The sequence below is a fragment of the Spongiivirga sp. MCCC 1A20706 genome, assembly GCF_046524175.1.
Taxonomy (GTDB): Bacteria; Bacteroidota; Bacteroidia; order Flavobacteriales; family Flavobacteriaceae; genus Spongiivirga.
This window is the reverse complement of the sequence record NZ_JBEFZF010000005.1, coordinates 115,343-173,013: the sequence shown is the minus strand read 5'-3', so window position 1 is coordinate 173,013 and position 57,671 is coordinate 115,343. Positions and strand designations below refer to the sequence as shown.

Below are 57,671 nucleotides of genomic sequence, written 5' to 3'. Positions count from 1 at the left end.
TAACTGCGAGTTTGTAGGTGCCGGGATTAGTGGTGCCGATACCAAGGTTACCATTAGCCAGCATGGTCATCATCTTGGTTGTATAATTGGTCCATAAGAAAAGTGGTCTGTTCTGAATAGGGCCGTTTGTTCTTCTAGCATCAAAGTTGACCAAAGCATTGCCACCATTGTCATTCGACTCCAAAGTAGTCCCCATGAACTGAACAGAATAGCGATTATCAGAGATTCTATGGCCTGCAACTCTTGGAATAAACTGACCTGTTGAACCGGTTGAATTGGTTATTGAAAAGTAGTCCTGAGGCGCATCTTGAACTCGAAGTCTTAATAAAGCTTCCGGACCAAAGGATTGGTTTATGACATCTAATACATGGGTTGGACTTGTGGTGCCGATACCTACAACTCCGTTAGAGTTAATGACCATATCACTATCATGATTATTTACCCTAAATTTCATTCTATCGGAAGCGTGTTCGTATTGTATTCCACCTACAAAATCGTCATCCTGATCTGAAAAGCCATAATAACCAACATCATTATTTCTAGTAAGAATGTTTATCATTCCTCTGTAATCATCCTCGACGGTCAAATCTGCGAATGGATGTGTGTTTCCGTACGATGATCCGTTATAGATGTGTAATTTGGCTTGTGGGGAAGATGTACCCAAACCAATATTACCGTTGTCAATAATTGACATATATCTTCTATAATAGCTTCCATCATGCCAAAAAATAGAAAAATTATTACCATTTTCAGATGATCTAGGGCCACTTAAGTGCCAGACACCTTGGTTATTTTTAACATTCAGGGATGCAGATGAATTATCCGATTTTTCGGCGGTATAGACAGACGGGTTTTGGGCTGTTAAAACTCCCGACATCAATAATGAAAGACTAATTACTAAATACCTCATTTTTTATTCTTCTTTAATTTTTTTACTTGATTTTTAAGCTGTTCTATTTCTTTCTGCTGCTGAATCGTGTACAACATCAGCTCCTCAATCTTCTGCAATAATTTCGCATCCATTTCCCCAAGGAAAATCCCATTTTCAGCTACTTCTTTAGCACTAGGGATATCTTGTAAATGCCCTTTTTCTTGAATGTGGTTTTCAACGTCCGTTAGGGTAGGGAGCTTGTAGTCTTTTTCGAATACGAAGTCTGACCAGCCTGATAAATCAACCTTTACTTCTTTAGAATGAATTTTGCCGTTTACTGCTAGTTTATATGCTCCTGGAGTTTTAGTACCAATACCCACATTCCCATTTTGAGTATTAATAGTAAATGTATTCCAAGTTTCATTGTTGGTATATCGGGTTCCTATACCGAAGATGTTACCTCCGAAATTTTCTTCGGAAAATCCCATATTAATTCCTAATGCACCACCATCTTGTCTTAACTGAATTAAGGGATTGTCAGATTCATTATCATTATCGGTATCCGCTTCCAGTCTAAAAATGGCGTCACCTGAAGTGCCAGTTGAGACATGAAGATTAGTCAATGGACTTGTCGTACCAATTCCCACTTTGCCTGTGTTTTTTATAGTCATGGCATTTGTTAATTCTGCAGTGGGGTTTGAAGCGACTCCAAATTTCCAACCATAGCCATCTTTATACAACAAAGCTGAGCCGTTATATTCGCTAGAATTTCCTCTTCGTTGCACTTCAAACGAAGCAGTACCGTCAGTTCCCCTATGCGTCATTAACCACGTTGATATATGCTTGTTACTGGTTGTTGCTCCTTTTGCTGAGAGCATTAATGTGGCGCCTTGATAATTACCGGTTCCTGATCCTTCAATATGAATACTTGGGGTAGTGCCTTTTGTAGTAATGCTTCCGTTTGTTTTAAAAAAGACTTTATGTGAACCATTGAATGCAAATCCGATTCCATTAGTTTTATCTATATTAATTCCGTATCCCGTATTATCCAATGTACCAATAGTTGGGTCCGTTGGACTGAAGGTATTAGGAATCCTTATCTCATTACTTAATCTAAAAACAGGCGCAATAACTTCTCTGGTGGTAGATACTTCGTTGCTATTTGGTGTTGTCCATTGAGCCAAAGTAATTTGTATGGAACAACATGTTAATAAGAGGTATAAAAGAGTTTTCATCATTAATTAATTTTTACGTTTAAGAACTTGTTCTAGCTTTTTTTCTAATTCAAGTACTTTTTTATTTGTTGTTTGTAGTTCTTTTATTTTCTTTTCTTGTTCAAGAGTGTACAGGGTCAGCTCTTCCACCTTCTCCAACAACTTCAAATTCATTTCCTTTAGGTTAATCCCATCTTCTTCCATTTGTTTGGCAGATGGAATATTCGGTAAGTGCCCTTCTTTAGTGATATAGTTTTGTACTTCTTCAAGGGACTTTAAATTGTAGTCTTTATAAAAAACATAGTCGGGTGCTACAGCCCCTGCTAAGTCTACTTTAACCTCTTGAGTATGTATTTTGCCTTTTACAGTGAGTTTAGAGTCGGGGGTAGTTGTGCCTATGCCTACGTTGCCTGCGTTAAAATAGGTGGCATGCGTTTTACTTGAGGTAATTTGAACCCGCTCTTCATGGTTGTTTTCACCGAGAGCTTGATTTAAACTAATTGTTGAAATTAATTCACCTGAGTTAGAGCCACCTGGTTTTAATTCAATTTTGTTATGAGCGTATGTGCCAACCGGTGTACCCATAATTAGTGAATGTCGTCTCCAGTAAAAATGAGTTTTACCCCAACCAGTGTTATACGACTCATTACTATATAAATAAAAATCTCCGTTAACCTGTAGCTTTGAAATAGGGTTCGTAGTCCCTATACCTACATTACCTCCATTAAGAAAGGAAGCCCCCGATGTGTGAATTCTTACCTTATTCTCATGACTGGTTTCAGAATTAGCTATATACATATTCAGCTGAGAATGTAACATTCCATTTGATGAACCACCTGGTTTCAACATTACAACATTATGATTATAACTTCCTGGGATTGTTCCCATGGTCATATTATGTCTTGCCCAATAAATACCATCATCATCAGGACCCGAATTCAAGTATATCTTTCCTTTTACCTCTAATTTTTGAGCAGGGTTTGTGGTGCCAATACCTACATTGCCATTACTATTTAAAATAATCATTCTATTGGTTCCATTTGTCTGCAGATACAAATTGGAAGCACTATATGAACTTAGGCCACCTCCAATTACCCAAAAAGGTTTGTTTACAATAAATCTTGGACGGTCTGTATACAGATGTGCATATGAAGTATTAAAAGGGCCAACATCTATATAGCCATAGTTCGTTGTAAATCTATGTTTATCTGATCCGTTATAAACAGCTTGCGAATATGCGGAATACGTAAAACATACGCATAGCAGTGCCAGGGTAATCTGTTTCAAAGTTTAGTTTGTTTAGTTAATACAAAAACTGGTTGTAAGGCTTATCGAGTCAAAAAAACCAATTGACTTCGTATGTTTTCATATTGTTAGAGGACTTCTAATGTAGTAAAAAACTTTATAATATTATGTTAATTGAATAGCAATTATGTTCTGTACTTGTTAACAACTATAGTTTACACAATAAAAACAGTTAGCTCATAAAGTTTATAAGAATATTTTTTGATGTCGAAGACTTTGCTATTTTAAAGGAATCACTCTTCTTTTTCCCTTTTCAAACTCCTCTTTTAAGTTGAAGCGTGTGATCTTGTTATTATCTAGTTTGTAGATTAAGCCAAATTCCATATCAGTAATGTTGATAAAGCTTGTGTATAGGGTACCTCCGGACTTACCGTTCGAATCTTGTTGGGGTAATTGTACCGCTCCGCCCACTACATTTCCAAATGAACGCATATCCGCTGTGGTATCTTGAGATTTAAGTTTTTGAATACGCTGTTCAATCGATTTGTAGCGATAGCATGGGTAGTTTCCTTTTTCAGGATCAGACAATAAAAAGTTGGTAGCGATTAGATATCCATCCTTTATGTGTATGAGTTTTCTTTCTCCATTGATCCATTCAACTACAACGGCATTACCAGTTGCGTCACCCAACACCATATGCGCATTACCCAGAGCGATTTTTTCTTTTTGTAACAGCGCTAGGGCGTCATTAACTGTTTTGCAATGCGCCAGAATATGATCGCCTAAATTGCCTTTTATTTTCTTGTATTTCTTTGAGTCGTTTAATTTGGGTGTAACAGCACCATCGAAAAATAGTCCAGCAGAATTGACACCGCCTTGGGCAAAATCATCCCATCCATACCATAGCCTTGCTAGTTTGTTTTTAGATTGTGGTTCAATCTGAATGTAGGCATCAGTATCTAACCAGTAATCTTCGTTATTTGCTACATATATTTTTCCCGAAATCTTATCTATATAATACACGATAGAACATGCACTTACCGTAGTACTGGGTAAAAAAAATACACTGAACATGATAAAGATCAGATGACGTTTCATTTATGAAGAATATTTTTGACCTTATAAATATACATAGTATGTTGGTTAACATAGTGTAACAATCTGTTAATGCCAACGTCTATATGGTAGATTATTTTACCCCATGATCACATTGTATACTGATACTTCCGAGTTATTACAAGATGTTACTTCTAAAAAGTTGTATAGTCATCTTATTGATCAACTTAACAAAGATTTCAATTATGCTGCTGTTGATGTATCTTTTCCAAAAACGATTAAACCAGATCAGTTAATAGCCGAGTTACAAGAAATTGTATATCAGTTAATTCAGGAAAAATTCGCTGATTATTTAAACTTGTTATATATTGTTGATGTACCTGAACAAGCAGTTAAGAATCTTGATACTACGGATACTATCGAAATCTCAAAGCAGGTTATTTTCTTAATCTTAAAAAGGGAGTGGCAAAAGGTATGGTTTAAATCGGTTTATAGTTCATCTCAATAAAAAACGCGACCTACCCTAAAGTAAATCGCGTTTGATGTAACTACATCCATATTAGATCTGGCTTAATCCACCATCTACTTCTAGTTCAACTCCGTTAATATAGGAAGCATCATCTGATGCTAAGAACAATGCGGCGTTAGCAACTTCTTCTGAGGTGCCAAATCTACCTAAGGGAACCATTTGTGCAAAGTTGCTACCCATTTCGTTCAGCGTTTCTTCAGGGATTCCCATTTTGCCATAAATAGGAGTTTCAATCGGACCTGGCGCAATTGAGTTAACGCGAATTTTTCTTGGTTTTAACTCAGAAGTTAGCACCCTTTGGTATGCTCTTAGTGCTCCTTTGGTGGCGGAGTAAATACCCAAACCATCAAATCCTTTTTGAGTAACAACCGAGTTGGTAAATAGAATGCTACCACCATCATTTAAATGAGGTAATGCTTCTTTTACTGCAAAAACAGGACCTTTAACATTGATATTGAAAAGTTCGTTGTAGTGCTCTTCACTAACATCGGTTGTAGGTGTTGGAGGGGCAATTCCTGCGTTTAAAAATAGGATGTCAATTTTTCCATAGGCATCAACAGTTTCCTTAATAAGGTTTTTGTTGTCTTCTATACTGGCAACATCTGCTCTAACGGTGATAAAATCACCATCTAGTTCTTTTGAAACTTCGTCTAGTGCTTCTTGACGTCTACCGGCTAAAACAACTTTTGCACCTTCTTTTAAATAAGACTTTGCAGTTGCTAAGCCAATTCCGCTATTTGCTCCTGTGATTACTGCTACGCGATTTTCTAGTTTTTTCATAATATGATTTAATTTGAAATGATCGTTTCAAAATTGAAACAAAAAAAAATTATTTTAATTGATTTATAAATGAGGAAGCTAAGACTTCCAGTTCTCCTTTATTCTTATTCATTATACCCGTCATTCTAAAACCTTGTAAAGCTGTAGAAATGTAAAGGGCATATGTTTTGCTGCTTTGTTTGCTGTTGATGCTTCCATCTTTTTGACCACGTTTGATGACATTTTCAAAAAGTTCCATTCCCTTTTTATCCGAATTCAGTAGCCAATTGAGAATGCTTTTATCTCCGGTGGATGCTAATTCAGTTTTGCAATTAACAATCATACAGCCTTTGTTTTCAACATCGTTGACAATTGTTTTAATAAATATGTCAAAAATCGATTTAATGGCTGATAAACCGTCTTTGGCGTTGTTCACTAAAGATTGTTGTATGCCAGCATTTTGATCTCGATATATATCCAAAGAAGCTACATACAAATCCATTTTAGAACCGAAAGAATTATAAATACTAGACCGGTTAAGACCGGTAGCATCTACTAAATCTTGCATACTTGCTCCGTTAAACCCTTTCTTTTGAAAAACTTCTGAAGCTTTAGCCAAAACCTGATTTCTATTATATTGAATTGTATTCGCCATCTATTTGAAATGAACGTTCCAAAATTAAACTATTTTTGATACACAATTGTTAAAACAACGCTAAATTTCAAAAAGGTAAAGCACAATCAAACAAATAAGATATAAGATCGTGCTTTTACCAAACTCGAATTAGCCTGCTGTTTTTGCGTATCCGTAAAGGTTCGACTACAGACTTATTGCCCTTAAACGATTACCAAATTCCGTGATATATAGTATTTTTCGATACGGATCTACCGTAATACCATTTGGCCTATTTAAACTTGCCTCTAGTACAGGGCCATCAGTTGAAGCTGCTTCTCCATTGCCTGCGAAAACTTCAAATTCTCCAGTTTCTAATGATATTTTATAGATGCGATTTTCAGCACCCACAGTGGCATATATGTGATTTTTAAAATACGTTATATAGCCAATTACGCTAAATTGCTGTACTGTTGGTATTGTCGTTACTAAATTGGTTTGACCACTTGGATTAATGCTTAGTACATCTCCCGTTATTAAGTTTCCAACGACTAGGTTTCCATCGTTGTCAAAGTCAATGCCTACTCCTCCAAATAGGCGTTCGTCCTGCGCATATACTGAAAGTTTTCCTTCAGTATCTATTTTATGAACTAGTCCTTTTAAATAATTGGCAATATAAAGATTATCATGCTCGTCTACGGTGATGCCTGATGGATACCCTTCAATTGTAGCCAATATAACCTTTGAGCCATCAGAATTTAGTTGCGTTACCTCGCCACTTACAAAATTATTTGCATTGCTAACGTAAATAGTTCCTTCTGAATCAACAGCGGTTCCCACTGGATTAATTAATCCGCTTGCTATTGTATCAAATACCTTTTTAAAAGGATTTGCTTGAAGCACCGTACTTCCGTCTCCTCCTGTTTGCACAAATTGCCCATAGTTTGCAGCGAAAACAGTACCATATACATCAACAGCTATACCATCGTTAGCGGGAAAATTATCAAATATGGTGGTTACCTCCTTTTTCTGCGGCAAGGGATTATCTCCATAACATGAAAAAAGGTTGAATGATGCAAAAAGCAATGCAGTAGTGCAAAGCAAAATAATGAGTACTCTTTTTTTTAGGATGTTTTTCATCATTAAGTGAATTTTAAAATTTCTTCCGAAATAACGCGGCTTTGAAATTAAAATCGACTTAATGGGTACGGATATACATCTTTTTAAGCACTCATACGTTTTATATAATTGCTGGGGGTTACTTTTACGATAGTTTTGAATGCTTTGTTAAAAGTAGATTTAGAATTAAAACCAACTTCCATAGAAAGGGCCAATAGTGTTTGCTTCTTATGTTCGTTATTTTCAATCTTTTTAATAAACTCTCGTACTCGAAGTTCATTTATGTAATCATAAAAACTGGTTTGGTATACATTATTTAAGAACCACGATACGTTGTTTGATGATGCCTTGAGCATTGATGCTAAACTAGATAAGGTGAGCGTTTGTTCTAGATGTATTTTTTCTTTGACAATTAATGTATTCAACTTTTTTTCTAATTGCTCGATTTCAAAATCGCTAAGGCGTTTTTTATCAGAAGATTTGGATTCTAAAGTAGGTGCTATTCTGAAAACAGTGGGTTGAAATAGTGCAAAACCAGCAATAATATATACAATTATAGATATGCCTATCCAGATAAAATTATAGCTAAAAAAGGGGATCGGATACTTAAAAAACGAGCTGCTAACCATGTTTACCATCCAAATTAAAAGCAAGGCAGAAATCATATAAAACATTACCCTCAAAAAGTGCCCAATCGGTTGTATAAATGATAGCTGTTTTTTCTCTTGTTCTAAATAGATGGAAATTTCCTTTCTGCATAAACTCCAGTAATAGATATTATATAAAATTGCTAACACTTCTATAAAAAAGAACACTGTTGTAAACTGACCTGACCGATTTAGATTGATAAGTGATTCTTCGGACAATTGAAGTAAAACCAATGAAAATATAAGATGTGTGATTGCAGGTATGTAATGAGAAACTGCTAAGGAAAAAGGTTTTTCCGAAAAATTGATCAGTCGCTTTAAATAAACGAAAGAAAGTGGACCGAAAAGAAAGATATTAATATCAACAAATGACAACCACCATATGTTTGTAATCACATGATAGGATGCGAGTGCTTTTACTGATAACATCCCCGAAGCCAATAGCAGTAGTATAGCAAGAATGCTATTGGCTCTTTTGTTTGTGTTTTTAATAGTGGATAAATAGATTGAGATACCGATAGAAAGAGGAACAGCAATGGCAATAATCAATGTAGCGACGTTTATCATATTAAAGAGAGGGTGTATCCTGCAAAACTACTTTTTTGTATAGTAAATGACGACCGTCTGTGTACATTCCTACTTTTGTTATTTCCTTTCATGATAATCAAATTATCGATAAAATACTAAATTGCAAATATGAAAGTACTGCATATTGACACTAATCATGATCTGTTGGCAAGCGGTTTAGAAGCTTTGGGTTGCGAAAATGATTTTGACTATACCGCTACTAAATCACAAATAGAAAATAAAGTTCATTTATATGAAGGCTTGATTATTAGAAGCCGATTTGCAATTGATAAAGCTTTTCTTCAGAAGGCTACTAGCTTAAAATTTATAGGACGTGTGGGTGCTGGATTAGAAAATATTGATACTGATTTTGCAAAAGAACAGGGTGTTGTACTATTTAATGCTCCTGAAGGAAATAGAAATGCTGTCGGGGAGCATACACTAGGAATGATCCTTTCATTATTTAATAAATTGAATAAATCACACCAGGAAATATGTAATGGAAAATGGGATCGCGAGGGGAATCGTGGTATTGAGCTCGATGGTAGAACCGTTGGTATTATTGGTTATGGGAATATGGGAAAAGCGTTTGCAAAAAAACTAAAAGGCTTTGATTGCGAAGTGCTATGTTATGATATTGTTGGTGGTGTAGGAGACGATAATGCTCGGCAAGTGGGGATATTGGAGTTTCAGAAAAATGTTGATGTTGTTAGTTTACACACCCCCCAAACTCCTGAAACTGTGGGAATGATTAACGCTAATTTTATTAATGAGTTTGCTAAACCATTTTGGTTTATGAATACCGCCAGAGGTAAAAGTGTTGTAACCGCGGATCTTGTTGCGGCTTTAAAATCAAGAAAGGTCTTAGGTGCAGGCTTAGATGTGTTAGAATATGAGAAATCGTCATTTGAAGATATGTTTGATGATGAAAGTCTCCCAGAAGCATTTCAATACTTAATGGATGTTAACAATGTATTATTAAGTCCGCATGTCGCCGGCTGGACGGTGAAGAGTAAAGAAAAACTGGCACAAACCATTGTTGATAAGATTAAAACCCACTTTTTTAATACTGAAAATTCGTGAAAAAAACGATTTTCATTTTTGCTGTGTTGATTATTGCGCTGCTCAGCTTATTTCAGTTGAGTAAGTACAGCATTGTGTCCAGCGATTTAAAAATAGAAATGATCATTGCTGTTATTGCAGTAGTCTTTTTTGTTTTAGGAATTTATTTGAATAAGAAGAGCTTACAAAAACCTCTTATAGCTAAAGGAGAGATTAACAAGGATCAGCTTGAAAAAATAGGGTTGAGCAAAAGAGAATATGAGGTACTTACTGAAATTTGCAACGGACACTCTAATAAGGAAATTGCTGCCAAACTATTTGTAACAGAAAGTACGGTTAAAACCCACGTATCAAATATTTTGTTGAAGCTTGATGTGAAGCGTCGAACACAAGCAATTCAAAAAGCAAAAACGCTGCAAATAGTTATAGAATAATGTTTTTACTACTAAAGTGTGAGGGTTTTAGTACTTTAGTATGAGCTGATTTGTCGCCAATCAACCTACTTTTGGCTTAAACAAAAACTAAGAAATCATGCAAAAAACAGTATTCAGGTTCGGACTATTCGCATTAATATTTGCAGCGGCTTTATTTTTAGCGGGATTGGTATTTGGCAAAAATCTAGACTTTTCTACCCAAGAAATTATTGGTTATCTGACCATTTTGGCATCCTTGTCATTTGTCTTTTTTGGGATTAAACACTTTCGGGATAAACAAAACAACGGATTGGTTTCTTTTGGAAGAGCTTTCTTAATTGGCGTTCTTATATCGGCCTTTGCTGCCTTAGGTTTTGCAATAATAGACTATCTATACACTGCGGTTATTAATCCCGATTTTATTGATGAATATGTTGCGGCAACTGGTGATGACTCAGCAGCAGGTTTTAGTAGCGGTCTTTTAGCACTAGTGATGTTTGGGACTGTGCTGATTATTGGGATTATTGTTAGTTTGATTTCTGCACTCATCCTGCAGCGCAAATAACAATTTACTTATTCATTCTTAATTATCAACTATTCATAAAAAATGCAATCAAAAGCAACCACACCAGAACAATATATTAACGAACTTCCCGAAGATCGAAAGGAAGTGATTTCTAAAATCAGAAAAGCTATTCAAGATAATTTACCAGAAGGATTTCAGGAGGGAATGGGCTATGGGATGATGGCTTATTTCGTTCCGCATTCAAAATATCCTGATGGCTATCATTGTGATCCTAAATTACCCTTACCATTTATCAACCTAGCATCGCAAAAAAACTTTGTGGCCTTATATCATTCTGGCATTTATGCGAAAAAAGAGTTATACGACTGGTGGGTAGAAGAGTATCCCAAACACGTAAAAACAAAGCTTGATATGGGAAAAAGCTGTATTCGTTTTAAGAATATGAAACATATTCCATATGAGTTAATAGCAGAATTAATGACGAAGATGACTGCAGATGAATGGATTTCTATTTATGAAGCTACTGTGAAAAACAGATAAGATTAAAAGTAATTATCTAAACTAAACAAATGAAAAATAGAGTAACTGGACTTGGTGGGCTTTTCTTTAAAACTGAAAACCCTGATACAATAAAACAATGGTATAAAGAGCACTTAGGTCTTCCAGTAGATCAATATGGGTGCACCTTCTGGTGGAAAGATAAAGAAGGCAACGATTGCTCTACTCAATGGTCTCCCTTTAAGGAAGACACCCAATACTTTAATCCGAGTAAGAAACAATTCATGATGAATTTTCGGGTAGAAAATTTAGTAGAATTACTGGAGGTATTAAAGGAAGAAGGTGTAACGGTTGTTGGTGAAATAGAAGAGTATGATTATGGTAAATTTGGTTGGATTTTAGATCCTGAAGGGAATAAAATAGAACTCTGGGAGCCAATTGATAAAGCCTTCCTGTAGCTTAAAAAAAATTACTACATTTAATATCTTATTAACCATTAAAATTAAACAACAATGTCAGACGACAATAAGAGTCTAGGAGACGATTTAAATGATATGATCGGCGATGCTAAAGAAGGAGCAAAAAAAGCAGCTGATAAAATCAAAGAAGAAACTAAAGAGTTTAAAGAAGAGGCTAAAGAAACTGCAAGTGAGTTCAAAAAAGGATTAGATGATGTTGCAGGGACTGATAACAAAAAGATTTTAGCCGGGATTTTGGGAATTTTATTAGGTTCTTTTGGGGTTCATAAATTCATTTTGGGTTATAATAAAGAAGGAATTATTTTATTGGCTATTAACTTAATTGGAATTGCAACTTCGTGCTTGGGTGTAGGAGTATTTTTGTCAATGGCAGCTGGAATAATCGGATTGATAGAAGGGATTATTTATCTAACAAAGTCTGATGAAGAGTTTTATAATACATATCAGGCAGGACAGAAACCTTGGTTTTAAAATTCACATAACAAAGTAAATAAAAGGCGAACTTTAACAGAGTTCGCCTTTTTTAATTCGAAGTATCATCGTAATATTGCAATATTACGATGATAGGTAAAAGAAGCTAAGTGTTTATGGGAACTACAAAAGTAAATATTCATCGCATTGATGATCTTGAAGTGGCAGCAATTGCAAAAGTGCTTTCTCATCCTGCTCGGGTGGCAATATTGAAGTATATAAAAGATCAAAAAGATTGTATTTGTACTGATATTACCGATGAAATAGGGCTGTCTCAAGCCACAGTTTCGCAACACCTTCAGGTTATTAGAGAGGCAGGACTCATACACGGAAATGTCAAAGGGAAAAGCCTTTGTTATTGCTTAAACAAAACCAACTTTAATCAGTTTTCCATCGTTATGGAGCAATTTTTCAAAGAGATTTTAAATAAAGGATCATGAGTACACCACTTTTACGACAGGCATATAGTGCTGAGCTTTTTCAAGAAGAGGGGACTACCTTGATCAAGTTGCTTTCACAACATCTTGAAAATCATATTTCAGAAAAGTCAGATACGGTTATTAATTGGTCAACCCCAAATGACGAACTTCGTTTTTGGGAGCAATACGCCACAGAGAGACATACAACTGAAGAGTTTTTTGGAACGGTTTTAAAACGATCAATAGCTACTCATAACCCCAAGTACATTGGTCATCAGATTTCACCAACCGTACCAGTTTCTTCTTTAGCTACATTGTTAAGTGCCACACTCAATAATGGGATGGCTGTTTATGAAATGGGAGCCGCGGCCACTGCTATCGAAAAAGTAGTTGTTAATGTATTCACTAAAGCGATTGGGTACGGCAAAAATGCAGACGGATTTTTAACATCTGGAGGGACACTAGCAAATTTAACAGCCTTAATTGCTGCAAGAAAAGCCATTGCGAACGATGATGTTTGGAATGATGGATATGCTAATAAACTGGCAATTCTGGTATCTGAAGAAGCGCATTATTGTGTCGATCGTGCTGCCCGCATCATGGGCTTAGGCGATGCGGGTATTATTAAAGTTCCGGTAAACGAGCATTTTAAAATAGAAGTAAATAAACTTGATCTCGCTTATAAATTAGCCATAGATAAAGGTTTTGAAGTAATTGCCGTTGTTGGTAGCGCACCTTCAACATCCTCTGGCATGCATGACAATTTAGAATCGTTAGCTGCATTTGCTAAACAAAACAATATTTGGTTTCATGTTGACGGGGCACATGGTGGAGCCGCTATATTTTCAAAAAAATATAAGCATCTTTTAAAAGGAATTGAGCAGGCAGATTCAATAGCAATCGATGGTCATAAAATGATGGCCACTTCTAGTATCACTACTGCCTTATTGTTTAAACGATCAAATGACACCTATACCACTTTTAGCCAAAAAGCCCATTATTTGTGGGATAAAAATGATGATTTAGAGTGGTATAATCTTGCAAAACGTACGTTCGAGTGCACTAAGAGTATGATGAGTATTCGATTTTTTAGCATTATCAATGCATTTGGCACTCAGTTTTTTGATGATTATGTGACCACCTTGTACGATTTAGGGAAAACGTTTGCTGGTATCATTGAATTAAACCCGGAATTTGATCTAGCCATGCAACCGGAAACTAATATCGTATGTTTCCGTTTTACGGGCAATTTAAGGACTGATGAAATTGACAGTATCAACCAATCAATTCGTAGGCAATTATTGGAAGATGGTGAGTTTTATATTGTATCTACTTATCTAAAAGGACAATTCTACTTACGTGTAACCATCATGAACGTATTTACTACCGAATCCCATTTTCACTCATTATTAAACAAGATAATTTCAATAAAAAATCACAGTATTATAAATGTCTAAATAGCGAATTATGAAAACATCAGAATTTTTATCCCTTTTAAAGCAACATACTGATAAGGCCTTATTGTTTGAATATAGTTCGGGAATGTATGTCGGAGCTAATTACCATATTACCGAAGTTAAGAATATAACGGTTGATGCGGTAGATTGTGGTGCGAATACCGATTCATGGAAAGAAACGGTTGTCCAATTATGGGAAAGTCCAACTGAAATAGGGAAGACAGCATATCTTACTGTTTATAAAGCATTGTCAATTTTAACGAAAGTAGACAAAATGAAATCGATGGAAAAAGATGCTGAGGTAAAGTTTGAATATGGCAATGCATTATTTCACACGGCGCACCTATTTGTTAACGATTACGAAATAAAGGAAAAACAGCTTATAATTAATTTAGCAGTTACAAAAACTGATTGTAAGGCTAAAGACACCTGTGGTGTTGATGTTGCGGAAACAGCCGAAGCATGTGCTCCGGGTAGTGGTTGCTGCTAATGAAAATTAGGGTTATGGTCAAAGAAGATTGGCCACAAGTAGCTGCCATATATCAAGAAGGGTTGGACACCGGAATTGCTACATTTGAAACAGTAGTTCCTGATTGGGAGACTTGGGATAAAACCCATCTTGAAGTCTGCAGATTAGTTGCGGTGAATGATGGTTTGATTTTAGGATGGGCCGCGTTATCTAAAGTGTCTAACAGGCAAGTCTATAGAGGTGTTGCAGAGGTTAGTATTTATATAGGTAAATCAGCAAGAGGAAGAAAAGTTGGCCAACAATTATTAGAAAACCTTATTGTTAAAAGTGAAGAAGCAGGCTTTTGGACATTACAGTCGGGAATTTTCCCTGAGAACAAAGCTAGTCTTATGTTACATGAAAAAATGGGATTTCGCATAATCGGTTACCGAGAACGTGTTGCTGTTAGAAATGGTAAATGGTATGACAATTGCCTACTGGAGCGAAGAAGTCCAATAATAGGAGTGGAGTAAAGGAGAAGTTTAATAAATTAGAAATTCTAAAAAAGATAGTATAAAAGTTAATGAAAAGTAATGTATTGGTACTTTGTACCGGAAATTCTTGCCGTAGTCAAATGGCACATGGTTATTTAAATTATTTTGCCAAAACAAAAGCAAATGTATATAGTGCAGGTATCGAAACTCACGGACTTAATCCGTATGCGGTTGCTATTATGCAAGAAGATAATATTGATATTTCTGCTCATACTTCAAATCATGTTGATGAATATGCTGATGTAAACTTTGACTACATCATTACTGTGTGTGATCATGCTAATGAAAATTGCCCCTACATACCCGGAAGTGCTGAGCGCTTGCATCATAATTTTAGTGACCCGTCTAAATTAGAAGGTAGTGAAGAGGAAGTACATGCTGCTTTTGAAGCAACCCGAAATGAGATCAAATCGTACTGTAAGAATTTTGTTCGGGAAAATTTGACTTAAAAAAGTTCAGTCTTTTGGACTGTAATCTAGTGGTAGCATATTCCCAACTCGTTGGCTGCCGAGGTCACCACTAAAGTAAATAGCGCTTGGAGGTGAGAAATTACCATAACCATCGATTATAATATACTCACTCCTTTTAATAATGTCAGACCGTTTATTTTTATACAAAATAGGTACGGTAAATTCTGGCAAAATAACTTTAGTGTTTAGCGTTTGTGGTATTACTTTGATATACGAGGTGGGATTTATTTTAAATCCCCCTTTAAAAAATTTGAATTTTTGATTTTCATAATCTTCATCTCTTAAGGTTCGCATAAGGTGTAAAACCGAACCTTGATAAGTTTTATCGCGTCTTTTTTGGTATTTAAAAACATCTTTTTGTTTATCGATATAAAAAGAAGTCCCTACATAATAAGTTTCTTCTCTCGCCAATGGAGAGAGGGTCCGGCGGTTGTAACGTACCATGAAGTCGATTAATGCAAATCGATGCTCATACCCTAGGTATTTGTTTTGAATAATGATTGGCACTTCAGAAGATGCTAATAATTTATTAGTCGTAACGTCATATGACAACCAGATATCATCTTCATTGAGTATGGTACATGACCGACCATTAATATTGTCACCCAAAAATTGTTGTTTAAATGCCTTAAGCTTTGCTGCACGAGTAAAAGGATCGGCTTTCAATACCACCTCTTTTAGTGCAATAGCTTTTTCTTTTAAGTATATCTTCCAATTTTCTTTGTTATATGGGTTTTCAATAATAATGTCTGAATACCCTAAATAACTAATGACTAAAGGAGAGTTGATTTTCTTTTCAATAGGTAGTTCAAAATATCCTTTGGGATTGGTGATTACTCCAAAGGTCGATCCGTCGAAATAAACAGAAACTCCTTCTAAGGGTTCATTGGTTTTTTCATCGAATACGGTTCCGGATATTATAGTCTGACCAATGAGAAGGCTAACGTTTAATAAGAATAATGTAGTAAGCCAGCCTTTCATTTGTCATTATTTTCCATGAATTTTTGTTCCAGCTCGGCTTGAAATTCTTCCATAACAGGTTTTACGGTGCTTTCGGGGAGGTCGGCAATACGTATGTACATTAAGCCATCAACTGCATCATTAAAAAGCGGATCAACATTAAAAGCAACAACTTTTGCATTTTGCTTAATGTATTTTTTAATTAATACCGGAAGTCGCAAACTTCCCGGTTCAACTTCGTCAATAAGCTTGTCAAATTTATTGAGATCGGCCGCAGTATCGTCAAAAATAAAGTCTTTATCAGCATCTTTTAACTTTACCTTAAATTCCTTTTTAGGATGCACGTATTGCGCAACATATGGGTCGTAATAATGCGATTTCATAAACTCAATCATCAACGATTTACTAAAGTTAGAAAACTGATTGCTAATACTCACTCCGCCAATTAAGTATTTGTGTTCAGGAAAGCGAAGTGTAGTATGTACAATACCTTTCCAGAGTAGGAATAGCGGCATTGGTTTTTGTTGGTATGACGAAATTATAAAAGCACGGCCCATTTCAATACTTTTACTCATCATCTGATATAGCTCTGGCTCAAACCTAAAAAGATCCTGTAGATAAAAACCGTCAATGCCGTATTTTTCAAAAATCTGCGCGCCTAAGCCCATTCTATAAGCACCTGCGATTAGTTTTTTGTCGGCATCCCATAAAAACATATGATGATAGTAGCGATCAAACTTGTCAAGATCAATTGACTGGTTAGTGCCTTCACCAATTTCTCTAAAAGTAATTTCGCGTAAACGACCAATCTCTCTTAAAATGCTTGGCATTTCATCGGCAGGCGCCAAGTACACCTCGTAGTTTTTGCTTTGTAGTAGCCTACGTTCATTTTCTCGTAAGACTTTTATTTCTTCTTCAATGGCATTACTGGCAACCGGAGTAATGATCTCTTGTGGAGGTTTTGGTATTTTCAATGAAGTCGGTACTTTTTTGAGCAAACTTTGTTTTTCAAAAGTATTAGAGAGCATATAGGTCTTCTTTCTCAAGAAATCGCCAAACTCTTCTAAATTTTCATAGGGCACTTGATCTTTCAACATAATTGGTTTCCCAATGCGTACTTTAATCGTCCTGCGTTTTTGTGAAAGTAATTCTGATGGTAATTTGGCAGTACGCAACGTGTCACTAATTTTCGATAATCGATAAAATAACCGACTGTTTTTTGCATGAAAATAGATGGGAACAACAGGGACCTCTGCTTTTTTAATAAGCTTGATTGCCGCCATTTCCCATGGTTTGTCAACGATTAACTTTTCATCTTTATAGGTAGAAACTTCTCCCGCTGGAAAAATACCTAGTGGGTGCCCATCTCGTAAATGTTTAATTGATTGTTTGAATCCTGCAATGCTCGATTTTGCATCCTTATGGTCTTCAAAAGGATTTACCGGCATTGTATAGGGAACCAATGGCTCGATACGATGTAATAAGAAATTAGCGATGATCTTATAATCTGGTCGCTGCTCAAGTAATAATTTCAATAATAAAATACCATCTATACCTCCAAGCGGATGATTTGAAACGGTAATATAGGGTCCTTGTTTTGGGAGTCTCTTTAGGTCTTCTTCGGGGATTTCGAATTTTATTTGGAACTCATCTAAAATTCCGTTTAAAAAAGGAAGGTCGTTAAGATGCTTGTGCTTATTATATATTTTGTTAAGCGTTGATATTTTGAGCACTTTCATCAAAATCCAACCGAAAAAAGTACCCATAAATCCGTACTTATCGGCTTTTATGGCAATGGCTACTTCCTTGGCTGTTACTAATCCCATATAGGTGGCTTGGTGGTAAACAAATATAAGATTTTGTTTGAATCGCTAAGCGGATGAAAATGCTTTCTGGTAAGATATTTTTATATGTTAAAATGGAATTATTCCATTATTTTGGAATAATTCCATAAATTTATACTCTTTTTTAAAATTAGAAATGAAAAAAACCATATTACACCTCGATCTGGATACATTTTATGTTTCGGTCGAACGGCGTAACAATCCGAAGTTGAATAATATGCCTGTATTAGTTGGTGGTACCAGTGATAGGGGTGTAGTGGCGGCATGCAGTTATGAAACTAGAAAGTTTGGTGTGCACTCAGGTATGTCCATGAAAATGGCGCGAAACCTATGTCCGCCAGAAACTCAAATTATTAGAGGTAATGCAGGTGAGTATAGTAAACACTCTGATGAAGTGACCGACATTATTAAAGACCAGGTGCCTTTGTTTGAAAAGTCGAGCATCGATGAATTTTATGCCGATTTATCCGGGATGGATCGATTTTTTGGATGCTACCAATTTGCGAACGAATTAAGAAATAAGGTGATCAAAGAAACAGGCTTGCCAATTTCTTTTGGTCTTTCAGTAAATAAAGTAGTCTCTAAAGTAGCTACAAACGAGGCAAAACCGAACAATTATTTAAAAATTGATCACGGCCTTGAAAAGCAATTCCTAGCCCCTTTGTCAATTAAAAAAATACCTATGATAGGCGATAAAACTTATCAAACGCTTAGAAATTTAGGGTTAAAACGAGTACTAACCATTCAAGAAATGCCGATGGAAGTAATGCATCGAGTGTTGGGAATGAACGGCATTACTATTTGGAACCGAGCTAATGGTATTGATGACAGACCTGTTGTTCCGTTTTGGGATCGAAAATCGATTTCGACGGAACGAACATTTGACAGAGATACCATCGATGTGCATAAATTGCGTAGTATTCTTATTGCGATGACTGAAAATTTAGCATATCAACTTCGTCGAGGTGATAAGTTAACGGCATGTATTTCTGTGAAAATTCGGTATTCTGATTTTAATACCTATAGCAAACAAGTGAGAATACCGTATACAAGTGCTGATCATATACTGATACCGAAAATATTAGAACTTTTTAAAAGGCTATACAACCGCAGATTATTGGTGCGACTAATCGGTATTAGGTTTACGCATTTAGTAAGTGGGCACTACCAAATAAATATGTTTGATGATACTGAAGAGCAACTTAATCTATACAACGCACTCGACACGATACGTAATCGTTATGGAGACCGTAGTGTAATACGAGCATCGGCTATGGGGGCATCAACTATTGGTCGTATGCATAACCCATTTAATGGCCAGCCGCCTGTAGTATTAGCGCATAGAAAGCAGTGAAATTTAACTTTTAATACTCTCTAATATCAGGTTGTGATTATTGCTTGAATCGTATAGGTAACTCAATCAAGATTCTAACGCTTTTTTAAGGTAAATTAGCAACCAAACTACCTCGTAATTAATTATTTTTGTGTTAGTACCTAATCTTGTTTTTGCATGCTAAAACAGCAGTTAAATTTTAAATTATCACAAAAATTATCGCCTCAACAAATACAGTTGATGAAGTTAATACAACTTCCTACGCAGGCATTTGAACAACGCTTAAAACAAGAGCTAGAGGAAAATCCGGCAATGGATAGTGGAAAAGATAATGCTGATGATTATGACAGTGATGCTAGCGTACAAGACCAAGAATATGATGATTATGATAACGACCAGATCAATGCCGAAGATATCAATATCGATGAATATTTAAGCGATGATGAAATTCCTACGTACCGTACACAAGCCAATAATTATAGTGGAGATGATGATGAAAAAAGTGTGCCTTATGCATCAGGAACATCCTTCAATCAACATTTAAAAACCCAACTAAATACATTCAGGCTTAATGAAGAAGAACGTAGTATAGCAGAGTTTTTAATTGGTAGTGTCGATGAAAGTGGTTACATACGTAGGTCGATCACTGATATTTTAGACGATTTAGCATTTACTCAAAATGTCTACACTACTGAAGAAAAGATTTCTGAAGTATTTGAAATCGTACAGCAATTAGACCCTGCAGGTGTTGGTGCAACAAGCTTGCAAGAGTGTTTATTATTACAATTGCGACGTAAAGAACCTACGATACCCATTATTCTGGCCATCCGCATTTTAGAAAAAAGCTTTGAACAGTTTACCAAAAAGCATTATCAAAAATTGCTACATAAGTTTGATGTAAATGAAGAACAACTAAAAGATGCAATTCTTGAAATAGAACGTTTGAATCCAAAACCGGGCAGCTCGTATTCTGGTAGTACTAAAATGATCGAGCATGTAGTGCCGGATTTTGCCATTCGTATTGTTGATGGTGCTTTAGAGCTTACTCTAAATGGACGCAACGCACCTGAACTTCATGTATCGCGAGAATATAGCAATATGCTTAAAGGGTATAAGGATTCTAAAGAGAAGTCGAAATCGCAAAAGGATGCTGTGCTTTTTATCAAGCAGAAGCTAGATGCTGCTAAATGGTTTATTGAGGCTGTAAAGCAGCGTCAGCAAACCCTATTTGTTACGATGAATGCCATTATGCATTATCAACAGGCTTATTTTTTGAGTGGTGACGAACGAAAGTTGAAGCCAATGATCTTAAAAGATATTGCTGATATGATCGATATGGATGTTTCAACCGTATCTAGAGTAGCGAATAGTAAATATGTTGATACGCCGTACGGAACGAAGTTGATTAAAGAGTTTTTCTCTGAGTCGATGAAAAACACAGAAGGAGAAGATGTTTCCACCCGGGAAATCAAGAAAATACTAGAAACTGTTATTAACGAAGAGGACAAGCGTAAACCACTTACTGATGAAAAGCTTGCTTCCATTTTAAAAGAAAAAGGCTATCCAATTGCTAGAAGAACCGTAGCCAAATACCGTGAACAATTGGACTTACCGGTAGCGCGGCTTCGAAAGAAGATATAAGCGTTTAATAGACAGGAATTTTCAAATAAGACCAAAGCTCAATACTAATTACGAAGACAGTGAAAGCATTTCTTAAATTTTTTGCATATCTGTTTCATCCGCTTTTTATGCCAATATTAGGGAGCGGGTTGTATTATTGGGTAAGTCCGCGTTATAGTCCCATTGAAATGCAGGGTACTATTCTAATCAAAATTGCAATTCTTACGATCTGTATTCCAATTATACTATATTATCTGCTTCGCAATTTGGGTGTAGTTTCCTCAATATTTTTAGAAAAGCTAGCGGAGAGAAAGATTCCGTTATATGCAAATATCATTTTGCTATTACTCATCTTGAAAATTGTCTTACCCGAATCATTTGCAATCGAATTATACTGGTTTTTTGTTGCTGCTCTGGCTACAACAACGGCTTGTTTACTATTGGTGTTTTTTAAAATAAAGGCAAGCATTCATATGATGGGCATTTGCAGCGTCACCATGTTTATAATGATATTAAGTATACACTATCAGAAGAATTTATTATTAATGATAACCACTTTGATTATTGGTTGTGGCTTAGTGGCCAGTTCGCGTCTTTCTACAAAGTCTCATAATGGATTAGAGCTCATTCTCGGTTCACTTCTGGGTGTAATACCGCAGATTATGGTTATTAATTATTGGATGTGATCTGAGTACTATAAGAGGGCACTAAAGAATATAAAACATGATACCCAATTTAAAATCTCGGGTATCGATACTACTACCATCATTTAATACTGCATTATCGAATAAGGTATTTAAACCGTAATATGCATGCACATTCCAGGTGTTATAACCAACGCTCAAGGTAACGCCATATTGAAATTGATTGAAGTTTGGATTTGAAAAACGAAGTTTTTCAGTGTCGCTTTCAAACTTATAAATGTCACTAAATACATAGCCCAATTTAACCCCAGTATAAATGCGCCAGAATACATATTTTTCTGGCGATGAGGTGCGCCAGCGATACTCAATTGGTAATTCAGCAATATGGGTAATAATCTTGTTTTTAGAAAAGTTGATGTCTTGGTCGATCAAGGCATATGTTACTTCATCCCCTTGACGGGTAATTTTAATCTCATCGAAGTAGGTGTTTACAGAGTAGCCTAGTCCAATGCCAATTGCCTTATTTCGCTTTTTGTTAATGGGGATATCTTTTATGTACCCTACAAAAATCCCATTAGAAAGGTTGCGCTGCGATACACTTTTTGGCCGGTTAAACATGATGTTGTAGGTAGCGCCTATGTAGAATTGGTCTTCTACATATAGAGAATCTGTGCCAAAAAAAGGTTCTTGTACTGACTCTTCTTCTTGTGCATTTGCGAGATTAAGCGCGAGTAGTACTGTGCATATAATGAACCTAAATTTCATAATAACGCTGTTGAAATTAAAAAAGGTATTTACCGTAAAGTAAATACCTTTTTCAAAACAAAAATTTAATTTCTATTACTGTAAATTTTGCATTACATCACCTTTACGGGTGGTGTAGTTAATTTTAAGGGCATTTACTTTTCTTAACTCTTGCTTAATGTCAGATATTAATCCCATATTGGTTTCCCCATCTACTTTAAGCGCTGTTGTAAGAACATTTCTAATCGCCTCATCTTTTGCAGCCATTTCAGCTAAAATAAATGGGCCAACCTCTTCTACGGAAGCAAATTTGTCATTTAACTGTATTCTAGAAGCTGAACCGTACTTATCTTGATATCTACTACTGGGCTTACCAGCATATATATACATGATACGATTTTTCTTATCAAGCTTAGAAACTTCACTTGCAGTAGGCAGCCTGTTTTCTACTTTTAAGTCATCGTTTTTCATCACAGTAACTGTCATGAAGAAAAATAATAACATGAAAACAATATCTGGCAAGGATGCAGTTGATACTGCTGGTAAATCACCGTCCTTTTTCTTTTTAAACTTAGACATATTTTCTAGCTTTTACGTGGTTCTGCTTCGGATAATTTTTGAGGTACCATCGCTTTGATTTCACCCAATTTTTCTTTCAGTTCATCTTTACGGGACTGAGAAGTTTTAGGATCATTGTACACTTCGGTAGCTTCTAAGAAATCCATTCGCTCGTTCGGAAACTTTCTTTTAAACTCACGATTTCTAAACAAATTATACGCACGTACTAATTCATTTTGTACGGCAATGTATGTTTTGTAATCTGTTTGGCGGTCGTTACGTAATGAAATAATTGCTTTTGTAGGGTTATCAGAAGATTCTGGATCTTTTGAACCTTGACAGAATGAACAAGCTTCATCACCGGTACCACCACCATTGTCTAGAAACTTATACGCAGCCTCAGTTAAGTCCTTCAGCTCCATAAGTTGCTCTTCTACCAACAATTGGTTGTTTCTGTTTACCTCTACGGTAAAGATATTTTTTTGCTTGATTACTACGTCTTCCTCTGGTGGTTCATTAGGTGGTAACTGTCGGTTAATACCCGAATCAGTTTCTACCGTAGTAGTTACCAGGAAGAAGATCAATAATAAGAAGGCAATGTCGGCCATAGAACCGGCACTTACTTCTGGGATATCTCTCTTCGCCATAGGTTAATTATTTAAGTACTTTCTTTACTCCAAAAAACAACATCAATATGATAGCGATCATTGCTAAAAAGTAGAACAAGTATAATCCAGTACCTACCATTTTAGAAGTTCCTTCGGTTACCACACCGTTATAAGTTTCTGCACCGCTAGAAATACCATAGGCTATTGCTGCTAAAACACCAAACACACCTAGGGACATTAGGGTTTTCTTTACTTTCTTACCGTCAGATGCAATATTGATGATAGTAAACGCCAGTGAAGCAATTACCGTAACGATTAATAGTGCATATACAAGGTTGAGCATAATATCAATGATGCCCCCTTGATCATCGGCAGTTACTAGTACCGCATATAGGACTAAGCCTAATACTGACAATACTATAACCGCTATTCTTAATATTTTTTGCATAATATATAATCAGTTTTTAGTCTTACTTCTTGTTACTTGCCAAGATGTCAATAAGAGAAATTGAGGCATCTTCCATGTCGTTTACAATACTATCAATCTTTGCGATAATATAGTTGTAAAATATTTGAAGTATAATAGCCACGATAAGACCAAATACTGTTGTTAATAATGCTACCTGAATATCTGCTGCGATTAATGATGCATCTAATCCTCCAGCTGCACTAATCTTTTTAAACGCCAGAATCATACCAATTACTGTTCCCATGAAACCAAGCATTGGTGCAATTGCGATAAATAATGAAATCCAAGAAACGTTCTTCTCTAGCTGCCCCATTTGAACACCACCATATGCTACTACTGCTTTCTCTGCAGAGTCGATACCTTCATCAGCACGATCAAGACCTTGGTAAAAAATAGAAGCAACAGGTCCCTTTGTATTACGACATACTTCTTTTGCAGCTTCAACACCACCAGAAGCTAATGCATCTTCCACGCTGGCAATTAATTTTTTGGAATTAGTTGTTGCCATATTAAGGTATATGATTCTTTCAATACATATAGCAAGACCTAAAATCAAACATACTAATACAATACCCATAAATTCCGGGGTACCAGCAATAAAATACTCTTTAAGTACTTGGTGGAAACCTTTAGGTGCTTCTGCACCAGCATCAGATTGTAAAACTACAGCAGCATTTGCTGACATTGAAACTCCGGCAATTGCCAGGATAGAGAATACTCTTTTCATTACTTTGAAATTAAATTTTGTTAGTTAATCGGGTTAAAGATATAAAAAAATTGTTAGTACAAATACGTTAATACTAGCAGAGAGGAAGGGATTCGAACCCTCGATACACTTTTGGTGTATACACACTTTCCAGGCGTGCGCCTTCGACCACTCGGCCACCTCTCTATAGTCGTTTTAACCGAACAGGCGGGCAAATAACAAAAAATAGTCGAGTATGTAAAATAAAAGCCGTTAATTTTAATTCCTGACTTGTATTGAAATAGATTTTCTAATCCATATGGTGGTTTAACTCATTTCACCTCTTAATGACGTTTCATAAATACTCTTAAATACACTTGGCTCAATCTTTTTGCCTAATAAATACATTAATTTGGTAATTGCAGCCTCAGTAGTAATATCTTTACCACTTATTAAACCTAGTCTTTTTAAATGTGAACTAGTTTCATATTGCCCCATAATAACACTGCCGCCTGAGCATTGCGTTACATTGATGATGTAAATACCTTTTTTTATGGTGCTTTTAATTAAACCCGTAATCCAAGGTTCAGTTGGGGCATTTCCAGCTCCATAAGTCTCAAAAATTACCGCTTCTAATCCTTGAGCATTCAAAGCTGTTTCAATAAAATTAGCCGTTATTCCTGGGAATAACTTTATCAGGCCAATATTAGTATTAAGTTCTGTATGAACTACCAGTTTCTTTTTAGTATTCGGTTTATGTAAGTATTCTTTATATACATTTAAATGCACCCCAGATTCAACAAGTGGAGGATAATTTAATGAGTTGAAGGCTTCAAAATGTTCGGCGTTAATCTTAGTGGTCCGATTGGCGCGGTACAATTTGTATTCAAAATAGAGTCCTACCTCACGTATGACCGGACGTCCTTTTTCTTTAAGTGATGCAATTTGTATTGCTGTGATAAGATTTTCTTTGGCATCTGTTCTTAAATCTCCAATAGGTAGTTGTGATCCTGTAAAGATTACAGGCTTTGCCAAATTTTCAAGCATAAAACTTAAAGCTGAAGCGGAATATGACATGGTATCTGATCCGTGCAAAACTACAAAGCCATCAAAACGAGTATAGTGGTCTTCAATGATCTCGGCTATTTGTACCCAGTATTCGGTATTCATATTCGATGAATCAATTGGTTCATCAAAAGAGACAGTTTCTATATTACAATCTAAATGAGAAAGTTCGGGAATGCGATCTAACAATTTATCAAAATTAAATGCGCGTAATGCTCCCGATTCAAAATCTTTGATCATACCAATGGTACCCCCAGTATAAATCAATAATATGTTTGGTTGGTTCTTCATTTTATAACTAAGATCAACATTCAAATAAGCCGCTTTTAGTGTATAAGGGCGTTTCAAAATGCTATTTGGGTTCAAATATCGCCAAACTATTGTTAAAACATGTTAAATAATAAGTGGTAATGTAACAGTATTAAAATATGCTAGTCTTTGTTTCATAGCATCAATCAAAGAAAATCAAACTAACCAGTTATGAAAATTCGAAATCTAGTAGTGTTGCCATTGGCACTTATGACTACTTTAATTTTTGGACAAGAAACCGAAACTGCTGAGAGTTCAAGTAATGAGCCAGTTCCTAAAAAAATATATACAACCAAGCCCGTTGCTCAAGATAAAGCCCCAACCATCGATGGGATTTTAGATGATGAGAGTTGGAATGATGTTGAATGGGGAGGTGATTTTATCGAAAATCAACCTGATGAAAATACGCCGCCAAGCGAACAAACGAAGTTCAAAATCCTGTACGATGCTAAAAACCTTTATATCGGAATACGTGCTTTTGATAAAGCGCCTGATAGTATTGTAAAGCGGTTATCTCGGCGTGATGGTTTTGCCGGTGATTGGGTGGAGGTTAATATTGATAGCTATCACGATATGCGAACCGCATTTTCTTTCACAGCGTCAGTGTCTGGCGTTAAAGGTGATGAGTTTATTAGTAATAATGGTAATAATTGGGATAGTAGTTGGAATCCCATATGGTATGTAGCGACCAATGTGGATGATGATGGATGGACGGCGGAATACAGAATACCCCTAAGCCAATTACGATTCGATAAAGGCGACGATCAAGTTTGGGGAATACAGCTAACGAGACGATTGTTTAGAAAAGAAGAACGTTCAATCTGGCAACGTGTTCCTATTGATGCAGCTGGTTGGGTAAGTAATTTTGGAGAATTACATGGTCTTAAAAAGTTAGAACCACAAAAACAGCGTGAAATTCAACCATACACCGTAGCTTCTGCCGAGACCTTTGAGCGAGTTGCGGGGAATCCTTTTTTAGATGGTCGTGACTCAAAAATAACCTTTGGTCTTGATGGAAAAATCGGGATTACTAATGATATGACAGTCGATTTCACACTGAACCCTGATTTTGGTCAGGTAGAAGCAGATCCCTCCGCAATTGCCCTTGATGGGTTCCAGATCTTTTTTAGAGAACAGCGACCATTTTTTGTAGAGAATGCAAATATTTTTAATTTCAACCTTTCACAGTCTCAAGCCGGAGATACATTTGGCGCCGATAACTTATTTTACTCTAGACGAATCGGGCGAAACCCGCAGGGTTTTCCAGCTACAGAAGATGGTGCCTATGTCGATGTACCAGAGAACACAACCATTTTAGGCGCTGCTAAATTTAGTGGTAAAACAAAAGATGGTTGGTCTTTTGGCATACTTGAAAGCATTACCTCGAAAGAGTATGCACAGATCGATACCAATGGAGAGCTAACCGAACAAATAGTGGAACCATTGACGAACTATTTTGTTGGCCGGCTTCAAAAAGATTTTAATGATGGTGATAGTTATGTGGGTGGAATTGTTACTGCTACCAACCGCGATGCACTTTCATCAAATGTTAGTTTCTTGCATCAGCAAGCTTATTCTGGCGGATTTGATTTTAAACACCAATGGGCTAACCAAGCGTGGTATATGGAGGGGAATGTAATTGGAAGCCATGTTCGAGGTAATGAGGAGGCAATTACCAGAACACAACGTTCAATTACCCATTTGTTTCAACGGGTAGATGCAGATCATGTTTCTGTTGATGAAACAAAGACCTCATTAACCGGTACGGGAGGTAACTTTAAAATGGGGAAAGCTGGTGATGGTAATTTTGTTTTTGAATCTGGTGCAACTTGGCGTTCTCCTGAGCTGGAAGTAAATGATATTGGGTTTCAACGTCGGGCTGACGATATTAGGCACTACGCTTGGGGAGCGTATCGGATTTTAAAGCCCACAAAAAGTTTTAGACGCGTTCAATTCAATTATAACCATTGGAGTGCATGGGATTTTGCTGGTAACCATAACTTGCTGCAATTCAATACTAATTCTTGGCAAAATTGGCAGAACAACTGGTTTACAAATTTAGGGGTTACGTATACCGCGTTGGCCTATAATAATTTTGCTTTACGAGGGGGGCCTCGCTTACGAAATTCTCCTAGACTTAGTTATTGGAATAATATCAATACCGATGGGAGAAAAGAAGTACGTATTGGATTTAGCAACGGTGGCGCTTTAGCTACTGACCGGTCGAATAGCTTTTTTAGAGTGGGATTTTTTGTGAGGTACCAACCGTTGGACGCTTTGACCGTATCGATCAACCCTTCCTATCGTATTAATGATGATAAGTTGCAGTGGATAACCAATCAAGATTTTGGCGATGAAGTACGCTATTTAAATGGGACCATTGACCAACGAACCTTAAGTATGTCTATTAGACTTAATTATAATATTAATCCAAATATGACATTGCAGTATTGGGGTCAACCATTTATTTCTAGAGGGCGCTATAGCGATTTTAAATTTATAACGAACCCAGTAGCTAGTAGTTTTAATGATCGTTTTGATCAGTATGATACCGATCAAATAAATTTTGACAATGGGACTTATAGTATAGATGAAAACACAGACGGTATTACAGATTATAGTTTTAGCAATCCTGATTTTTCATTTGTACAGTGGCGATCAAATCTTGTTTTTAGATGGGAGTATATTCCTGGATCAGAGGTTTTCTTAGTGTGGTCACAAGATATTTCGCAGTCAGGTGATCCCGCTGACGGCTTGTTCGGTAATCTTGAGGATAATGTCTTTGGAGCCAAACCAAAGAACATATTTCTGTTAAAAGCGACATATCGATTGGTATTATAGCACTGTATTTGCGTTAAGAATTAATAATTGATGTTAAGGTTTTACTAAACCATATTTGGTTTAATGATGAGGATGTTAAATTCGCCAGCAGTCAATCTAACCAAACATGAAACAAAGCGCAGTTGCCGCTATAGTAAGCGTATTTTTCTTTTCCTTTTTAACGGCCCAAGAAGAAATACAAACAACAGTTGTACCTAAGAAAATTTATACCACTAATAGACTTGCTTCTGAGACTGCTCCCAAGATAGATGGCATTTTAGATGATAAAAGCTGGGATATTGTAGAATGGGGAACCGATTTTATCGAGCAAAACCCAGATGAAAATACTCCACCGTTGCACCAATCGAAGTTTAAGTTAACCTATGATAGCAAGTTCATATATGTCGGTATACGATGCTTTGATAAAGAACCGGAAAAAATTGAAAAACGCTTATCTAGACGTGACGGATTTCAAGGTGATCGTATTACTGTTATTTTTGATAGCTATCATGATAAGCGTACAGCTTTTTCATTCACAATTACTGCAGCAGGGGTGAAAGGAGACGAATTTGTGTCCCAAAATGGTGATAATTGGGATGAAAGTTGGAATCCAATTTGGTATGTGGCTACTAATACTGATACTGAAGGGTGGACTGCCGAATTAAAAATACCCTTTAGTCAATTGAAATTTGGTAAAGCCAAAGAACAAATATGGGGTTTCCAATTGAGTAGACTTATTTTTAGAGAACAAGAGCGTTCAGTGTGGCAACGCATTCCTGTTGATGCACCTGGTTTTATCAGTGAATTTGGTGAGCTTCATGGCCTTATTGATATAGAACCGCAAAAACAATTGGAGATACAACCATTTACGGTTTTACAATATGATACTTTTCCTACTGAAGCAGGGAATCCGTTTCGGGATGGAGACGATTTTAAGTTGAACGGAGGGTTAGATGCAAAAATTGGAATTACGAACGACCTCACGCTCGACCTAACAGTAAATCCGGACTTCGGGCAAGTCGATGCTGATCCAGGAGCGATTGCTCTAGATGGATTTCAATTATTTTTTCCTGAACAACGACCTTTTTTCGTAGAGAATAAAAACATATTCGATTTCCGTTTTGCCAATCGTCAAGACAATGTGTTCTATAGTAGGAGAATTGGCCGCAGTCCGCAAGGAAGTGCGAATGTTTTAAGCGGAGAGTTTGTTGATCAACCTACAAACAGCACCATATTGGGTGCAGCCAAATTTAGTGGCAAGACCAAGAATGGTTGGTCACTAGGTTTGTTAGAGAGTGTTACGGGAGAAATGTTTGCTGAAGTTGACAATAATGGTGAGAGAAGAAAAGAACTGGTTGAACCATTAACAAACTATCTGGTTGTTCGAGCCCAAAAAGATTTTAACGAACGAAATAGTTTTATAGGAGGAATTTTTACAGCAACAAATAGAAACCTAGAAGGCTTAGATTTTTTACGAAAAGCTGCTTATACAGGCGGCTTAGATTTTCAACATAACTGGAAGGATCGGCAATATTATATAGAAGGAAATATTGTTGCAAGTCATGTCACCGGAAGTGAAGAAGCGATAGAGCGAACACAGAGAGAGTTAACTCATTTGTTTCAACGAGTCGATGCCGATCATGTAGAGGTAGATCCCACAAGAACATCACTTACCGGAACTGGTGGTAGATTCGAAGGCGGTAAACAAGGAGGCGGTAACTGGCGTTACAATGCAGGTATTATTTGGCGTTCGCCTGAGTTAGAGCTGAATGATGTCGGTTTTTTAAGACAAGCGGATCAAATTAATCAATTTGCAGAGGTTCGTTGGCAAACATTGAAGCCCACGAAATCTTTTAGAAATATAAGTGTTGGAGCTGAGCAAACGTCTTCTTATGATTTTCAAGGAAATTACAATCGCATTCAATGGGAAATGCAAACCAATTTAAACTGGATCAATAATTGGTTTACCGAAGTAGGAGTAGGGCATAAACCACGAATTTTTACCAATACATTCCTAAGAGGTGGTCCACGATGGCGTTTTTCTGATGAGAATTTCGTGTTTGCTTTTGCAGGTACTGATAATACCAAACGATTTAGGACTGTAATCGGTCATGTGTATTCCGCTGCGAGACAGAATAATTTTTCTTTTAGAAGATATGTATTGCGTTTTCAATACCAACCTTTTAATGCGATGAATATTTCAATAAATAATTCATTAGAAAACAACCCGAATAGAACGCAGTATGTGACTGAAACTTCTTTTGATGGGATACCACGTTATATTACCGCCAATATCAAGCAGAAAACTTTTTCATCAACCATTCGCATAAATTATAGTATTAACCCTAACTTATCGATACAATATTATGGTCAGCCTTTTATTTCAAGAGGCCGCTATAAGGAGTTTAATTTTGTTAATAATTCAATAGCAGAGGACCTTAATGAACGGGTTACACTTTATAACGATAATCAGATACAGTTTGATCCTATATCAAATAGATATGTGATTGATGAAGATACTGACGGATTAACAGATTATACCATTTCAAATCCCGATTTTTCATTTGTACAATTCCGCTCTAATTTAGTAATGCGTTGGGAGTACATTCCCGGGAGCGAAATATTTTTGGTTTGGTCACAAGGAGTAACTGGGTTCGGTGATCCTAGCGATACACTTCTTGGTAGTCTCGATAATGAGATTTTGGGTCAAAAACCAGAAAATACTTTTTTATTGAAGGCTACGTATCGCTTTGTGCTATAATTACCTATTTTGTGCTAGTATTTAAAACTAGCCTATGGTACAATCATATAAGCAAAAACCTGATTTACAAGAACGGTACGATTCAATTATTATAGGTTCAGGAATGGGTAGCCTGACTACTGCGGCTATTCTCGCAAAAGAAGGTCAAAAGGTGCTTGTTTTAGAACGCCACTACACCGCTGGCGGTTTTACTCATGTTTTTAAACGAAAAGGTTATGAATGGGATGTTGGTATTCATTATATAGGTGAAGTGCAACGATCTAATAGCATACTTAAAAAGCTTTTTGACTATGTGTCAAATGGTAACTTAAAGTGGGCAGATATGGGTGATGTTTATGATCGGATCATTATTGGTGATACATCATATGATCTGGTAAAAGGTGTTCAGAATTTTAAAGATAAGTTGGTCGGATATTTTCCAGATGAAAGGCAAGCCATTAATGACTACGTGAATCTTGTTTTTAGTGTAAACAAAAGCAGTAAGAATTTTTACTTAAATAAAGCATTGTCACCTTTAATAAGTGCGATTATCGGTAGGTTTATGCGAAAGCCTTATCAAAATTATGCTGATAAAACTACCTATGAGGTTTTAAGAACCTTAACCAATAATGAAGAACTGATCAAAGTATTAACTGGACAGTATGGAGATTATGGCCTCCCTCCAAAACAAAGTAGCTTTCCTATGCATGCTTCTGTTGCTAGGCATTATTTTAGTGGGGGCAGCTTCCCTATTGGGGGCTCTTCTCAAATTGTTGAAACCATTGACCCTGTAATTGAGGCAGCAGGAGGTACGATCTTGGTAAATGCAGAGGTTGATGAGATAGTTGTAAAAAACAACATTGCAACAGGCGTACGAATGAAAGACGGAACTGTTTTTTACGCTAAAAAGATCATTAGCGGTGCTGGTATCATGACTACTTATAAAAAGCTACTTCCGAAAGCGAGTGTTGTAAAACACCGTTTAGATAATCAGCTTAAAAAGATTGAACCTTCCGTTGCGCATTCATGCTTGTATATTGGCCTGAATGGCTCGCCACAGGAGTTGAAACTACCAAAAACGAACTTTTGGATTTATCCTGAAAAAGGAGATCATGACAGTATTGTTGAGAAGTATTTAGCGAATACTGACGAAGAATTTCCAGTAGTGTATATCTCATTTCCATCGGCTAAAGATCCCGATTGGTCAAATCGTTATCCGGGAAAAAGTACGATTGATATTATAACACTGGTGCCTTATGAAGAATTTGAGCCATGGAACGACAGTCGCTGGAAAAAAAGGGGCCAGGAGTACGAAGCTAAAAAAGAAAAGATAGCGCTGCGATTATTAGAAGAACTATATAAACAACTACCACATCTTCGAGACAAAGTCGATTATTACGAGCTGTCGACCCCACTAACCACTCAGCATTTTGTAAACTATGAAAAAGGAGAGATCTATGGGTTAGATCACAGTCCAAAACGTTTCAGACAGAAGTTTTTAAAACCGAGGACTCCAATTAAAAACTTCTATTTAACTGGTCAAGACATTGTCACTGCTGGTGTAGGTGCAGCCTTGTTCTCAGGAGTTTTAACTACAGCAGCAATGACAGGTAAAAACATTTTGAAGAAAGTAATGCAATCTACTTAATGAGTAGTTATTTGTTTTTTAAGATTGATAATTTCTTGTATATCTAGCAACTCTTGCTTTATCTGTTTTCTTATTTTCCATATAATGATCGCCCCGCTTATTACGAACATTCCGTAAAATATAATGACCGGTAAGGTGCCTAAGTAATACTGAAACTCAGGAGCAATCATCAACAATCCGATGGTATAGCTAATTAGTATCCCAATCGTAAGTTCTTTATGAATCCATTTTCTAAGTTTCAAGTATTTAATTGATTCCTCTAAATTAGATAACGCATTTAATGCCGGGTTTAGTTGCCTCGCTTTCCTAATACTGTAAAACTCGATTAAAATTCTAAGTATTAATCCAAAGATCATGATGCCGGCACCAATTCTACTTACCAATTCTCGTACAGGAGCAATAAAGATGAAAAAAGTTACGATTACAACTAGTGTCAGTAATAAAACAAAAATGTTACCGAAATGAAACTGCTTACTTTTTAGTTTTTTGCTATCTATTAATGTGGCATAGCCACTAGTGGTTTGATCAGTTACTGCAATATCTTCTTTACTCTGTTCCCAGAGATCTTGAAGTTGTTCAAAATCCTTATTCATTTTCTAATATTTTTTTTAATCGTTGTTTAATTCGATGGATCTTTACTCGTACATTTCCAGGTGATATTCCAATGACTTCGGCTACGCCTTCATGACTTTCACCATCAAGTATCATCATAATTATTAAGCGGTCAATTTCTGCTAATTTCCCGATAGCCTGATATAACTTTTTATTATTGTCTTGTGGCGATTGATCCACCTCATTTTGCAAGGCGTATTCTATCTTTTCAAATTGGATATTGCTTTTTCGTTTTTCTTTCCGAAGATATTGCAAGCATGAGTTAACAGTAATACGATAAATCCATGTTTTGTGGGTTGACCTACCTTCGAATGATGCTAGTTTATTCCAGACAACAATGAATATTTCTTGAACAAGATCGCCTGCGAGGTCGGCATTCCCTTTCATATAACCCAAGCACATTTGATATACCATTGGATAATGGGCTTTATAAATAGCTTCAAAAGAGATATCAGTTTTACTCATTAACTAAGAAAGAATTTACTTTTTCGTAAAACCATTCTGGCTGATCGAACATAATAAAATGCTTACTATCGTCAGCGATTTCAATGGTTTTGTTGCTTAGATTGACATACTGTTTTTCGAAAGTAGCTTTCGTCATTTCAGGATTAGGAAACGAGGCCCCTAAGATCAAGGTTCTAGTGTTTATATTTTTAAGATCGTCTCTTAAGTCTAACTTTAATAAGTCGGTATAGCCGTATGTATAGGTTTTTCTATCTGCTTTTAAAATCCAACTCGTAAGCGTTGATATTTTATCTTTTTGGTTGGTCATGTTTTGTGCCATAAAACCTGCGGTCTGCTTAAACTGATTGGCATTCATTGCCAACATCTGATTGTTATATGGGCTATCATATTGCAGATCGTCTGCTTTCACACCCGGCATCATAATTTCTCTCATACACGGTAACGAATCGACTAATATGATTCCTTTGATTTCCTCTTTAAATACGACGGCAATGTCTATGGCAAGATTACCACCCATGCTATGACCGATTAAGGTAATGTTAGAAAGTTCATTTTCTTTAATATAGGTTACAATAGCATCTTTAACATTATTGTACCATGGCATTTCGATGGGTTCAATTCCGTTAAAACCTGCATAAGAAATAAGGTGATATTCAAAATTTCCGGAGATATTATCTAGCGTTTCGTTCCAAACACTGCCAGGGGTGGTAAAGCCCGGAAGAAAAACAATGGGATTTCCATTGCCCTTTACTTCAGTTTTAATCGCGCTGTTTTGAGCGTACGTAAATGAAACAAATAATGTAATAATAAAGGTAAGTTTTATGTTTTTCATGATCTAAAATTTACCCTTTGATGCAGTTATGAAAAAAATGTTACACCAGGTCAAAAAGAAATTTCAATTTTCTAGATACGTTCTAAAGCGTCAACTAGATAATCAATATCTTTTTTAGTGATGTAAATGGCAAACGATAGTCGTATTGCGTTTAAGCCAAATTTGGTCATGGGTCTGCAATCGATACCATACTGATCAAAAAGTTGTTTTTTAACCTCGCGAACATTTTTTCCGACAAGTTCGACTACTTGAATCGCGGATGAAAGCTCATCTGCTTCTGGTGTTTTTATTTTGAACTTTGGGTTGTCTTTTATTTTATTTCTGAAGTATGATTTTAATTCAAAAGAGCGCTTTGTTATTTTATCTGACCCAATTTCATTATGAAATTTTACAGAAGCGCCTAAGCCAAGAAGTTCAGGTAAGTTTCTGGTGTTGTAGTTTTCTAATCGCCTAATGCTAGTATCGGTATGTCCTCTGGCAACCATTAATGGCTTTAGATGATGTTGACTTTCTTTTTTCGCATAAAAAACACCAATTCCTTTTGGGGCAAATAGCCATTTATGTGAGCTAGCTGTATAAAAATCACAACCAAGATCGTGAAGATCGATGGTAAACATTCCTGAGGATTGTGCGCCATCAACCGCAACTAAAATACCATTTTCATGAGCCAATTTCGATATATCTTTTACTGGAAGGATCATCCCGTTAGTATTTACAATATGACACATTGATATGACCTTTGTTTGTGGGCTAATGGCATTTTTAAATACCTGTACTACCTCATCGATACTTTTAGGTAGAATTGGTAAGGTTGGCCTAACCAATTTAATGCCTTTGGTTTCTTGCCAAACTTCCCAAGGAATGGTCCCACTTGCATGCTCATGATCTGCAAGAATTACTTCGTCACCTGCCTGTAGATCAAAACTACGGGCGATGAGGTTCATTCCTTCTGTTGTATTATGGGTCAATGCTATTTCTTCTTCAGAAACCGAAAATAAATCGGCTACCAGTTTGCGTGTATGTTCCTTTTCCTTGTTCCAACCACCCCACATATATTTTGAAGGGAAACCGTCTAATGTTTCTCGAAATGAGTTTGTTGCTTGTCGTATAGGTAGTGAGGAAGAACCTAGCGAAGCATTGTTGAAGTAGAATAAGCCATCAGCAAATTTAAACTGGTTCTTTACCGCTTCCCAAAATGACTCTTCATCAGTATAATTGGTATCAAACAATTGCTCGAATGAAGCTTCTAGATTTTCGTTAATCGAAGCAAATGCAATACTGGGTAGCGCAATTGAAGCCGCCGCGCCAGAAGTAATTGATTGTATAAACTTTCTTCGGCCTTGGCTTTTCATAAAACAAGATTTTTTAGTTATCGCTTTTTACTTTTTCTAAAATAGCTTCTTCTTTTTCCTTTTGCGCCAGCAAATTCTTTTGATATCTGCCTTGAACAATATCGACGATAACCAACACAATAATTACAAAGTAGAAAGTTGTTTTACTCATTGGCTCAATAGGGTTGCCAAAAATTTTGATATGCGCTAGATGTCCGCCTTCCGATAGTAGCATAATACCAACAATAAAAAGTATAAACAGTCCTAATACTTCATACATTCTGTTTTTCTGCAAAAAGGTAGCAACTTTGTCGGCCAAAACAATCATCAATACACCTCCCGCAATAATTGCAATACTCATTAATATTAGTTGTGGAGTGTAATCCATATCACTGGTAAGCGCCATGGCACTTAAAATGGAATCAAAAGAAAAGACGAGGTTCATAATTACAATCCAAACAATGATCATAGTCTCTGATCTTTTTTTAGATTTATCTTCGACCTCGTGTTCATGCATTAACATCATATGCCATATCTCCTTAATTGCGGTATAAATAATGAAAACACCACCGACAAGAACGATAACACTATGTACATTAAATTCAAATTCTAACATGCCTTCTTGATGCAGACTGGCAAACGGATTTTGGAAATACTGAATCAACGACATGAGTGCAAATAACAATGCAATACGCAATATAATAGCAAGGCCAACACCTAGTTTACGTACATAGCTTTGACGAGACGGCTCGGCTTTTTTCGATTCTAACGAGATATAGAGGAGGTTGTCAAAACCAAGAACAGCTTGCAATAAAACAAGCATAAATAGTGTAAAGAGCGCATCGGCGGTAAATAGTTGATCCATCTAGTTTGGTTGTTAGTTTTTTTAAAAGTAAGATAAATTTGAAATTAATTCTCCCCTTGAGAGGAGTTAGAAAGGTGTTTTTTACTATTTACTATATTTTCTATGGTCTCTTTTAAAACCAATTCAACTGAAAACATATTCTTTTTTATCTGCTCATTGGTAAACCGAAGAAAGTGAACTCCATATAATTTCAGTCTTCTTTCTCTTGTTAAATCGTATTCATCTTTAAAATTATGACCGTTTCCATCTACCTCAATTACCAATTTAAGTTCATGACAATAAAAATCAACTAAATAATCCAGCATCGGGACTTGCCGATGAAATTGCACTCCATATGCCCTGCTTTTAATCTTTTCCCACAAAAGCACTTCCGCTAAGGTGCTATTTTTTCTTAACTCTCTAGCTTTTACCTTTAAGTCCGGACGATATGGTATTATTTTATTTTTCATAAATGGTGAACACCCCTAAAGTCCCCTCAAGGGGACAATTTTTAACATCTTACCAACCTCAGAATCACTTTAATGCGCTTCTAACCAATTTTGACCAAGTCCAAGATCAACGTCTAGAGGAACATCCATCGCATAAGCATTTTCCATTTCGGACTTGATCAATGTTTTTATTTCTTCTAATTCCGGTTTGTAGACGTCGAAAACCAATTCATCATGCACTTGCAGAAGCATTTTTGTTTTGTAATTAGCTTCTTTAAGTTTCTTGTGGATATTAATCATTGCAATTTTGATTACATCGGCTGCACTACCCTGAATAGGAGCATTTACGGCATTTCTCTCGGCAGCACCGCGAACAACAGCGTTACCAGAATTAATGTCCTTTAAATAGCGACGACGACCAGATATGGTTTGTACATACCCATTTTCACGAGCAAAGTCCACCTGATCGCTCATAAAGTTTCGAAGCTTCGGATAGGTTTTGTAGTATGTTTCAATTAGCTCTTTTGCTTCACTTCTTGACAGATCGGTTTGATTGCTTAATCCGAATGCAGATACCCCATAGATGATCCCAAAATTGACTGTTTTTGCATTACTACGTTGTTCTCTTGTAACATCATTAATATCGACATTAAAAACACGTGCAGCGGTAGATGCGTGAATGTCTTCACCATTTTTAAATGCATTAATCATTGTATCCTCTTTGCTCAGGGCAGCTATAATGCGCAATTCAATTTGAGAATAATCGGCTGCTAGCAACACATAATCCTCATTTCTGGGTACAAAGGCTTTTCTAACTTGTCGCCCGCGTTCGGTTCGGATAGGGATATTCTGAAGATTTGGATTGTTAGAACTTAACCGGCCCGTTGCGGCAACAGTTTGCATATAATCTGTATGTACCCGGCCGGTGCTTTCCTCAACTTGATCTGGTAAGGCATCGACATAGGTGCTTTTTAACTTGCTAAGCCCGCGGTATTCCAGCACATTTTGAATAATTTTATGGTCTTTTGCTAAGTATGAAAGCACATCTTCACTGGTTGAATATTGACCGGTTTTAGTCTTTTTTGGTTTGTCAACCAGTTTCATTTTTTCAAATAGAATTACCCCTAGCTGTTTTGGTGAAGCGATATTGAATTCTTCCCCTGCTTCTTCATAAATGGCCTTTTGGAGATTGGCAATATCACTATCCAATTCTGATGATAAACCACCCAGAAAGTCCTTGTCTAGATTGATCCCCTCTAATTCCATATCAGCGAGCACAGAAACTAATGGGACTTCAATATCATTGAATAACGTTTTTGTATGTGCTTCTGTCAGTTCTTTTTCAAAATGTTCTTTTAACTGAAGTGTAATATCGGCATCTTCAACCGCATATTCGGTTTGTTTTTCAATCGGGACATCACGCATTGACAACTGATTTTTTCCTTTTTTACCGATTAATTCAGTAATAGAAACCGGGGTGTAATTTAAATATGTTTCTGCCAAGACATCCATATTATGGCGCATATCTGGATTGATCAAATAGTGCGCTAACATGGTATCGAAAATACCGCCCTTTACAACGACATTGTATTTAGCCAATACCTTGATATCATATTTTAAGTTCTGGCCGATTTTTTGAATGTTTTCAGCTTCAAAAAATGGGCGTAATTGCTCAATAATTTCTTGTGCCTTTTCTTTTTCTTCGGGGAATGGGATATAATATCCTTTGCCGGCATCCCATGAAAATGCGATACCGACTAATTCGGCGGTAATGGGATTTATACCTGTGGTTTCTGTATCAAAGCAAACACTTTGTTGTTTCATCAACTTTTCCATGAAAAGATTAATCGATAAACCTGGAGCTACTAATTGGTAAAAGTGTTCTGTAGTTTGTATTGTTTTTCTGCCTGTTGCACTTGAAACATCCGTTTGAATAGTAGCACTCCCTGAACCTTGATCAAATAATGAAAATTGACCTGCGCCTGCTGTTGATACCTTAGCTTTGGGTTTTTCAGCAACTATTTCAGCATTGTCCGAGCTTTCGGCTTCGCCTGAAAAAAGCTTAATAAATTGATCGGTTAATCTTCTAAACTCTAAATTTTGAAAAATCTCTTTTACCTTATTTTTATCTGGCTCTGATAATTCATAATCTTTCGCATCAAAAGTAACGGGGCAGTCTAAAATAATAGTGGCTAATTGTCTCGATAGTCGTCCGAGTTCTGCATTGGCTTCCACCTTTTCTTTCATCTTACCTTTTAGTTCATGAGTATTGGCTAAAAGACCTTCTAATCCACCATATAATTTGATAAACTTTTTTGCAGTCTTGTCGCCAACCCCAGGTAACCCTGGAATATTATCAACCGCATCTCCCATCATTCCTAAATAGTCGATTACTTGTTCTGGTCGTTCGACTTCAAACTTTGCCTGTACTTCGGGAATTCCCCAAATCTCTATACCATTACCCATACGGGCGGGGCGATACATAAAAATGTTTTCACTTACCAGCTGTGCATAATCCTTATCCGGCGTTACCATAAATACCTTATAGCCTTCTTTTTCAGCTTGTTTTGATAATGTTCCTATTAAATCATCAGCTTCAATTCCTTCTTTTTCAATTATAGGAATATGCATCGCTTTTAAAATCTCTTGAATATAGGGTACTGCTATTTTAATCGCCTCAGGTGTTTCATCACGATTTGCTTTATATTCCGCAAATTGCTCTGTTCGAGCGACACTGCCGCCTTTATCAAATGCTACTGCTAAATGATCTGGTTTTTCCCGTCTTATCACATCAAAAAGTGAGTTGGTAAATCCCATAATTGCAGACACATCCATGCCTGTACTAGTGATACGGGGGTTTTTTATGAAAGCGTAATACCCACGAAAAATTAAGGCATAGGCATCGAGTAAAAAGAGACGTTTTTGATCGGACATGTGGTGCTGAATTATGAATGGTAAATGTAGGCAACCCAATTAGAATTTAAAAATACTGTAACACATTCGCTAATTTTATCACTAACATTTTAAAGCAACTTTTTATGAAACTTTTTTGGAAGATTTTACTTGGAATTATAGGATTGGTAGTGATTTGTATTATTGCATTTGCAATCTGGTTTTATAATGCGGAGCTGAAGGTCGCTTCATTAGAAATCTCACCTGAAGAGAATCAGCTTTCGAAAGTGGCTAAAGCCGATGCTTGGTTGGCAAAAATGCAAGCCGATGATAAGTTCAATGGCGGGGTACTACTCATAAAAAATGATAGTGTATTGCTAAAGAAAGCATATGGGTTTACGGACCATACAGCAACAGCAGGTTTAAACACAGAATCCGCCTTTCGATTGGCTTCGGTGTCGAAACAGTTTACCGCCACTGGCATAATGATCTTAAAAGAAAAGGACTCCCTCGATTTTGACGACCCGATTACTAAGTTTTTTCCTGAGCTATCGTACACTGATGTTACCTTAAGAATGTTGCTCAATCATACTTCGGGAATCCCGGATGTGTATATGAATTTTCCTGATAAATACCCTGATAAGGTTGGTGATTTGTTGACCAACGAAAAAGTTGTGAAGTTGCTAGCAAAAGAAAATCCACCTTATAAAAATGAACCTAATTCAAAATATGAGTATTCTAACTTAGGATATGTATTACTTTCTGCAACTATTGAAAAAGTGAGCGGGCAGTCATTTGAAGATTTTATGAAAGTGGAATTGTTTGATCCGCTGGGAATGAAAAATACCCGAGTTTGGAATTTGCTATCAGATGAAAAGACTTTTAAGAATAAGACATCGAGTTTTGTAAATTTTGGTGGTCGAAAGGAGGCATTAGTTCCTGAAATTTTGGATGGTGTATCCGGAGATGGTGCTGTTTTTTCTAGTCTTGATGATTTTGTGATTTGGAATCAATTTTGGTATGAAAACAACATACTTTCTGAAGAAACAATAAAAGAAGCATTTAAAACGCCCACTTTAATTAATGCTGAAACATCCAATTATGGTTTTGGATGGAGAGTCACCCCAAGCGCAGTTATGCACAACGGATCGTGGTTAGGAGCTCGAACGACTATTATTCGAAATTTCGAACTTAAAAATTGCCTAGTGATTTTAGATAATTCGAGTTCGCTACACATTGATAGAATAGGACAGGAGTTGGTAAAAGTTTTTAAGTAAAATTATTCCTTATTAAAATAATTTGCTGCCAAATTCTCATTTTTACCTTCTTGGTATTGCGTCATGCTAAAACCGCTATGTATGGAATAGTAACCGACTTCTCCTTGCTTGTTAATAGCTATATATCCCACTTGGAAGTCTTTATAGTTCGTTCCTTTTTTGTTGACAATTCGACCAATTGCTTCTTCGCAGGCTTCTTGAGGACTTCTGCCCTGACGCATTAACTCGACAATTAAAAAGCTGCCTACTGTTTTTAAAACTTCTTCGCCTAATCCGGTTGCAACTGCTCCGCCAATTTCATTATCAATGAACAATCCAGAACCAATAATGGGAGAATCGCCAACACGACCTTTCATTTTGTAGGCTAATCCACTAGTGGTGCATGCACCGGCAAGATCACCATTTTTGTCAATAGCCAACATACCAATCGTATCGTGATTTTCGATATTAATCACAGGTTTATATTCTGATTTCACCTTCCAGGCCTCCCAATCTTTTTTCGACTTTTCGGTTAATAAATCTTCAGCCTTGAATCCACTTTCCAAGGCGAATTGCTTAGCCCCGTCACCGGCTAAAATTACATGGGGGGTATCTTCCATTACCTTTCGTGCTACTTGAATGGGGTGCTTAATATCTTTTAAATACAGTACAGCTCCATAATTACCATTCTTATTCATAATGCATGCATCTAAGGTAACATTGCCATCGCGATCCGGTAGTCCTGCATAACCAACAGATTGGTTGTTAGGATCGGCTTCTTCGATCATCACACCCTGCTCGACAGCATCTAAAGCTGACTTTCCACTTTGTAAAACTTCCCAAGCTTTAGCTGTTGCATTGGGCACATTCCACGTTGCAACGACAAGTGGTAAACTGATTTTTGAGACCGTTTTTTCTTCTTGCTTTTCAGTCTTTTCGGTACAAGCCAATGTTGAGGGTCCTACCAAAATCCCGGTGCTACCTAAAGCCGCGTTTTTTACAAAGTTTCTGCGTTTCATTATAAGTGGTTACATTTACTAGATAATCGAGATTTAAAATTTAAAAGCTCGTCTCGAAATCAAAATTTATTTTCAACGGAATACCTTGAGTCTATCCTAAGGCAATTTACCCAACTAAGATACCAAAAATGATTGTTGAAATATGTGCTCCCAATTATCAATCGGCCATTAACGCTGAAATCGCTGGAGCGGACCGAATTGAACTTTGTGCTGAATTAGCAGTTGGTGGTATCACCCCTTCTTCGGGAATGATCGAACAGGTAATTGCTGCTATTTCGATTCCGGTACATGTTTTAATTCGACCAAGAAGTGGCGGTTTTTGTTATACACGTGAAGAAATTGAAATAATAAAAAAGGATATTCTTTTTTGTAAAAAGATGAAATGTGCGGGTGTTGTTGTTGGCCTTCTGAATAAAGACTTCACGATCGATTCGCAAAGTATGAAGGAACTAGTATCACTGGCAAAACCAATGCATGTGACCTTTCACAGGGCCTTTGATTGGATTCCTGATCAAAAACAAGCACTTAATACGTTAATTGATTTAGGGGTTGATAGTGTGCTTACTTCCGGAAAAGAAGTTAGCGCCGAAAAAGGAATTTCAAATCTTGTTGAGCTAAAAGAAATCGCGAATAATCAGATTAATATTTTACCCGGAGGCGGAATAAATTCGGACAATGCCATTTTATTTAAAGAAAAAGGATTTAATCAAATTCATTTTTCAGGAACGCTTATCCAGGATGATCAGCACCCCGAAAAACTTTCCATGAATAGTCCCCTACTTTTACGAAATGAGTATGTGCCTATCTCTAATATCGAACTTATTCGCTCTGTACTAGCGGTAATACGAGAATAGTATTATGACAAGGCTTGTTTCTTTCTTATAATAATATCTACATCATTCAACTCTCTATCAATGCTCGCAACAACTTGTGTAACGATCTTGTTAATGAAATATCCCGATATAATTACAAACTGAAATGCCAAGAGCATGAATAGACTAATACCATCTAACCAATTAGTTAATAGGTGAAGTATAATTGCTATACTATTTGCCAACAGGGCTGTTCTTAAAATGATTGATGTGATCATGATGAATTATTTTTAATAGCCAGGTACAAATTTGGTGCCATTATTATTTACGTGGTAGAGGCATCTACTGGTTTTCGAAGGGGAATTTTCCTTTTTTTATCACAAAGTCACAAAGTTTAAAAGTGGAAAAGTTTAGTTGAAGAAATTCTTGTAATTCAAATTTCAAATTCCACTTTTTTAATATTTCTAAACTCTGTTTAAGTTAATACTTCCTTAAAAAACAAGCTCAACTTCTTGTACACCTTATTTTTGTTAAAAATTAATAATAATGCGATTACTCATATTTGGTACATTTTTTCTTGCCATCACATTTTACTCATATCAAGCGCTAAAAACGGGCACTACTAGTAAATGGGTCGCTTTTGGTTATTTATTGCTCTGGGGATCTTTACTATTTAGTTTTTTTTACCAATGGTCCACTGGGATGTATAAAACGATGTTTACACCCTTACGAAGTTTTTGGAATGGGTTATTTGTAGCGGTTTTTGTGGCCGGAATGTTAATTGCTGTCGTTCTTTTATTGGAGGATATCATTCGTGTAATTATAGGTCTGATTAAAAAGGCAACTGCTAGTAGTGATGCATCTTTGACCATACATTCAAGACGAAAGTTTGTGAGTCAAATCGCCCTCGGTTTAGCAGCAGTACCCTTTAGTTCGTTGTTATATGGCGTTTTTAAGGGGAGATATAATTTTAAGGTATTAAAGTACACACTGCATTTTGAAGACTTGCCTGAGGCTTTTGACGGGTATCGATTAACCCAGATAAGCGATATTCATAGTGGTAGTTTTGATAGCAGGGAAAAGATAGATTATGCAATAAATTTAATCAACGAGCAGCAATCTGATACGATTTTGTTTACAGGCGATATGGTAAATAATATTGCTGATGAAATGCTACCTTGGAAAGATCTTTTTGGTAAACTTACGGCAAAAGATGGTCTTTTTTCTGTACTCGGTAATCACGATTATGGAGATTATGTTGGCTGGCCAAGTGCCGAAGCCAAAGCTAAAAACCTTGAAAATTTAAAAAGTATTCAAAAAGAGATCGGCTTCGATTTATTGTTGAATGAAAGCAGGTATTTAGAACGTAACGGACAACGTATTGCGCTAGTTGGTGTTGAGAATTGGGGTGCGGGCGGATTCAAGAAGAAAGGGGACCTTAAAAAGGCCAGTGAGGCTATTGATAAGGATGACTTTAAAATATTGATGAGTCATGATCCTTCTCACTGGGAACAAAAAGTAGTGAATGATGATTATCACTATCATCTTACCTTAAGTGGTCATACCCACGGTATGCAATTTGGTGTCGAAATTCCCGGTTGGGTTAAATGGAGTCCGGTTAAGTGGCGATATACTCATTGGGCGGGTATATATAAAGAGTTAGGGCAGTACATTAATGTAAATCGTGGTTTTGGATTTATCGGCTATCCTGGTCGCGTTGGAATATGGCCTGAAATTACTGTGATAGAACTCAAAAAGGGCTCACAACCAGCATAGTTAGGAATAAACACTATATTTGTTAAACAAACGTTTTATAGTAGTTATTAAAATTGTAACGCTATGTCAAAATTTGGTCAATTAATTGAAGCTTCTACTCCGGTATTACTGGACTTCTTTACTGAGTGGAGCGAGCCATCAACTTCTATGCATCCTGTTTTATTAGATGTAGCTGCCGCAATGGGAGATAAAGCCAAAGTAATTAAGATTGATGTTGAAAAAAACCAAGAGCTTGCTGAAGCACTTCGGGTGAAAGGCCTTCCTACTTTGATGATCTATAAAAATGGTGAAATGAAGTGGCGTCAAAGTGGTGAGCAAGATGCTAATACGCTTATTGGATTATTGCAAGAGTATATTTAAGAGATAAGAAGCCTTTCATATCAGTAGTTAGGAATATTATGACCTAAAATAATATCCCTTGATACTGTTAAAATCCCATTTTTTAGTACAGGATTAACAATTCCAGATCCACCGCGCTGTTTTAGGTCTTTTCTTTTTGACAATGTCAAAAGCACATCGTCGTCAAATAGCACATCCTCTATATAATATTCATTCTTATCCGGTTCTTTAACAGTTATATGAATATGTTCTGGGGTATTACGGTTAGGATAGGCACCTGGTCTGAATGTATAAATAGTGTAATGACCTACGCTATTGGTTTTTACCCAACCTCTTAAGTACCCATGCCGTTTTCCCCATCCTTTTTCGTCACCTTTTTTCGGGTATATCCCTTTTCGATTGGTTTGATAGAAGTATAGAATAACATTTTTTGCAGGTGTTTTTCCGTTTTTTTGGTAAACAGTGCCACTTAATTTTAACTTGGGAGAAGTTTTTGAAAAATCGGGAAGTGTATCTGTGTCTTTTAATACTTTATCCCCATATTCAAAAATTGCCTCACATCCTTGGCAGGGACCGCCTACTTTTTTGTTATGACCAGTAGAATTCGATTGACAGTTGCAAACGATAGTGAAGCATAAACAGATGCTTAAAAACAAATTTCTCATCACCACATTTTCTTAGTGTAATGATAAGATACAGGTTTGTTTAAAGAAATAGTATTAAGAGAATGCTAATTAAAGCGGGCAAAGCCTGTACAAAAAAGATCTTTTTGCTAGCTGTTATGGCCCCATATATTCCGGCGACAGCTACACAACCCAAAAAGAACAGTGATACGTTTTGTTGCCATTCAATATTATCAATAAAAAATGTCCAGATTAATCCTGCGGCTAAGAAACCATTATATAAGCCTTGATTGGCTGCCATGGTCTTGGTTTGACCAAACAGCTCTTTTGGGAAGTTGCTAAATACCTTGCGGCCCCTAGTTTCCCAAGCAAACATTTCAAACCAAAGAATGTAGAGATGCAATGCTGCGATGAAACCGATTAAAATACTTACAGCTATTTTCATAAATTGTTATTTAGAAGCTTCTTTTGTTGATCTTTCTAAGATAAGAAACTCGTTATCCATTACGTTACCGGAAAAAATCAGATTGTTAAAAGTAGCGGCTACCGTAGATGCGGACATTTCACTGCCGTCTTCGACATATATCTTTTCGACTGAATAATCACCAACATCATTATAGGTTATTTTGATTATTTCTGAGGGAGCTGTTTCTTTTTTACCCTTTGCATAAGAGGCGAATCGCAACAAATTTGGATGTGCTCCAATCCATAAGTTCCCATCCGTATCGAGCTCAATATTATCAACTCCTGTATCGCAATCAATATCTTCTATAAAAACAAGCGAACCATTTTGTTCTTTTCGATACACTTTCACCAGAAATCCGCGTGGAGACGCAACATACACTAGATTTCTCTTAAAATCGATGTTAATACCGTTGGCATAGGCAATATCATCGGCAACTTCTCGATATTCTTCTCCGTCAAAATAGATAACATTAGACATGGCGATCCCACCATAATCTTCAATGAATCGCCCCAGACCCTCTGTGTACTTATGATCGTTAGTAAAGTAAAACCTATTTTCGTCAACCAAAACCAGATCGTTGGGTTGAATCATTAATGGGTGTTTTAGTGTTTTAAGGTACTTCAAATTTGTGCCTTTCAATTCAAAAACCTCGATAGAATGTGTTTTGTTAGCATGGTTAATGACCATTACGCGATAGCTGCTATCTTTTTTGTGAAATGAAATACCATGAGGGGCAAATGGTCTTTTAAAGTTAGTGGTCAAAGCAATAGGAGTATAATTATCAGCTTTGAGATCAATTAAATGCAAACCGCCTTTTTCTTCGCTTGTTGGAGGGTAAACGTGTCGGTTGGTAGCCGAAATTATGGCAAAACTGTCTAGTCGGCTAACCATAATATCTTCAGCACCTTTAATAGGTACTTTTTTTAGAATACTACCTTCAAAATGAGGTTCGATCGTACGAAAAAAACCGGTCGATATTAATAAATGACCAACGAAAACAAGGAGAATCAATAATAGAAATAGAATGACCTTTTTGAAAACGCGCATACCATACTTTGAAATTAAGGTACGTTTTTTTGATTAAATAACTTTGATGTGAGCCTTTCAATAAGTAAACTCACTTTAAAATTTCACTTATTTGAACCTGAGGTTGAATATTTGTATAGTTTGGAATATCACCAAGAATTGTCTTGGCATTAGGGCCAAAAGAATTTTCATAATCACTTAACGTATCAAAATATAAGTATCCTATTGCTAGATAGGGGATTGGTTCATCAGGAGTCCTACCCGCAATTCCTTTATCTATAGCATAGCTTTTTAGTGAATCACCAAATAAACTATCTAACATAGGCATATGTTTGTTTGAATAGTACTCCATATTAAATGTTTTTCCATCACTATTGGGGTATAAAATGGTTACTTTAACCATGCCCTTCTTGATCGTTGAGGAATTGGATGAGGTACTTTGTTTGCAGCTACCAAAACATAAGGCTATACTGGTAAGTAGTATGATGTATTTCATTTTCAAACTGTGGGATTTTAGTTATTGAAGATACTATATTTTTAGCAGTATGGCTACTTGACGCTGCAAGGTTAATTTTATGAGTATTATTGAATACAGTTGTCTTTTACAATCTCAAGAGCTTCCGGGAATGTTTCAGACATGAACTCTAAGTGTTCATCCATCACATCAATTTCAACTTTCAATGTATTGGCATCTTTTCCTTCAATAAGTTTATAAATTTCTGTTGCTCCTGACCATTTTTTTGTTTCTTCATTTAGTGGTTTTTCCTTTCCATCTACAACATTTCCAATATGTTTGAACTCGATATATTCATTAGGAATGTGTTTTTCAACAATGCTGTAGATCCCGCTTTTATCAGGAGCCAGAAAATGTACTTTGGTACCTTCTTTCCAGCCGTCGGTTACTGCATACGAACCTTCATAGAATACACTTACCCATTTGCGATAGTTTGTTTCATTCCAAAGTGCTTCCCAAATGGTCGATTTTTCAGCCTTTATATCTATAGTAAATTCTAAACGGTTGATCATCCTTTAGTTTTTTAGTAAATGCAGGTAATAGTTTGTGTATGTAACATAATTAAGGACTTTACCAATTCTCAATAATTTCTAATAAAAACGGATCAACTTCGGTCGCTAACCTATTTTTAAAGTCTTCTTTGGTGATTTTTTCTTTCCATGTTTCATCATATTTAATGATAAAATCATTTAGTGGTTTTAAAATACCATTACCTAGAGAGTCGATTACCTCCTTCGCTGCCCCCGTAAACTTCATTTGATAGTGCCCGTAGTTCGAAGGACTCATTTCATAGTAATGCGCATCGAAATCTGAGAGGCTGGTATATTGTAAATCAGGAGGTGGATTACCTAGGTTGAAGTCCACAAAACTCATGATGTATTTTAGTTCACTAGGTTTTTTGGTCTTGTAGAAAGCATATAGCCCCATGTTGGCATGAATTTCTTCTAACCATCTGCTCATTGAATAGCCCTCTTGGTTTTTCGGATCTTGAAAACTGTGCGTTAATTCATGGATTGAAAGTTTATCAAAAAACAATCGCAGGTCGAATGTTCCAAGATCATTAGTATATGTATCGGTAAGGTTTTTTGTCATTTCTTTCGGAAAACTCATTATTAGTTCTTCAAAACCCGAGGCCATATCATTTTGTCCTGCACCGACAATTAAATTTCCCCTGTAATATTCTGGCATACCAATAACTGGAGAATATGCGTTTTTATTCCAGTCTTTACCAGAGATTACAAGTAGGCAAAATTGCTTTTTTGGTCCCATTATTTCCGATAGAAATTGGTACGCTTCATCCACTAATTCCGATTGTTTCATAGCATGGGCTATTTCTCCACCACTATGTAATGTTTTGAATGCATAATTCGAATTGAGTTGAGTGAGGCCAACATGTTTTGACCTGTCGGGTTCAATATTCTTATTTTGAGAATTACAGGAAAGCAAGATAATTCCGATAAATAGAAGATAGGCATGTTTCATAACTACAGCATTTATGTTGCTTCATAACACATCCAATTTAGAAAAACGAACCGAAATTTCTATCAGGATATTCCCCCATTATTGAGGTTGAACAATATAAAATTTTATTGTTGTTCTTTTTTGGTTCCCAATAAATACAGAATAATTCCTGGCCCTGATTTTACTTTGTTTATATCCCAATTGTAATTTTCTGAACCTTTTAGGTTCTCGATAAGGGCCTTCATTTCTTCAATAGAGTAGGTGCGTAATGCAGAAATAATTCCGTCCCACATCACAAATAACGGAACGATTGGGATAATGTATGTGAAAATAATTCGTCCGAGTTTAAATGGTCTAATAAATGGTGTAGTCAATAAAACACTGATAGGCGAAAAAATCATTGCTAGAATACTGGGGATGCTTCTCTCCTGAGCTTCAAAAATTGCAATAGCATTACCGGTATCTATAGTGTTTTGAAGGATTTGCTCAGCATCTTTTGGTTTGAAATGATGTAGCGATAAAAATTGAGTTCTTAATCCAACTAATTCTGAAGGCACATTTCGAGCGTCAACTGGAGTTTCGATGAACTCGAAATTATCGGTACTCTTTTTAGTATGATTAAATGCCGAAACATTGGGGTAAAGGTCAGTTAGTGTTATTTTCAAATTTGGGATATTCTTTTTTAGCTCGGTGTTCAGCCAAATAAGTCCACCACCTCCTCCTGAACCAAGATCAATTATTTGATTGGTTCCACTTTGTTTTAATCCTTTTTTGATTATTGGTATAATGGGTTTATACATTTTGGTTTTATTTGACAAAAACTGCAAAAAATCGGTCCCATAATTTCTCAAGAAACTTGGAAACCATTTCTGATCTTCAAATTCAAATAAATGTACTCTTCCCATTTCTTTATATGCTATAGCAGATTTGTGTAAAAAGAAAGCCTTTGTCTTTTAGAAAGTTACTAAAAACATTGAAAATGAATCTCGTTAAACAGATTTTCTACTTGCAAAACTCGCAGTAATCAGATATTTGCGTTGAGGTAATTAGATGATTTCTAGCCTTAATTTTTTTGTAAAAAATCAAGAATTATTTTATTAACTAACGTTGCTTGCGAATGTGTTATATCATGGCTGGCATTAGGAATAATTACTGTTCTTATTTGTGGTGCAATCGTATTAAGTCGCTTCACAACTTTATTCGCATTGTACAATACTTCTTTTTCGCCTATAAGGTATAATAGAGGAATTTTAAGTTTTTGTAAATCATCATCACTTAAAATAGTCGGAATGACAGTTTTTCTTTTTTTAAAACATTTTCCGGCCAACACTAACTCCTCAATCATATGGTCGGCCTTTGCTCGACCTTTTTCTCCTTGTTTTACCAGACACTTTCTTTCCCAATACACCATTAGTTTTGAAAAAAAATGATTTGGAAAAAAATGAGCTATTATCGCAATAATTAGGTATCGTATTCTTGGTTGTATTACTGTTGATGATGGGGAAATTAGTACAACTTTATTGAGTTTTTTAGGACGAGCAAGTGCATACATACTTGTGAGCCATCCACCGTATGAGAACCCTATTAGGGTAATATTATTTTCTAAATGTAATGTGTTGAACAATTCATTCAACCAGCGCGTAAAATCTTTCGAGCTCTTTAGTGAGCGATTATATATACTGCGACCGTTGTCATAGATGTTGTCTAATGCATAAGTTCTATAATGTTTTGAAAGGTCAGCTATTTGGGGTATCCAAGACAAAGAGTTTTCGGTATCTCCAGGTAAAAGAACTAATGGGGGTTTATCTTTTGGGCCGCTTATCCGAACAAAGGTGCGACCATATGAAGTTTCAATATATTTATTGGTTGAGCATACGGGCCACTGCGCGGCATGTTTGTCATAAAAATTAAGGTATTCTTCTCTTGCTTTTTCTGATTTAAAAGGGTGGTAAGAAGTATTCATTATACAACCCGTTTCAAAAGTGCCAACCTAGTTTTATAGATATTTCAGGGATCAATAACTTGGTTTCAAATGTACTTTGATCTACTATTACATTTTTATCACCTCCAATTCTAAGATGCCCTGCTACCCAAGGGTTTAAATAAAAGTTCTTATAAAATTTCCAGACATACCCTCCACCAAGCGTAAATATAATGTTGTTATATGCTGCTGTTTCTAATTTTGCATCTGTCTGTATCGTAGCATCCCAATATTCAAGACCTGGACCTATCCACCAGCCTTCAAAGTCAGGTTTAAAAAAGTAATCCGCAATAACCGCATATACGTTCATTTCATTATTGGTAAAACCATCTTCTAAGATAAAATCTGGTGTTTCTATTTTGGTAATGACTGCTCGATATCTAAAATGATTATGACCAACCCATATCGAGCCATAGTAGCCTTTAAAAATATATGGTACTGCATCCAGTTCAAAACCTACGGTGGTTTTACTTTTTACCGTATTATCGGTTTGTCCGTAAGACCATCCTAAACAAAGGATAAAACAGATAGAAAAAAGTAGTGCTTTCATAAGTTGCCTGAATTTGAAAGCAAGTTACTTTGATGGCGTTTTTTACGAAATGATCTACATCATCTAAAGTGCTGTTTTGATGAGCTATTTTTGGAATCGCATGAAGTTTTCTATCTCATTAGAAATAGGAGGAATTGGATGGAAAAACCGTCATATGATTCTAGTATCAAAAATTACATAAGTTGTAAACTATTGCTTTGGTTTTAAAGCGTTTCAACAATTTGAATGTTATTCCCACAGGTGTCATTAAAAACTGCAAATTTTACGGTACCCATTGCGGTTGGTTTTATGCTAAAATCAACTCCAAGCTCAAGCAGTCTGTTATATTCAGCATCTACATTGTCAACATCAAATTGTGTATAAGGGATTCCTGCTTCCATCAATGCATCTTGAAAAACTTTGCAAGGCTCAAAGTGATTTGGTGCGGGCTCTAGCAATAATTCTGGACCATCTTGCCATTCAGGTGAAACAAGGGTTAGCCATCTGTTTCCGCTATCCAGTGGAGCATCCTTTTTAATTATAAAACCCAATTTTTCTGTATAAAACTCAAGTGCTTTTTGCTGGTCTCTAACAGGAATGCTGATTAATGTTACTTTCATCTTCGATTATTTTTAGTTCATCTTCCAAAGTTTAGAAGTCTGAATGTATTTTGCTTCTTGAAACTTGCTCTTTTTGAAATTGACTTGGGGATTTTCCTGTTTTTGTTTTAAACAATTTGCTAAATGAACCTAAACTTTCAAAACCAACAGCGAAACATGTTTCTGTAACGGTCATGGAGTTTCTCAAATGTTCTTTTGATTTCTCAATCCGTTTCTCAATCAAGTATTGTCTTGGAGTCTGACCATAATACCTCTTGAACAGTCGTTGTAAATGATATTTCGATGTAAATCGTATACTAGATAATACATCTAACTTCAGATCTTTTTCAAAATTGTTATCGATAAAATTACGTGTTTCGATGATGGTTTCAATCTGCTTATAATTTGAATAACAACTGTTTTTAATATGGATTAGTTTTTCTTCGTAAGAAGTCATTTTAATCGTTGGATTATAAATTGGTTAGTGTTGCATCGGTGCTATTTTAATTTTATGTAGCGTTACCTATTTCATAAATGACAATGTTCATTTTCTTGAGAAAACAATATTTTTTGCTCCATCATTGGACGCCGAAAACCCAGTGATCTTACCTGAGTTATTTTGCATAAACCTGATATTAGAAAAGTTTCGATTATTTGAACTGAAATATGCTTCATTAATTTGAGTAACTTGTATATCATCTAATTTATGGTGCGTTAAGTATAAATCATTCTCTTTTTCTACAAAGTCATATTGTGTTTTTAATTCGTCACTATAATAACTTCCCAAGTACTTCGAAGGATTTGTCTTAGTTACTTTAACAAGCCATAACCACATTACATCAGGAATTCTAAATTCAAGAACAGGTTCCTTGTAATCATTTTCCTTAAAATTAATAGATATATCGTAAGGAGTACCCAAAATTTTGAAATTAGTTTTTCCGATAGGATGCAGTTTAATGTCTTCTGGTATAACACCTCCTTTACAATAAAGTGTATCATTTTCGATTTTAACGTTCCAGTACTGTTTTTCTTCCCGATCAAAATAGGTGCCTTCAAACTTCTTCATTTCGGCGTAAGAAAGCTTGATAAAAAGATTATCATCAGTTGGTGTTACTTCAGTTTTTGAAGTAGTATTTTCATTTTTAGGATACTGATCTTGCAAATAATGGTCTATTAGTTTGAATATTTCATCATAAGCACTGATATATGAAGCGTTTGCAAAAAGAGTAAACTCATACCCAAGCTCCGGAAACCTTGCAAAATAGCAGCGATAGCCGGCATCAGATCCGGAATGGTAGATCATTTTAAGACCCTTGTAATTTTTTACAAATTGACCTTTTGCATAGTTCGAAACCGACCCATCGTTCTTTTGTGCTCTTTGATTCATTGACTGAAAAATGCTAGTATTACCAACGGTCATGTGTTTGAAATTAACCGCCCATTTATTCATATCTACTACAGTAGTGAACAAACTTGTAGGACCTACGGTGGCAAAATTTAGATTACTCTTTTTAAGTTTCTTATTAACTAGTTTGTAAGAATAGGCTCTGTTGCTTACCATTTCTTCATGATCATCATAAAAAAAACTGTCGCTCATTTGTAAAGGTTGAAATATGGTTTGTTTAGCATATTCAGCGAATGATGTTTTGGTCAATCTTTCTATAAGGATGGCCAATATTGTATATCCTGAATTGGAGTACATGAAACTAGTACCGGGGGAAAAATTCAGTTCTTTTTGGTTTTTTATCAGTTTAAAAATTTGCGATGTTTTAATCACATCGTCTAATTGCCATCCCGCCATTTCTAATAGCCTCCATTGATCTCTTATTCCGCTAGCATGTGTTAATAAATGATTGATTGTTATTGTATTGCCATAATCGGGCAACTCAGGAATATACTTTCTTATATCATCATTTATAGATAATAAACCGTCATTTTCAAGTTTCAGAATCATGAAGGCGGTAAATTGTTTCGATAATGAGGCAACGTGAAATTTGGTATTCTCCGTGATTGGAATGCCATATTCTAGATTTGCCATCCCAAATCCTTTTTGGTAAATAACACTACCATCTTTAACTACGGAAACCGCAATCCCAGGTGTTTCACTGCTGTCGTATTTTTCAAAAAGAGCATCTATTTTGCTATTATTTTGAGCATAGGAAATTTTAAATAATACTATAAAACAGCATAGTAATGTTTTAGTTAAGTTCCCCAAGTTTTCATAAAAAAGGATTCTGGACTGCTTGTTGGTTTTGTTAGCTATCATGATGAAAAATTTATGTTTTTAAGCGTTACTCACATCATGAAGACAAAAAATAAGCGTAAGGGTTACATTCAGTGTGCGAATTTATATTCAATTATAGCTTTCAAGACCTAAAAAAAGTGATTGTCAAACCAATTTTGTAAGGAATAACGTAGTTAAAATGCACAGATTTGGAGATTCATGGGCATTCTTGGGGAACATGGATTGTATATGTTAAGTTTAATCCTCAAACTAGATCATTCGTGCTGATTTTAAAAAATAGGTACTTAAAAAATATAACCATAAAGTCCAACCAACATATAAAGCTCCTTGAACCAAGCCCCAATAATTGTGTACAAATTCTGGAATGGATGGTCTTATAATGACTAAGAGTATGGAAAGTAGCATTATTGCGAAACAGACAAACGAGTGCCTCCTTAATTTGGATAGTTCGCTTTTCCTCCATATCAATATAGCCAATAAAGGCCCAAGGGTTATTAGTAGAATTGCATTTGTAAAGATTTGATAGAACTGGTTAGGAAATGGAAATAAAGAAGATCCGAGAAGGGATATAGGGATAAAACACAATGGAATTAATGGCAAAATATTGACCTTTAATTGCACACAACTTTGATAGATGCTGTATATAAAGGGTAGAAGAATAAATGCTATTGCAGTTTGAATACCAGCCATAAAAGTTCCAGAACTACTGTAAAATGCATCTAGACTTGTAATGCCATCCTTGATAAAATTATGATTCCCATTTAAATAACCGGAAATAAATACTCCAATCCAATATAGTAACACGATAATATATCCTAGATATAGTAAGTTTTTAGTAGCTACATAGTGTCTAAACTTTAACTTAAGAAGGAGAAAAAAAATCAACCCAAGACCAACAATTAATAGGGCCTGTATGTTTCTATTCATCGATATGTTGAAAGGGTGATCATTGTAAATTTTTAGAACGTTCTCTAGAATTTCTTCCTTTCTTATTACAATGCCATTGGTTGCATAAGCAATTGATACATTATCTTCAGGATAATAGAACAAACTTGATTCAGAAGCAATATAACCACCGGTATGGCCGTAACCCTTTGAAGTACCTTGAAAAGAGGTTTTCATCATGCCTAAACCATAAAATTCATTTTTTGGAATTATTGAATTCAAACTTTCTTTTGTAACAAGTTTTCCTGAAAACAAACCTTCAATAAAAAGAACCATGTCGTTGGTTGTAGACACAATTCCACCGGCACCTGCAGGAATTAAACCACTAAATTCCCCTTCATCAACTGTTGTCCACTGCTTATCAAACTTATATGAAAACGCTTTGTTTTCAACACTGTCTAATGCCCCAACACCAAAATAGGTGCTTTTCAACCCAAGTTTAGACGATATTCTATTTGCAAGTGAAGTTTCGTAAAGATGCCCATCAAGTTGTTCAATAATGTAACCCAGGAGTAAGTAATTAGAATTACTGTATCTGAAATCTTGATTGGGTTGAAAATCTGGAGGGTATTGTGCGATATTCTTAACCATAAATTTACGTGTTGGAGCCTCATTAATATGAGTATCCCAATCCTCAGTGCTATCATTTTGAGTAAAATCATGGATCCCACTTTTATGGTTTAACATATTTTTTATGGTGATGCTCCCAGCATTCGGAATTTCAGGAAAAAAGTGAATTAGTTTGGTGTCTAATGTTAGTTTTTCTTCTTCGACTAACTGCATAATCATAGTGGCAGTGTACAGTTTGGTTATGGACCAGATTCGATAATTGGTCGCTGTGTCTGCATTTATTTTTACCTCACTTTTTTTGTTACGAAAGCCTATTGCCTTTGAATACAATATCAACCCATCCTTTGAAATGGTAATGCTGCCCATTGCCTCATTGCGTCTTTCAAGTGATTCAAAATAACGATCTAATATATCGGTGTTTAAATTTTGAGAAAATGAATACTTGCATGTTAGAAAAAGGAGTGCTATTGCGAAAAACTTTTGTACCATATTGGATCTTTTTTTGATTCAAAAGTATTCCAGCAAGAATGCTGTACTGGTAAAAGTCGCATGCAACTTTTATGACATTTTTATGACATCCCTGTATTATAGCAGGTCGGGAAAGAATTTTAGGACTTCTCT

At 36.0% G+C, this 57,671-nt stretch carries 61 protein-coding genes and 1 tRNA gene (2 of these 62 running past the window's edge); 22 read left to right on the top strand and 40 right to left on the bottom strand.

What is annotated here, in order from left to right:
- From ABN763_RS13415 to ABN763_RS13400, 4 genes are all read right to left on the bottom strand, one after another.
- On the bottom strand, positions 1-910 hold the 5' portion of the coding sequence (locus ABN763_RS13415) for an FtsB family cell division protein (RefSeq protein WP_410485994.1). Its footprint begins 347 nt before the window's first position; 910 of the gene's 1,257 nt are visible here — the first part of the coding sequence; the start codon lies at positions 908-910; its stop codon lies beyond the left edge, outside the window.
- The gene (locus ABN763_RS13410; RefSeq protein ID WP_410485993.1) at positions 907-2,109 is read right to left on the bottom strand and encodes a hypothetical protein; all 1,203 of its coding nucleotides are present in this window, start codon (positions 2,107-2,109) and stop codon (positions 907-909) included. The genes ABN763_RS13415 and ABN763_RS13410 overlap by 4 nt, the downstream gene beginning before the upstream one ends.
- A 3-nt stretch (positions 2,110-2,112) precedes the next feature.
- Entirely contained in the window at positions 2,113-3,372 is a 1,260-nt protein-coding gene (locus ABN763_RS13405; RefSeq protein ID WP_410485992.1) for a hypothetical protein, read from the bottom strand.
- Positions 3,373-3,609: 237 nt separating this feature from the next.
- Positions 3,610-4,428, bottom strand: a complete 819-nt coding sequence (locus ABN763_RS13400; RefSeq protein WP_410485991.1) for a carcinine hydrolase/isopenicillin-N N-acyltransferase family protein — start codon at positions 4,426-4,428, stop codon at positions 3,610-3,612.
- Between the two features lie 103 nt (positions 4,429-4,531).
- On the opposite strand from ABN763_RS13400, the gene ABN763_RS13395 reads away from it, so the two are divergent.
- On the top strand, positions 4,532-4,894 hold the full coding sequence (locus ABN763_RS13395; RefSeq protein ID WP_410485990.1) for a hypothetical protein: 363 nt from the start codon (positions 4,532-4,534) through the stop codon (positions 4,892-4,894).
- Between the two features lie 51 nt (positions 4,895-4,945).
- Here the strand turns inward: ABN763_RS13395 and ABN763_RS13390 are convergent, their stop codons facing one another.
- The 4 genes from ABN763_RS13390 to ABN763_RS13375 all read right to left on the bottom strand — a co-directional run bounded on the left by ABN763_RS13390 (position 4,946) and on the right by ABN763_RS13375 (position 8,620).
- On the bottom strand, positions 4,946-5,695 hold the full coding sequence (locus ABN763_RS13390) for an SDR family NAD(P)-dependent oxidoreductase (RefSeq protein WP_410485989.1): 750 nt from the start codon (positions 5,693-5,695) through the stop codon (positions 4,946-4,948).
- A gap of 49 nt (positions 5,696-5,744) precedes the next feature.
- Positions 5,745-6,329, bottom strand: coding sequence for a TetR/AcrR family transcriptional regulator (locus tag ABN763_RS13385; RefSeq protein ID WP_410485988.1), 585 nt, complete (start codon positions 6,327-6,329; stop codon positions 5,745-5,747).
- Between the two features lie 165 nt (positions 6,330-6,494).
- Positions 6,495-7,430, bottom strand: coding sequence for a hypothetical protein (locus tag ABN763_RS13380; protein ID WP_410485987.1), 936 nt, complete (start codon positions 7,428-7,430; stop codon positions 6,495-6,497).
- An 80-nt stretch (positions 7,431-7,510) separates the two neighbouring features.
- Complete coding sequence (locus ABN763_RS13375; RefSeq protein ID WP_410485986.1) at positions 7,511-8,620, bottom strand: helix-turn-helix domain-containing protein; 1,110 nt, start codon at positions 8,618-8,620, stop codon at positions 7,511-7,513.
- 129 nt (positions 8,621-8,749) lie between these two features.
- Between ABN763_RS13375 and ABN763_RS13370 the strand changes: the two genes are divergently transcribed.
- The 11 genes from ABN763_RS13370 to ABN763_RS13320 all read left to right on the top strand — a co-directional run bounded on the left by ABN763_RS13370 (position 8,750) and on the right by ABN763_RS13320 (position 15,396).
- On the top strand, positions 8,750-9,703 hold the full coding sequence (locus tag ABN763_RS13370; protein WP_410485985.1) for a 2-hydroxyacid dehydrogenase: 954 nt from the start codon (positions 8,750-8,752) through the stop codon (positions 9,701-9,703).
- Positions 9,700-10,116, top strand: a complete 417-nt coding sequence (locus ABN763_RS13365) for a response regulator transcription factor (protein ID WP_410485984.1) — start codon at positions 9,700-9,702, stop codon at positions 10,114-10,116. Before ABN763_RS13370 ends, ABN763_RS13365 begins: the two co-directional genes overlap by 4 nt.
- A gap of 97 nt (positions 10,117-10,213) precedes the next feature.
- Entirely contained in the window at positions 10,214-10,660 is a 447-nt protein-coding gene (locus tag ABN763_RS13360; RefSeq protein WP_410485983.1) for a DUF4199 domain-containing protein, read from the top strand.
- Positions 10,661-10,702: 42 nt separating this feature from the next.
- Positions 10,703-11,161, top strand: coding sequence for a DUF1801 domain-containing protein (locus tag ABN763_RS13355; RefSeq protein ID WP_410485982.1), 459 nt, complete (start codon positions 10,703-10,705; stop codon positions 11,159-11,161).
- Between the two features lie 29 nt (positions 11,162-11,190).
- Positions 11,191-11,577, top strand: a complete 387-nt coding sequence (locus tag ABN763_RS13350) for a VOC family protein (protein ID WP_410485981.1) — start codon at positions 11,191-11,193, stop codon at positions 11,575-11,577.
- A 54-nt stretch (positions 11,578-11,631) separates the two neighbouring features.
- Positions 11,632-12,069 (top strand): TM2 domain-containing protein, encoded by a 438-nt coding sequence (locus ABN763_RS13345; protein ID WP_410485980.1) that lies wholly within the window; start codon positions 11,632-11,634, stop codon positions 12,067-12,069.
- A 116-nt stretch (positions 12,070-12,185) separates the two neighbouring features.
- Complete coding sequence (locus ABN763_RS13340) at positions 12,186-12,509, top strand: ArsR/SmtB family transcription factor (RefSeq protein ID WP_410485979.1); 324 nt, start codon at positions 12,186-12,188, stop codon at positions 12,507-12,509.
- On the top strand, positions 12,506-13,945 hold the full coding sequence (locus tag ABN763_RS13335; RefSeq protein ID WP_410485978.1) for a pyridoxal phosphate-dependent decarboxylase family protein: 1,440 nt from the start codon (positions 12,506-12,508) through the stop codon (positions 13,943-13,945). The genes ABN763_RS13340 and ABN763_RS13335 overlap by 4 nt, the downstream gene beginning before the upstream one ends.
- 10 nt (positions 13,946-13,955) lie before the next feature.
- Complete coding sequence (locus ABN763_RS13330; protein WP_410485977.1) at positions 13,956-14,435, top strand: DUF6428 family protein; 480 nt, start codon at positions 13,956-13,958, stop codon at positions 14,433-14,435.
- 14 nt (positions 14,436-14,449) lie between these two features.
- Positions 14,450-14,926 (top strand): GNAT family N-acetyltransferase, encoded by a 477-nt coding sequence (locus ABN763_RS13325; RefSeq protein WP_410485976.1) that lies wholly within the window; start codon positions 14,450-14,452, stop codon positions 14,924-14,926.
- Between the two features lie 50 nt (positions 14,927-14,976).
- Positions 14,977-15,396 carry an arsenate reductase ArsC gene (locus tag ABN763_RS13320; RefSeq protein ID WP_410485975.1) on the top strand — a complete coding sequence of 140 codons (420 nt, stop codon included), beginning with the start codon at positions 14,977-14,979 and terminating at the stop codon, positions 15,394-15,396.
- 6 nt (positions 15,397-15,402) lie between these two features.
- On the opposite strand, the gene ABN763_RS13315 is transcribed toward ABN763_RS13320, so the two are convergent.
- Entirely contained in the window at positions 15,403-16,398 is a 996-nt protein-coding gene (locus ABN763_RS13315; protein WP_410485974.1) for a carboxypeptidase-like regulatory domain-containing protein, read from the bottom strand.
- Positions 16,395-18,203, bottom strand: a complete 1,809-nt coding sequence (locus tag ABN763_RS13310) for a GNAT family N-acyltransferase (RefSeq protein ID WP_410485973.1) — start codon at positions 18,201-18,203, stop codon at positions 16,395-16,397. Before ABN763_RS13310 ends, ABN763_RS13315 begins: the two co-directional genes overlap by 4 nt.
- 154 nt (positions 18,204-18,357) lie before the next feature.
- Between ABN763_RS13310 and dinB the strand changes: the two genes are divergently transcribed.
- The 3 genes from dinB to ABN763_RS13295 all read left to right on the top strand — a co-directional run bounded on the left by dinB (position 18,358) and on the right by ABN763_RS13295 (position 21,860).
- Entirely contained in the window at positions 18,358-19,575 is a 1,218-nt protein-coding gene (gene dinB, locus ABN763_RS13305) for a DNA polymerase IV (protein WP_410485972.1), read from the top strand.
- Between the two features lie 156 nt (positions 19,576-19,731).
- Positions 19,732-21,195: an RNA polymerase factor sigma-54 gene (gene rpoN, locus ABN763_RS13300; RefSeq protein WP_410485971.1), complete on the top strand. Its 1,464-nt coding sequence runs from the start codon at positions 19,732-19,734 to the stop codon at positions 21,193-21,195.
- A 59-nt stretch (positions 21,196-21,254) separates the two neighbouring features.
- Positions 21,255-21,860, top strand: coding sequence for a hypothetical protein (locus ABN763_RS13295; RefSeq protein WP_410485970.1), 606 nt, complete (start codon positions 21,255-21,257; stop codon positions 21,858-21,860).
- A gap of 21 nt (positions 21,861-21,881) precedes the next feature.
- On the opposite strand, the gene ABN763_RS13290 is transcribed toward ABN763_RS13295, so the two are convergent.
- The 7 genes from ABN763_RS13290 to ABN763_RS13260 all read right to left on the bottom strand — a co-directional run bounded on the left by ABN763_RS13290 (position 21,882) and on the right by ABN763_RS13260 (position 26,238).
- Positions 21,882-22,583, bottom strand: coding sequence for a porin family protein (locus ABN763_RS13290; RefSeq protein WP_410485969.1), 702 nt, complete (start codon positions 22,581-22,583; stop codon positions 21,882-21,884).
- A 75-nt stretch (positions 22,584-22,658) separates the two neighbouring features.
- Entirely contained in the window at positions 22,659-23,141 is a 483-nt protein-coding gene (locus tag ABN763_RS13285; RefSeq protein ID WP_410485968.1) for an ExbD/TolR family protein, read from the bottom strand.
- A 5-nt stretch (positions 23,142-23,146) separates the two neighbouring features.
- Positions 23,147-23,767: an ExbD/TolR family protein gene (locus tag ABN763_RS13280; protein WP_410485967.1), complete on the bottom strand. Its 621-nt coding sequence runs from the start codon at positions 23,765-23,767 to the stop codon at positions 23,147-23,149.
- Positions 23,768-23,774: 7 nt separating this feature from the next.
- Entirely contained in the window at positions 23,775-24,176 is a 402-nt protein-coding gene (locus ABN763_RS13275) for a hypothetical protein (RefSeq protein ID WP_410485966.1), read from the bottom strand.
- Between the two features lie 22 nt (positions 24,177-24,198).
- Complete coding sequence (locus ABN763_RS13270) at positions 24,199-24,924, bottom strand: MotA/TolQ/ExbB proton channel family protein (protein WP_410485965.1); 726 nt, start codon at positions 24,922-24,924, stop codon at positions 24,199-24,201.
- Positions 24,925-25,001: 77 nt separating this feature from the next.
- Positions 25,002-25,089: transfer RNA gene (locus tag ABN763_RS13265), tRNA-Ser, on the bottom strand.
- A gap of 120 nt (positions 25,090-25,209) precedes the next feature.
- Positions 25,210-26,238 carry an asparaginase gene (locus ABN763_RS13260; RefSeq protein ID WP_410485964.1) on the bottom strand — a complete coding sequence of 343 codons (1,029 nt, stop codon included), beginning with the start codon at positions 26,236-26,238 and terminating at the stop codon, positions 25,210-25,212.
- Positions 26,239-26,427: 189 nt separating this feature from the next.
- On the opposite strand from ABN763_RS13260, the gene ABN763_RS13255 reads away from it, so the two are divergent.
- From ABN763_RS13255 to ABN763_RS13245, 3 genes are all read left to right on the top strand, one after another.
- A complete protein-coding gene (locus ABN763_RS13255) occupies positions 26,428-29,097 on the top strand; it encodes a DUF5916 domain-containing protein (RefSeq protein WP_410485963.1) in 2,670 nt (889 codons plus the stop codon).
- Between the two features lie 106 nt (positions 29,098-29,203).
- The gene (locus ABN763_RS13250; protein WP_410485962.1) at positions 29,204-31,837 is read left to right on the top strand and encodes a DUF5916 domain-containing protein; all 2,634 of its coding nucleotides are present in this window, start codon (positions 29,204-29,206) and stop codon (positions 31,835-31,837) included.
- A 34-nt stretch (positions 31,838-31,871) separates the two neighbouring features.
- The gene (locus ABN763_RS13245; RefSeq protein ID WP_410485961.1) at positions 31,872-33,464 is read left to right on the top strand and encodes a phytoene desaturase family protein; all 1,593 of its coding nucleotides are present in this window, start codon (positions 31,872-31,874) and stop codon (positions 33,462-33,464) included.
- Here the strand turns inward: ABN763_RS13245 and ABN763_RS13240 are convergent.
- The 7 genes from ABN763_RS13240 to polA form a co-directional block, all read right to left on the bottom strand.
- Positions 33,461-34,057, bottom strand: coding sequence for a hypothetical protein (locus ABN763_RS13240; RefSeq protein WP_410485960.1), 597 nt, complete (start codon positions 34,055-34,057; stop codon positions 33,461-33,463). The genes ABN763_RS13245 and ABN763_RS13240 overlap by 4 nt on opposite strands.
- A complete protein-coding gene (locus tag ABN763_RS13235) occupies positions 34,050-34,541 on the bottom strand; it encodes an RNA polymerase sigma factor (RefSeq protein WP_410485959.1) in 492 nt (163 codons plus the stop codon). Before ABN763_RS13235 ends, ABN763_RS13240 begins: the two co-directional genes overlap by 8 nt.
- On the bottom strand, positions 34,534-35,373 hold the full coding sequence (locus ABN763_RS13230) for an alpha/beta fold hydrolase (protein WP_410485958.1): 840 nt from the start codon (positions 35,371-35,373) through the stop codon (positions 34,534-34,536). Before ABN763_RS13230 ends, ABN763_RS13235 begins: the two co-directional genes overlap by 8 nt.
- Before the next feature lie 71 nt (positions 35,374-35,444).
- On the bottom strand, positions 35,445-36,725 hold the full coding sequence (locus tag ABN763_RS13225; protein ID WP_410485957.1) for an aminotransferase class V-fold PLP-dependent enzyme: 1,281 nt from the start codon (positions 36,723-36,725) through the stop codon (positions 35,445-35,447).
- A gap of 13 nt (positions 36,726-36,738) precedes the next feature.
- Positions 36,739-37,569, bottom strand: a complete 831-nt coding sequence (locus ABN763_RS13220) for a TerC family protein (RefSeq protein WP_410485956.1) — start codon at positions 37,567-37,569, stop codon at positions 36,739-36,741.
- A gap of 44 nt (positions 37,570-37,613) precedes the next feature.
- Positions 37,614-38,018 (bottom strand): endonuclease domain-containing protein, encoded by a 405-nt coding sequence (locus ABN763_RS13215; RefSeq protein WP_410485955.1) that lies wholly within the window; start codon positions 38,016-38,018, stop codon positions 37,614-37,616.
- A gap of 69 nt (positions 38,019-38,087) precedes the next feature.
- Positions 38,088-40,931: a DNA polymerase I gene (gene polA / locus ABN763_RS13210; RefSeq protein WP_410485954.1), complete on the bottom strand. Its 2,844-nt coding sequence runs from the start codon at positions 40,929-40,931 to the stop codon at positions 38,088-38,090.
- A 104-nt stretch (positions 40,932-41,035) separates the two neighbouring features.
- Between polA and ABN763_RS13205 the strand changes: the two genes are divergently transcribed.
- Positions 41,036-42,166: a serine hydrolase domain-containing protein gene (locus ABN763_RS13205; protein ID WP_410485953.1), complete on the top strand. Its 1,131-nt coding sequence runs from the start codon at positions 41,036-41,038 to the stop codon at positions 42,164-42,166.
- Between the two features lie 2 nt (positions 42,167-42,168).
- On the opposite strand, the gene ABN763_RS13200 is transcribed toward ABN763_RS13205, so the two are convergent.
- On the bottom strand, positions 42,169-43,164 hold the full coding sequence (locus ABN763_RS13200; RefSeq protein ID WP_410485952.1) for an isoaspartyl peptidase/L-asparaginase family protein: 996 nt from the start codon (positions 43,162-43,164) through the stop codon (positions 42,169-42,171).
- A 128-nt stretch (positions 43,165-43,292) separates the two neighbouring features.
- Here ABN763_RS13200 and ABN763_RS13195 point away from each other — a divergent pair, with 128 nt between their 5' ends.
- A complete protein-coding gene (locus tag ABN763_RS13195) occupies positions 43,293-44,018 on the top strand; it encodes a copper homeostasis protein CutC (RefSeq protein ID WP_410485951.1) in 726 nt (241 codons plus the stop codon).
- A 2-nt stretch (positions 44,019-44,020) separates the two neighbouring features.
- On the opposite strand, the gene ABN763_RS13190 is transcribed toward ABN763_RS13195, so the two are convergent.
- The gene (locus tag ABN763_RS13190) at positions 44,021-44,254 is read right to left on the bottom strand and encodes a hypothetical protein (RefSeq protein WP_410485950.1); all 234 of its coding nucleotides are present in this window, start codon (positions 44,252-44,254) and stop codon (positions 44,021-44,023) included.
- Positions 44,255-44,522: 268 nt separating this feature from the next.
- Between ABN763_RS13190 and ABN763_RS13185 the strand changes: the two genes are divergently transcribed.
- Complete coding sequence (locus tag ABN763_RS13185) at positions 44,523-45,752, top strand: metallophosphoesterase (protein WP_410485949.1); 1,230 nt, start codon at positions 44,523-44,525, stop codon at positions 45,750-45,752.
- A gap of 63 nt (positions 45,753-45,815) precedes the next feature.
- Complete coding sequence (locus tag ABN763_RS13180) at positions 45,816-46,112, top strand: thioredoxin family protein (protein ID WP_410485948.1); 297 nt, start codon at positions 45,816-45,818, stop codon at positions 46,110-46,112.
- Positions 46,113-46,132: 20 nt separating this feature from the next.
- Here ABN763_RS13180 and ABN763_RS13175 read toward each other — a convergent pair whose 3' ends face one another.
- The 14 genes from ABN763_RS13175 to ABN763_RS13110 form a co-directional block, all read right to left on the bottom strand.
- The gene (locus ABN763_RS13175) at positions 46,133-46,756 is read right to left on the bottom strand and encodes an intradiol ring-cleavage dioxygenase (protein ID WP_410485947.1); all 624 of its coding nucleotides are present in this window, start codon (positions 46,754-46,756) and stop codon (positions 46,133-46,135) included.
- Between the two features lie 40 nt (positions 46,757-46,796).
- Entirely contained in the window at positions 46,797-47,159 is a 363-nt protein-coding gene (locus ABN763_RS13170) for a DUF1304 domain-containing protein (RefSeq protein ID WP_410485946.1), read from the bottom strand.
- Positions 47,160-47,165: 6 nt separating this feature from the next.
- Entirely contained in the window at positions 47,166-48,227 is a 1,062-nt protein-coding gene (locus tag ABN763_RS13165) for a strictosidine synthase family protein (protein WP_410485945.1), read from the bottom strand.
- Between the two features lie 70 nt (positions 48,228-48,297).
- Positions 48,298-48,702 carry an EthD family reductase gene (locus ABN763_RS13160; protein ID WP_410485944.1) on the bottom strand — a complete coding sequence of 135 codons (405 nt, stop codon included), beginning with the start codon at positions 48,700-48,702 and terminating at the stop codon, positions 48,298-48,300.
- A gap of 86 nt (positions 48,703-48,788) precedes the next feature.
- The gene (locus tag ABN763_RS13155; RefSeq protein WP_410485943.1) at positions 48,789-49,232 is read right to left on the bottom strand and encodes a hypothetical protein; all 444 of its coding nucleotides are present in this window, start codon (positions 49,230-49,232) and stop codon (positions 48,789-48,791) included.
- Between the two features lie 58 nt (positions 49,233-49,290).
- Positions 49,291-50,202, bottom strand: a complete 912-nt coding sequence (locus ABN763_RS13150) for a hypothetical protein (RefSeq protein WP_410485942.1) — start codon at positions 50,200-50,202, stop codon at positions 49,291-49,293.
- Positions 50,203-50,306: 104 nt separating this feature from the next.
- Positions 50,307-51,086, bottom strand: a complete 780-nt coding sequence (locus ABN763_RS13145) for a hypothetical protein (RefSeq protein ID WP_410485941.1) — start codon at positions 51,084-51,086, stop codon at positions 50,307-50,309.
- A 158-nt stretch (positions 51,087-51,244) separates the two neighbouring features.
- Positions 51,245-52,144 carry an alpha/beta fold hydrolase gene (locus tag ABN763_RS13140; protein WP_410485940.1) on the bottom strand — a complete coding sequence of 300 codons (900 nt, stop codon included), beginning with the start codon at positions 52,142-52,144 and terminating at the stop codon, positions 51,245-51,247.
- Between the two features lie 13 nt (positions 52,145-52,157).
- Complete coding sequence (locus ABN763_RS13135) at positions 52,158-52,712, bottom strand: hypothetical protein (protein ID WP_410485939.1); 555 nt, start codon at positions 52,710-52,712, stop codon at positions 52,158-52,160.
- A gap of 203 nt (positions 52,713-52,915) precedes the next feature.
- Positions 52,916-53,311 carry a VOC family protein gene (locus ABN763_RS13130; RefSeq protein ID WP_410485938.1) on the bottom strand — a complete coding sequence of 132 codons (396 nt, stop codon included), beginning with the start codon at positions 53,309-53,311 and terminating at the stop codon, positions 52,916-52,918.
- A gap of 31 nt (positions 53,312-53,342) precedes the next feature.
- Entirely contained in the window at positions 53,343-53,747 is a 405-nt protein-coding gene (locus tag ABN763_RS13125) for a helix-turn-helix domain-containing protein (RefSeq protein WP_410485937.1), read from the bottom strand.
- 87 nt (positions 53,748-53,834) lie between these two features.
- Positions 53,835-55,556 (bottom strand): serine hydrolase domain-containing protein, encoded by a 1,722-nt coding sequence (locus ABN763_RS13120; RefSeq protein WP_410485936.1) that lies wholly within the window; start codon positions 55,554-55,556, stop codon positions 53,835-53,837.
- 228 nt (positions 55,557-55,784) lie between these two features.
- Positions 55,785-57,539 carry a serine hydrolase gene (locus ABN763_RS13115; protein ID WP_410485935.1) on the bottom strand — a complete coding sequence of 585 codons (1,755 nt, stop codon included), beginning with the start codon at positions 57,537-57,539 and terminating at the stop codon, positions 55,785-55,787.
- 96 nt (positions 57,540-57,635) lie between these two features.
- Positions 57,636-57,671 carry the 3' portion of a helix-turn-helix domain-containing protein gene (locus ABN763_RS13110; protein WP_410485934.1) on the bottom strand. Its footprint extends 534 nt past the window's final position, so the window shows 36 of its 570 coding nt (coding positions 535-570); the start codon falls outside the window, past its right edge; its stop codon occupies positions 57,636-57,638.

Bases quoted from the DNA above. Each gene is read 5' to 3' on its own strand.
- ABN763_RS13235 (WP_410485959.1), bottom strand. From the start codon at position 34,541: ATGAGTAAAACTGATATCTCTTTTGAAGCTATTTATAAAGCCCATTAT.
- ABN763_RS13120 (WP_410485936.1), bottom strand. From the start codon at position 55,556: ATGATAGCTAACAAAACCAACAAGCAGTCCAGAATCCTTTTTTATGAA.
- ABN763_RS13400 (WP_410485991.1), bottom strand. From the start codon at position 4,428: ATGAAACGTCATCTGATCTTTATCATGTTCAGTGTATTTTTTTTACCC.
- ABN763_RS13350 (WP_410485981.1), top strand. From the start codon at position 11,191: ATGAAAAATAGAGTAACTGGACTTGGTGGGCTTTTCTTTAAAACTGAA.
- ABN763_RS13135 (WP_410485939.1), bottom strand. From the start codon at position 52,712: ATGAAAGCACTACTTTTTTCTATCTGTTTTATCCTTTGTTTAGGATGG.
- ABN763_RS13335 (WP_410485978.1), top strand. From the start codon at position 12,506: ATGAGTACACCACTTTTACGACAGGCATATAGTGCTGAGCTTTTTCAA.
- ABN763_RS13170 (WP_410485946.1), bottom strand. From the start codon at position 47,159: ATGAAAATAGCTGTAAGTATTTTAATCGGTTTCATCGCAGCATTGCAT.
- ABN763_RS13150 (WP_410485942.1), bottom strand. From the start codon at position 50,202: ATGAAACATGCCTATCTTCTATTTATCGGAATTATCTTGCTTTCCTGT.
- ABN763_RS13140 (WP_410485940.1), bottom strand. From the start codon at position 52,144: ATGAATACTTCTTACCACCCTTTTAAATCAGAAAAAGCAAGAGAAGAA.
- dinB (WP_410485972.1), top strand. From the start codon at position 18,358: ATGAAAAAAACCATATTACACCTCGATCTGGATACATTTTATGTTTCG.
- ABN763_RS13260 (WP_410485964.1), bottom strand. From the start codon at position 26,238: ATGAAGAACCAACCAAACATATTATTGATTTATACTGGGGGTACCATT.
- ABN763_RS13220 (WP_410485956.1), bottom strand. From the start codon at position 37,569: ATGGATCAACTATTTACCGCCGATGCGCTCTTTACACTATTTATGCTT.
- polA (WP_410485954.1), bottom strand. From the start codon at position 40,931: ATGTCCGATCAAAAACGTCTCTTTTTACTCGATGCCTATGCCTTAATT.
- ABN763_RS13145 (WP_410485941.1), bottom strand. From the start codon at position 51,086: ATGGGAAGAGTACATTTATTTGAATTTGAAGATCAGAAATGGTTTCCA.
- ABN763_RS13380 (WP_410485987.1), bottom strand. From the start codon at position 7,430: ATGATGAAAAACATCCTAAAAAAAAGAGTACTCATTATTTTGCTTTGC.
- ABN763_RS13180 (WP_410485948.1), top strand. From the start codon at position 45,816: ATGTCAAAATTTGGTCAATTAATTGAAGCTTCTACTCCGGTATTACTG.
- ABN763_RS13315 (WP_410485974.1), bottom strand. From the start codon at position 16,398: ATGAAAGGCTGGCTTACTACATTATTCTTATTAAACGTTAGCCTTCTC.
- ABN763_RS13355 (WP_410485982.1), top strand. From the start codon at position 10,703: ATGCAATCAAAAGCAACCACACCAGAACAATATATTAACGAACTTCCC.
- ABN763_RS13330 (WP_410485977.1), top strand. From the start codon at position 13,956: ATGAAAACATCAGAATTTTTATCCCTTTTAAAGCAACATACTGATAAG.
- ABN763_RS13345 (WP_410485980.1), top strand. From the start codon at position 11,632: ATGTCAGACGACAATAAGAGTCTAGGAGACGATTTAAATGATATGATC.
- ABN763_RS13190 (WP_410485950.1), bottom strand. From the start codon at position 44,254: ATGATCACATCAATCATTTTAAGAACAGCCCTGTTGGCAAATAGTATA.
- ABN763_RS13215 (WP_410485955.1), bottom strand. From the start codon at position 38,018: ATGAAAAATAAAATAATACCATATCGTCCGGACTTAAAGGTAAAAGCT.
- ABN763_RS13195 (WP_410485951.1), top strand. From the start codon at position 43,293: ATGATTGTTGAAATATGTGCTCCCAATTATCAATCGGCCATTAACGCT.
- ABN763_RS13200 (WP_410485952.1), bottom strand. From the start codon at position 43,164: ATGAAACGCAGAAACTTTGTAAAAAACGCGGCTTTAGGTAGCACCGGG.
- ABN763_RS13270 (WP_410485965.1), bottom strand. From the start codon at position 24,924: ATGAAAAGAGTATTCTCTATCCTGGCAATTGCCGGAGTTTCAATGTCA.
- ABN763_RS13175 (WP_410485947.1), bottom strand. From the start codon at position 46,756: ATGAGAAATTTGTTTTTAAGCATCTGTTTATGCTTCACTATCGTTTGC.
- ABN763_RS13325 (WP_410485976.1), top strand. From the start codon at position 14,450: ATGGTCAAAGAAGATTGGCCACAAGTAGCTGCCATATATCAAGAAGGG.
- ABN763_RS13280 (WP_410485967.1), bottom strand. From the start codon at position 23,767: ATGGCGAAGAGAGATATCCCAGAAGTAAGTGCCGGTTCTATGGCCGAC.
- ABN763_RS13185 (WP_410485949.1), top strand. From the start codon at position 44,523: ATGCGATTACTCATATTTGGTACATTTTTTCTTGCCATCACATTTTAC.
- ABN763_RS13240 (WP_410485960.1), bottom strand. From the start codon at position 34,057: ATGAATAAGGATTTTGAACAACTTCAAGATCTCTGGGAACAGAGTAAA.
- ABN763_RS13320 (WP_410485975.1), top strand. From the start codon at position 14,977: ATGAAAAGTAATGTATTGGTACTTTGTACCGGAAATTCTTGCCGTAGT.
- ABN763_RS13115 (WP_410485935.1), bottom strand. From the start codon at position 57,539: ATGGTACAAAAGTTTTTCGCAATAGCACTCCTTTTTCTAACATGCAAG.
- ABN763_RS13155 (WP_410485943.1), bottom strand. From the start codon at position 49,232: ATGATCAACCGTTTAGAATTTACTATAGATATAAAGGCTGAAAAATCG.
- ABN763_RS13230 (WP_410485958.1), bottom strand. From the start codon at position 35,373: ATGAAAAACATAAAACTTACCTTTATTATTACATTATTTGTTTCATTT.
- ABN763_RS13360 (WP_410485983.1), top strand. From the start codon at position 10,214: ATGCAAAAAACAGTATTCAGGTTCGGACTATTCGCATTAATATTTGCA.
- ABN763_RS13255 (WP_410485963.1), top strand. From the start codon at position 26,428: ATGAAAATTCGAAATCTAGTAGTGTTGCCATTGGCACTTATGACTACT.
- ABN763_RS13375 (WP_410485986.1), bottom strand. From the start codon at position 8,620: ATGATAAACGTCGCTACATTGATTATTGCCATTGCTGTTCCTCTTTCT.
- ABN763_RS13165 (WP_410485945.1), bottom strand. From the start codon at position 48,227: ATGCGCGTTTTCAAAAAGGTCATTCTATTTCTATTATTGATTCTCCTT.
- ABN763_RS13245 (WP_410485961.1), top strand. From the start codon at position 31,872: ATGGTACAATCATATAAGCAAAAACCTGATTTACAAGAACGGTACGAT.
- ABN763_RS13385 (WP_410485988.1), bottom strand. From the start codon at position 6,329: ATGGCGAATACAATTCAATATAATAGAAATCAGGTTTTGGCTAAAGCT.
- ABN763_RS13250 (WP_410485962.1), top strand. From the start codon at position 29,204: ATGAAACAAAGCGCAGTTGCCGCTATAGTAAGCGTATTTTTCTTTTCC.
- ABN763_RS13310 (WP_410485973.1), bottom strand. From the start codon at position 18,203: ATGGGATTAGTAACAGCCAAGGAAGTAGCCATTGCCATAAAAGCCGAT.
- ABN763_RS13410 (WP_410485993.1), bottom strand. From the start codon at position 2,109: ATGATGAAAACTCTTTTATACCTCTTATTAACATGTTGTTCCATACAA.
- ABN763_RS13390 (WP_410485989.1), bottom strand. From the start codon at position 5,695: ATGAAAAAACTAGAAAATCGCGTAGCAGTAATCACAGGAGCAAATAGC.
- ABN763_RS13340 (WP_410485979.1), top strand. From the start codon at position 12,186: ATGGGAACTACAAAAGTAAATATTCATCGCATTGATGATCTTGAAGTG.
- ABN763_RS13160 (WP_410485944.1), bottom strand. From the start codon at position 48,702: ATGAAATACATCATACTACTTACCAGTATAGCCTTATGTTTTGGTAGC.
- rpoN (WP_410485971.1), top strand. From the start codon at position 19,732: ATGCTAAAACAGCAGTTAAATTTTAAATTATCACAAAAATTATCGCCT.
- ABN763_RS13395 (WP_410485990.1), top strand. From the start codon at position 4,532: ATGATCACATTGTATACTGATACTTCCGAGTTATTACAAGATGTTACT.
- ABN763_RS13130 (WP_410485938.1), bottom strand. From the start codon at position 53,311: ATGAAAGTAACATTAATCAGCATTCCTGTTAGAGACCAGCAAAAAGCA.
- ABN763_RS13290 (WP_410485969.1), bottom strand. From the start codon at position 22,583: ATGAAATTTAGGTTCATTATATGCACAGTACTACTCGCGCTTAATCTC.
- ABN763_RS13285 (WP_410485968.1), bottom strand. From the start codon at position 23,141: ATGTCTAAGTTTAAAAAGAAAAAGGACGGTGATTTACCAGCAGTATCA.
- ABN763_RS13205 (WP_410485953.1), top strand. From the start codon at position 41,036: ATGAAACTTTTTTGGAAGATTTTACTTGGAATTATAGGATTGGTAGTG.
- ABN763_RS13370 (WP_410485985.1), top strand. From the start codon at position 8,750: ATGAAAGTACTGCATATTGACACTAATCATGATCTGTTGGCAAGCGGT.
- ABN763_RS13225 (WP_410485957.1), bottom strand. From the start codon at position 36,725: ATGAAAAGCCAAGGCCGAAGAAAGTTTATACAATCAATTACTTCTGGC.
- ABN763_RS13125 (WP_410485937.1), bottom strand. From the start codon at position 53,747: ATGACTTCTTACGAAGAAAAACTAATCCATATTAAAAACAGTTGTTAT.
- ABN763_RS13275 (WP_410485966.1), bottom strand. From the start codon at position 24,176: ATGCAAAAAATATTAAGAATAGCGGTTATAGTATTGTCAGTATTAGGC.